This window comes from Cloacibacillus sp. An23 (genome assembly GCF_002159945.1).
Taxonomy (GTDB): domain Bacteria; phylum Synergistota; class Synergistia; order Synergistales; family Synergistaceae; genus Caccocola.
The window spans coordinates 170,296-226,833 of the sequence record NZ_NFJQ01000001.1 but is presented as its reverse complement, the minus strand read 5'-3'; the positions used below and the strand labels follow the sequence as shown (position 1 = coordinate 226,833).

Annotated in this window: 54 protein-coding genes and 2 tRNA genes (1 of these 56 only partly in view); 24 read left to right on the top strand and 32 right to left on the bottom strand. The window is 58.6% G+C overall.

The window, feature by feature from the left end:
• Positions 1–68: 68 nt before the first annotated feature.
• The 3 genes from glgC to glgP form a co-directional block, all read right to left on the bottom strand.
• Entirely contained in the window at positions 69–1,364 is a 1,296-nt protein-coding gene (glgC, locus tag B5F39_RS01120; RefSeq protein WP_087362991.1) for a glucose-1-phosphate adenylyltransferase, read from the bottom strand.
• Between the two features lie 142 nt (positions 1,365–1,506).
• Positions 1,507–2,985, bottom strand: coding sequence for a glycogen/starch synthase (locus B5F39_RS01115; protein WP_087363163.1), 1,479 nt, complete (start codon positions 2,983–2,985; stop codon positions 1,507–1,509).
• Between the two features lie 7 nt (positions 2,986–2,992).
• Positions 2,993–6,268 (bottom strand): alpha-glucan family phosphorylase, encoded by a 3,276-nt coding sequence (glgP, locus tag B5F39_RS14700; RefSeq protein ID WP_087362990.1) that lies wholly within the window; start codon positions 6,266–6,268, stop codon positions 2,993–2,995.
• Positions 6,269–6,402: 134 nt separating this feature from the next.
• On the opposite strand from glgP, the gene B5F39_RS01105 reads away from it, so the two are divergent.
• The 3 genes from B5F39_RS01105 (at position 6,403) to B5F39_RS01095 (ending at position 9,739) form a co-directional block, all read left to right on the top strand.
• Positions 6,403–6,960, top strand: a complete 558-nt coding sequence (locus B5F39_RS01105) for an ATP-binding protein (protein WP_087362989.1) — start codon at positions 6,403–6,405, stop codon at positions 6,958–6,960.
• A 476-nt stretch (positions 6,961–7,436) separates the two neighbouring features.
• Positions 7,437–8,426, top strand: a complete 990-nt coding sequence (locus tag B5F39_RS01100) for an HAD hydrolase-like protein (RefSeq protein WP_087362988.1) — start codon at positions 7,437–7,439, stop codon at positions 8,424–8,426.
• A gap of 2 nt (positions 8,427–8,428) precedes the next feature.
• Positions 8,429–9,739, top strand: coding sequence for a replication-associated recombination protein A (locus tag B5F39_RS01095; RefSeq protein ID WP_087362987.1), 1,311 nt, complete (start codon positions 8,429–8,431; stop codon positions 9,737–9,739).
• A 508-nt stretch (positions 9,740–10,247) separates the two neighbouring features.
• Here the strand turns inward: B5F39_RS01095 and B5F39_RS01090 are convergent.
• The 3 genes from B5F39_RS01090 to B5F39_RS01080 form a co-directional block, all read right to left on the bottom strand.
• Positions 10,248–10,457 (bottom strand): hypothetical protein, encoded by a 210-nt coding sequence (locus tag B5F39_RS01090; RefSeq protein ID WP_087362986.1) that lies wholly within the window; start codon positions 10,455–10,457, stop codon positions 10,248–10,250.
• A 291-nt stretch (positions 10,458–10,748) separates the two neighbouring features.
• Positions 10,749–11,255, bottom strand: a complete 507-nt coding sequence (locus tag B5F39_RS01085) for a cob(I)yrinic acid a,c-diamide adenosyltransferase (protein WP_087362985.1) — start codon at positions 11,253–11,255, stop codon at positions 10,749–10,751.
• Positions 11,256–11,257: 2 nt separating this feature from the next.
• Positions 11,258–11,734 carry a DUF2703 domain-containing protein gene (locus B5F39_RS01080; RefSeq protein WP_087362984.1) on the bottom strand — a complete coding sequence of 159 codons (477 nt, stop codon included), beginning with the start codon at positions 11,732–11,734 and terminating at the stop codon, positions 11,258–11,260.
• Positions 11,735–11,897: 163 nt separating this feature from the next.
• Here B5F39_RS01080 and B5F39_RS01075 point away from each other — a divergent pair.
• A tRNA-Val gene (locus B5F39_RS01075) sits at positions 11,898–11,972 on the top strand.
• A 215-nt stretch (positions 11,973–12,187) separates the two neighbouring features.
• A complete protein-coding gene (locus tag B5F39_RS14140) occupies positions 12,188–12,559 on the top strand; it encodes a cupin domain-containing protein (protein WP_158095887.1) in 372 nt (123 codons plus the stop codon).
• Positions 12,560–12,722: 163 nt separating this feature from the next.
• On the opposite strand, the gene B5F39_RS01065 is transcribed toward B5F39_RS14140, so the two are convergent.
• Complete coding sequence (locus tag B5F39_RS01065; RefSeq protein WP_087362982.1) at positions 12,723–12,983, bottom strand: hypothetical protein; 261 nt, start codon at positions 12,981–12,983, stop codon at positions 12,723–12,725.
• A gap of 313 nt (positions 12,984–13,296) precedes the next feature.
• On the opposite strand from B5F39_RS01065, the gene B5F39_RS01060 reads away from it, so the two are divergent.
• From B5F39_RS01060 to B5F39_RS01015, 10 genes are all read left to right on the top strand, one after another.
• Positions 13,297–13,382 (top strand) — tRNA-Leu (locus B5F39_RS01060).
• Positions 13,383–13,769: 387 nt separating this feature from the next.
• Positions 13,770–13,988 carry a cation transporter gene (locus tag B5F39_RS01055; protein ID WP_087362981.1) on the top strand — a complete coding sequence of 73 codons (219 nt, stop codon included), beginning with the start codon at positions 13,770–13,772 and terminating at the stop codon, positions 13,986–13,988.
• A 45-nt stretch (positions 13,989–14,033) separates the two neighbouring features.
• Complete coding sequence (locus tag B5F39_RS01050) at positions 14,034–15,920, top strand: heavy metal translocating P-type ATPase (RefSeq protein ID WP_087362980.1); 1,887 nt, start codon at positions 14,034–14,036, stop codon at positions 15,918–15,920.
• A gap of 240 nt (positions 15,921–16,160) precedes the next feature.
• Positions 16,161–17,306, top strand: a complete 1,146-nt coding sequence (locus B5F39_RS01045) for an ABC transporter substrate-binding protein (protein WP_087362979.1) — start codon at positions 16,161–16,163, stop codon at positions 17,304–17,306.
• Positions 17,307–17,575: 269 nt separating this feature from the next.
• The gene (locus B5F39_RS14135; RefSeq protein ID WP_087362978.1) at positions 17,576–18,133 is read left to right on the top strand and encodes a MarR family transcriptional regulator; all 558 of its coding nucleotides are present in this window, start codon (positions 17,576–17,578) and stop codon (positions 18,131–18,133) included.
• Between the two features lie 132 nt (positions 18,134–18,265).
• Positions 18,266–20,023, top strand: a complete 1,758-nt coding sequence (locus B5F39_RS01035) for an FAD-binding protein (RefSeq protein ID WP_158095885.1) — start codon at positions 18,266–18,268, stop codon at positions 20,021–20,023.
• A gap of 16 nt (positions 20,024–20,039) precedes the next feature.
• On the top strand, positions 20,040–20,351 hold the full coding sequence (locus B5F39_RS01030) for a 2Fe-2S iron-sulfur cluster-binding protein (RefSeq protein WP_087362976.1): 312 nt from the start codon (positions 20,040–20,042) through the stop codon (positions 20,349–20,351).
• Between the two features lie 21 nt (positions 20,352–20,372).
• Complete coding sequence (locus tag B5F39_RS01025) at positions 20,373–21,686, top strand: divalent metal cation transporter (RefSeq protein ID WP_087362975.1); 1,314 nt, start codon at positions 20,373–20,375, stop codon at positions 21,684–21,686.
• Positions 21,686–21,934, top strand: coding sequence for a hypothetical protein (locus B5F39_RS01020; RefSeq protein WP_087362974.1), 249 nt, complete (start codon positions 21,686–21,688; stop codon positions 21,932–21,934). Before B5F39_RS01025 ends, B5F39_RS01020 begins: the two co-directional genes overlap by 1 nt.
• Positions 21,906–22,619, top strand: coding sequence for an L-2-amino-thiazoline-4-carboxylic acid hydrolase (locus B5F39_RS01015; protein WP_087362973.1), 714 nt, complete (start codon positions 21,906–21,908; stop codon positions 22,617–22,619). The genes B5F39_RS01020 and B5F39_RS01015 overlap by 29 nt, the downstream gene beginning before the upstream one ends.
• Before the next feature lie 275 nt (positions 22,620–22,894).
• Here the strand turns inward: B5F39_RS01015 and B5F39_RS01010 are convergent, their stop codons facing one another.
• Positions 22,895–24,163: a 4Fe-4S binding protein gene (locus B5F39_RS01010; RefSeq protein ID WP_087362972.1), complete on the bottom strand. Its 1,269-nt coding sequence runs from the start codon at positions 24,161–24,163 to the stop codon at positions 22,895–22,897.
• Between the two features lie 175 nt (positions 24,164–24,338).
• On the opposite strand from B5F39_RS01010, the gene B5F39_RS01005 reads away from it, so the two are divergent.
• From B5F39_RS01005 to B5F39_RS00985, 5 genes are all read left to right on the top strand, one after another.
• A complete protein-coding gene (locus B5F39_RS01005; protein WP_087362971.1) occupies positions 24,339–25,205 on the top strand; it encodes a bifunctional 5,10-methylenetetrahydrofolate dehydrogenase/5,10-methenyltetrahydrofolate cyclohydrolase in 867 nt (288 codons plus the stop codon).
• Positions 25,206–25,537: 332 nt separating this feature from the next.
• Positions 25,538–26,530 carry an ABC transporter substrate-binding protein gene (locus B5F39_RS01000; RefSeq protein WP_087362970.1) on the top strand — a complete coding sequence of 331 codons (993 nt, stop codon included), beginning with the start codon at positions 25,538–25,540 and terminating at the stop codon, positions 26,528–26,530.
• 132 nt (positions 26,531–26,662) lie between these two features.
• Positions 26,663–27,763 (top strand): ABC transporter ATP-binding protein, encoded by a 1,101-nt coding sequence (locus B5F39_RS00995; protein WP_087362969.1) that lies wholly within the window; start codon positions 26,663–26,665, stop codon positions 27,761–27,763.
• 31 nt (positions 27,764–27,794) lie between these two features.
• Complete coding sequence (locus B5F39_RS00990; RefSeq protein WP_239390999.1) at positions 27,795–29,471, top strand: iron ABC transporter permease; 1,677 nt, start codon at positions 27,795–27,797, stop codon at positions 29,469–29,471.
• Positions 29,472–29,473: 2 nt separating this feature from the next.
• Positions 29,474–30,529 (top strand): ABC transporter ATP-binding protein, encoded by a 1,056-nt coding sequence (locus B5F39_RS00985; RefSeq protein ID WP_087362967.1) that lies wholly within the window; start codon positions 29,474–29,476, stop codon positions 30,527–30,529.
• 108 nt (positions 30,530–30,637) lie between these two features.
• On the opposite strand, the gene B5F39_RS00980 is transcribed toward B5F39_RS00985, so the two are convergent.
• Together B5F39_RS00980 and B5F39_RS00975 are read right to left on the bottom strand one after the other, a co-directional pair.
• Positions 30,638–31,480, bottom strand: a complete 843-nt coding sequence (locus tag B5F39_RS00980) for an aminotransferase class IV (protein ID WP_087362966.1) — start codon at positions 31,478–31,480, stop codon at positions 30,638–30,640.
• A gap of 56 nt (positions 31,481–31,536) precedes the next feature.
• Complete coding sequence (locus tag B5F39_RS00975) at positions 31,537–31,824, bottom strand: hypothetical protein (protein WP_087362965.1); 288 nt, start codon at positions 31,822–31,824, stop codon at positions 31,537–31,539.
• Positions 31,825–32,034: 210 nt separating this feature from the next.
• Between B5F39_RS00975 and B5F39_RS00970 the strand changes: the two genes are divergently transcribed.
• From B5F39_RS00970 to B5F39_RS00955, 4 genes are all read left to right on the top strand, one after another.
• Positions 32,035–32,508 carry an Rrf2 family transcriptional regulator gene (locus B5F39_RS00970; RefSeq protein ID WP_158095884.1) on the top strand — a complete coding sequence of 158 codons (474 nt, stop codon included), beginning with the start codon at positions 32,035–32,037 and terminating at the stop codon, positions 32,506–32,508.
• Between the two features lie 26 nt (positions 32,509–32,534).
• On the top strand, positions 32,535–33,824 hold the full coding sequence (locus tag B5F39_RS00965; RefSeq protein WP_087362963.1) for an outer membrane protein transport protein: 1,290 nt from the start codon (positions 32,535–32,537) through the stop codon (positions 33,822–33,824).
• Between the two features lie 216 nt (positions 33,825–34,040).
• Entirely contained in the window at positions 34,041–35,699 is a 1,659-nt protein-coding gene (locus B5F39_RS00960) for a phosphoenolpyruvate carboxykinase (ATP) (RefSeq protein ID WP_087362962.1), read from the top strand.
• Positions 35,700–35,840: 141 nt separating this feature from the next.
• On the top strand, positions 35,841–36,437 hold the full coding sequence (locus B5F39_RS00955) for a lactate utilization protein (RefSeq protein ID WP_087362961.1): 597 nt from the start codon (positions 35,841–35,843) through the stop codon (positions 36,435–36,437).
• Positions 36,438–36,512: 75 nt separating this feature from the next.
• Here B5F39_RS00955 and B5F39_RS00950 read toward each other — a convergent pair whose 3' ends face one another.
• The 22 genes from B5F39_RS00950 to B5F39_RS00845 form a co-directional block, all read right to left on the bottom strand.
• Entirely contained in the window at positions 36,513–37,301 is a 789-nt protein-coding gene (locus B5F39_RS00950; RefSeq protein ID WP_087362960.1) for an ABC transporter ATP-binding protein, read from the bottom strand.
• A gap of 10 nt (positions 37,302–37,311) precedes the next feature.
• On the bottom strand, positions 37,312–38,076 hold the full coding sequence (locus tag B5F39_RS00945; RefSeq protein WP_087362959.1) for an ABC transporter ATP-binding protein: 765 nt from the start codon (positions 38,074–38,076) through the stop codon (positions 37,312–37,314).
• Positions 38,073–39,251, bottom strand: coding sequence for an ABC transporter permease (locus tag B5F39_RS00940; protein ID WP_087362958.1), 1,179 nt, complete (start codon positions 39,249–39,251; stop codon positions 38,073–38,075). Before B5F39_RS00940 ends, B5F39_RS00945 begins: the two co-directional genes overlap by 4 nt.
• Positions 39,248–40,222 carry an ABC transporter permease gene (locus B5F39_RS00935; RefSeq protein ID WP_087362957.1) on the bottom strand — a complete coding sequence of 325 codons (975 nt, stop codon included), beginning with the start codon at positions 40,220–40,222 and terminating at the stop codon, positions 39,248–39,250. Before B5F39_RS00935 ends, B5F39_RS00940 begins: the two co-directional genes overlap by 4 nt.
• Positions 40,219–41,871, bottom strand: a complete 1,653-nt coding sequence (locus tag B5F39_RS00930; RefSeq protein WP_087362956.1) for an ABC transporter substrate-binding protein — start codon at positions 41,869–41,871, stop codon at positions 40,219–40,221. Before B5F39_RS00930 ends, B5F39_RS00935 begins: the two co-directional genes overlap by 4 nt.
• 15 nt (positions 41,872–41,886) lie before the next feature.
• Positions 41,887–42,465 (bottom strand): LacI family DNA-binding transcriptional regulator, encoded by a 579-nt coding sequence (locus B5F39_RS00925; RefSeq protein ID WP_087362955.1) that lies wholly within the window; start codon positions 42,463–42,465, stop codon positions 41,887–41,889.
• Between the two features lie 133 nt (positions 42,466–42,598).
• The gene (locus B5F39_RS00920; protein WP_087362954.1) at positions 42,599–43,363 is read right to left on the bottom strand and encodes an ABC transporter permease subunit; all 765 of its coding nucleotides are present in this window, start codon (positions 43,361–43,363) and stop codon (positions 42,599–42,601) included.
• A 72-nt stretch (positions 43,364–43,435) separates the two neighbouring features.
• Positions 43,436–44,509: an ABC transporter substrate-binding protein gene (locus tag B5F39_RS00915; RefSeq protein WP_087362953.1), complete on the bottom strand. Its 1,074-nt coding sequence runs from the start codon at positions 44,507–44,509 to the stop codon at positions 43,436–43,438.
• A 40-nt stretch (positions 44,510–44,549) separates the two neighbouring features.
• A complete protein-coding gene (locus B5F39_RS00910) occupies positions 44,550–45,368 on the bottom strand; it encodes an ABC transporter ATP-binding protein (protein WP_087362952.1) in 819 nt (272 codons plus the stop codon).
• Between the two features lies 1 nt (position 45,369).
• Positions 45,370–46,584, bottom strand: a complete 1,215-nt coding sequence (locus B5F39_RS00905; RefSeq protein ID WP_087362951.1) for a PLP-dependent aspartate aminotransferase family protein — start codon at positions 46,582–46,584, stop codon at positions 45,370–45,372.
• Between the two features lie 34 nt (positions 46,585–46,618).
• Positions 46,619–47,812 carry a pyridoxal phosphate-dependent aminotransferase gene (locus B5F39_RS00900; protein ID WP_087362950.1) on the bottom strand — a complete coding sequence of 398 codons (1,194 nt, stop codon included), beginning with the start codon at positions 47,810–47,812 and terminating at the stop codon, positions 46,619–46,621.
• Positions 47,809–48,900 (bottom strand): iron-containing alcohol dehydrogenase, encoded by a 1,092-nt coding sequence (locus tag B5F39_RS00895; protein WP_158095883.1) that lies wholly within the window; start codon positions 48,898–48,900, stop codon positions 47,809–47,811. Before B5F39_RS00895 ends, B5F39_RS00900 begins: the two co-directional genes overlap by 4 nt.
• Before the next feature lie 252 nt (positions 48,901–49,152).
• Positions 49,153–49,893 (bottom strand): acyl-ACP thioesterase domain-containing protein, encoded by a 741-nt coding sequence (locus B5F39_RS00890; RefSeq protein ID WP_087362948.1) that lies wholly within the window; start codon positions 49,891–49,893, stop codon positions 49,153–49,155.
• Positions 49,886–51,067: a coenzyme F420-0:L-glutamate ligase gene (locus tag B5F39_RS00885; RefSeq protein ID WP_087362947.1), complete on the bottom strand. Its 1,182-nt coding sequence runs from the start codon at positions 51,065–51,067 to the stop codon at positions 49,886–49,888. The genes B5F39_RS00890 and B5F39_RS00885 overlap by 8 nt, the downstream gene beginning before the upstream one ends.
• A 191-nt stretch (positions 51,068–51,258) precedes the next feature.
• Complete coding sequence (locus tag B5F39_RS00880; RefSeq protein ID WP_087362946.1) at positions 51,259–51,849, bottom strand: thiamine phosphate synthase; 591 nt, start codon at positions 51,847–51,849, stop codon at positions 51,259–51,261.
• A gap of 3 nt (positions 51,850–51,852) precedes the next feature.
• On the bottom strand, positions 51,853–53,025 hold the full coding sequence (gene thiH, locus B5F39_RS00875; protein ID WP_087362945.1) for a 2-iminoacetate synthase ThiH: 1,173 nt from the start codon (positions 53,023–53,025) through the stop codon (positions 51,853–51,855).
• 12 nt (positions 53,026–53,037) lie between these two features.
• Positions 53,038–53,802 carry a thiazole synthase gene (locus B5F39_RS00870; RefSeq protein ID WP_087362944.1) on the bottom strand — a complete coding sequence of 255 codons (765 nt, stop codon included), beginning with the start codon at positions 53,800–53,802 and terminating at the stop codon, positions 53,038–53,040.
• 96 nt (positions 53,803–53,898) lie between these two features.
• Positions 53,899–54,528 (bottom strand): sulfur carrier protein ThiS adenylyltransferase ThiF, encoded by a 630-nt coding sequence (gene thiF / locus B5F39_RS00865; RefSeq protein ID WP_087362943.1) that lies wholly within the window; start codon positions 54,526–54,528, stop codon positions 53,899–53,901.
• Positions 54,529–54,530: 2 nt separating this feature from the next.
• On the bottom strand, positions 54,531–54,722 hold the full coding sequence (gene thiS, locus B5F39_RS00860; RefSeq protein ID WP_239391017.1) for a sulfur carrier protein ThiS: 192 nt from the start codon (positions 54,720–54,722) through the stop codon (positions 54,531–54,533).
• Between the two features lie 148 nt (positions 54,723–54,870).
• A complete protein-coding gene (locus tag B5F39_RS00855; protein WP_204245004.1) occupies positions 54,871–55,653 on the bottom strand; it encodes a TSUP family transporter in 783 nt (260 codons plus the stop codon).
• A 190-nt stretch (positions 55,654–55,843) separates the two neighbouring features.
• On the bottom strand, positions 55,844–56,347 hold the full coding sequence (locus tag B5F39_RS00850) for a GNAT family protein (RefSeq protein WP_087362942.1): 504 nt from the start codon (positions 56,345–56,347) through the stop codon (positions 55,844–55,846).
• On the bottom strand, positions 56,344–56,538 hold the 3' end of the coding sequence (locus tag B5F39_RS00845; protein WP_087362941.1) for a GNAT family N-acetyltransferase. It continues 306 nt past the right edge of the window; 195 of the gene's 501 nt are visible here — the last part of the coding sequence; its start codon lies off the right edge, out of view — the gene reads right to left on this strand; it ends in the stop codon at positions 56,344–56,346. The genes B5F39_RS00850 and B5F39_RS00845 overlap by 4 nt, the downstream gene beginning before the upstream one ends.

Sequence of the window (56,538 nt, the reverse complement as noted above, 5' to 3'; positions counted from 1 at the left end):
GCGTCAAAGAAAAAGGCCCCGCGTGCGCGGAGCCTTAGCCTTGACATCCGTCTCTTTGTATCGCCGCGCTAGAAGCCGGAGCCGTCGTTGACGTCGCCGTAGGTGTCGGGCTTCTGGAGCTTTTTGCGGAGCTGTATCTTAGGCATCCCGACGACGACGATTCCCGAGGCCGGGTCTACGTGGTAGCGCTCCGCGTCGGCGACCGGGTCGAAGCCTATCGAGGTGCCGGCCGGTATGATGTTGTGAGCGTCTACGATGACGCGGCGCAGGCGGCAGTCCTCGCCGATTTCGACGTTCTGCCCTATGATCGACTCTTCCACGACCGCTCCCGCGTTTATCACGCAGTTGCGCGAGAGCACGCTCTTGCGCACGTATGCGCCGAGCACGCGGCTGGCCTCGGCGCGGAGGCATCCGTCTACGGAGCAGGAGTGGTCTTTGTCGGGGTAGGTGAATCCGGGCGGGTCGGAGTATGACACCGTGCGTATCGGCCACTGCGGATTGTAGAGCGAAAGCTCGGATTCGCGGCGCAGAAGGTCCATGTGCGCCTCCCAGTAGGCTTTGATGCTGCCCACGTCCTTCCAGTAGGGCTTGTCGTTGCCCGGCAGCACGTTGGTGGAGAAGTCGTAGGCCATGAGCTTGTGCGTGCCGAATAGGCTCGGCAGTATGTCGCGGCCGAAGTCGTGCGAACTGTCGACGCGCTCGTGGTCGGAAAGTACGGACTCTTCGAGGGTCTCGCGCTCGAAGATGTAGTTGCCCATCGAGACGTAGCTGAAGCCGGGGCGTCCCGGTATCTCGGGCGGAACGGCGGGCTTCTCGACGAAATCTATTATGCGTCCCGTCTCGTCGGTGGCGATGCAGCCGAACTGGCTGGCCTCGGAGGAGGGGACTACGTACGCGGCGACCGTGACGTCGGCGTTGTTGTCCATGTGATACGCTAACATCTGTTCGACGTCCATCTTGTAGATGTGGTCGGCCGCGAATATGCAGACGCGGTCGGCGTTGAACAGGGTCACAAGGTGCATGTTCTGGAATATCGCGTCGGCGGTGCCCTCGTACCAGCGCTCTCCGTCCCACATCTGGGCCGGAACCACGTTGACGAAGAAATCTCTGCCGCGAAGGGCGCTGCCGAACTGCCAGCCCTTGCCTATGTGCTCGTGGAGCGACTGGCTTTTGAACTGGATGAGGCAATAGATAGAAAACAGTCCGCTGTTTACCATGTTCGAGAGCGCGAAGTCGATGATGCGGTATTTCGCCGCGAAGGGCACCGCGGGCTTCGCACGGTAGCGCGTCAGGGGCATCAGGCGTTCGCCCTTGCCGCCCGCGAGGATCATACCGAGCACGCGTCCGTATTTCCCGTGGATCATGATAAATTCCTCCTTCTCTCTAAGGGTATATTTTATTGTACTTTACTGACTTTCTGTTTCTTTCTAAGCTTTATTATAATTGTTCCGGAGTTTTGCGTCTATCGTAAAAGCGCCTGTTTTATCAGTCGCAGACCTAATTTCTCTATTCCGACTTCAATATTTTCTTGTAGAGGCCGGCGTACTCCGCGGCTGATGCGTTCCACGAGAAGTCGCGCTTCATCGCGCTGCGCATTATCCTGCGCCAGCGCTCCGCGTCGGCCTTCGCCGCGAGCGCACGGCCGAGCGCTTTCGCGAGTTCGTCTATACGGTAGTCGGTGAAGAGGAAGCCTGTACCGTCCGGCGAGCCGTCCGCGTCTATCACCGTGTCGGCGAGGCCGCCCGTCGCGCGCGCGACCGGTATCGTGCCGTAGGCGAAGGCGATGAGCTGCGACAGCCCGCACGGCTCGAACAGCGAAGGCATGACGAGTATGTCGCCGCCCGCGTAGGCGAGGTGCGCCGTCTCTTCGCTGAATCCGGTGACGGTCCGCACGCACTCCGCGTGGGCCGCGCGAAAGTCTTCGAGGCGGCGGTTGAACATGTCGCTGCCGGAGCCGATTATGAGAGCGTATATCCCGTCGGGCATGAATTGCGCGAGCGCGTCTAGCATTATATCTACGCCCTTCTGCTCCGTGAGCCGTCCGACGAAGATGACGAGCGGGCGTCCGTCGTCCTCCCAGCCGAATTTTTCCATCAGCGCGCGGCGGCAGGATTTTTTGCCGTCGAGCCTGTCCGCCGAGTAGTGCGCCGGTATCAGTTTATCGGCGCGCGGGTTCCACACATCGTAGTCGATGCCGTTGAGTATGCCGCTGAGCTTCTGTTTGTTCGCCGCCATTACGCCGTCGAGGCCGAAACCGCCGTCGCGCGTCTGGATGTCCCACGAGTAGCTCGGGCTTACCGCTGTTACGGCCTCGGCGTTGTTTATCGCGCCTTTCATGAGGTTCACCTGTCCGTAGAACTCGAAGGTCCCCCAGTAGGAATCCGGCCGGAAGCCCCAGCCGTTGAGGCAGTCGTAGGAGAATAGCCCCTGGTGCGCGATGTTGTGTATCGTGTGGACCGTGTCGTAGTCGGCGGCGCGGGAAGCGTAGTGTCTGTGCCAGCGCAGCGCGGCCGGAATCGCAGCCGTCGGCCAGTCGTGCGAGTGGATTATGTACGGCTTCCACTTGGCGGCGTGCTCGAGCTCCATCGCCGCGTATGAGAGGAATATCATCGGTTCTGCGGTCTCCGCGTTCAGCGTGTCGGGGTATATGTCCCCGTTAGAGAAGAGCTCGTCGTTTTCGAGGATGTAGACCGGCAGGCCGCTTATGTTTGCGCGCCACACCTTCGCCGTGACGGCGCGCCAGTTTATTGCGACGGAGACGGCGCCCACCGGCCTCTGAGGCAGTGCGCCGAGCTCGCGCGCTTTGTCGAGGACGCCGGGCCACGCCGGGGTCAGCACGCGCGCGTCCACGCCGGCGCCGCGCAGCGCTTTCGGCAGGGAGCCGGCGACATCGCCGAGGCCGCCCTTCTTTGAGAGCGGCGCGCATTCCGGCGATACGTGCAGCGCCTTTATCTGAGGCGGCTGCGGCGTTTTATCCTGATGCATTTCCTTGTTAATGTCCGCGGAAAACAGTACCATAGGCCTTTTCACAGTATTCATGCACCACCCTATGCGTATTGAAATAGCTTGCGTTCACCGCGATGGCGATTTTCATCATCTTTATCCATTCGCCGCGGTTGTCGTAATATGTCGGGATTATCTTGTTTTCAAGCTTGTCGTAGAGGTCTACGGCGTCCTTCGCCTCGTCGTACTCTACCAGGCCGTTCTCTGTCGGCTCAGGGCCTATCGCCCAGCCCGTCTTGCCCTCGATGCAGCCCTCTATCCACCAGCCGTCGAGCACCGAGAAGTTCATGACGCCGTTATGGACGCACTTCATACCGCTCGTGCCGGACGCCTCGCGCGGGCGTATCGGCGTGTTGAGCCAGAGGTCTACTCCCGCCGTGATCAGCTTCGCCGGGCCCATGTTGTAATTTTCTATGAAGACGACCGGCAGCTTCGTCCCGAGCTCCTGAGAGACGCGCCAGATGTGCTGCAGCATGTCCTTGCCCGGCTCGTCGTGCGGGTGCGCCTTGCCGGAGAAGATGAACTGTATCTTGCCTCCGCCTATCTCGACCAGGCGTTTGATGTCCGTGAATACGAGGTCGGCCCGCTTGTATGTCGCGGCGCGGCGCGCGAAGCCTATCGTCAGCACGTCCGGGTCGAGCTCGATGCCCGTCTCCTCGAGCACGAAGGCCAGCAGCTTCATCTTGGCCGACTGGTGCGCGTTCCATATCTCGTCGTCCGGGATGCGCAGCGCCTGCATGAGCCGCGACGGGTCGTTGCTCCATCCCGGGATGTGGCGGTCGTAGACGCGCGCGAACGACGGCGACGTCCACGTCTTGGAGTGTACGCCGTTCGTTATCCAATCTATAGACTCGTCGCCGAACATCTCGCGGCTCACGAGCGCGTGTTTGTGCGAGACGCCGTTGACGTAGCGGCTGAACTTGAGGGCGAGGTCGGTCATCGAAAGGCCGCTGCCGCCGACGTGCTGGCGCAGTATCTCCGCGAAATTGCCGCCGAGCACTTCGTTGATGAGGTCGTATGAGAAGAAATCGTGTCCCGCCGCGACCGGAGTGTGCGTTGTGAATATGACCTGGTTCTTGACTTTTTCGATGTCCGCGTAGCCCTGTTCGCGCAGCAGCTCGAGAGTGAGGAAGCCGGCGTGTCCCTCGTTGAGGTGGAAAGTCCTTATGTTGCGGAAGCCGAGGTCGCGCAGTATGCGCAGGCCGCCGATGCCGAGGATGAGCTCCTGGCAGAGCCTGTAGCGGTTGTCGCCTCCGTATAGTTCCGCCGTGAGCTGTCTGTCGTCCGGCGTGTTTTCCGGCAGGTCCGTGTCGAGGAACAGTATCGGCAGCTTGTGCCCCGACTGCCCTGCCAGCACTTTATAAGCCCACACGCCGACCGTTACCGGTCTGTTGTTCATCGTTACAGTCACGCGGTTGGGGAGCTGGACCATAAATTCGCGCGGATCCCATTCGACCGGGGATTCAGTCTGGCGTCCGTTTTTGTCTATCTTCTGCGCGAAGTAGCCTTTCTTATAGAGCAGCGTGATGCCGACCATCGGCACGCCGATGTCGGCTGCGCTCTTTAATATGTCGCCGGCGAGCACGCCGAGGCCGCCTGAATAGGTCGGTATCTCAGGCTTCAGCCCTATTTCCATCGAGAAATAGGCTACGTTCCTGAACGCCGGGTCGCTGTCGAGCGACTCGAGCAGCGACGCCGCCAGATTGTTTCCGTATCTCATTTCGTTCATCTTCTCCAATCCATTTGCTACGCCGTGTTCCGCGTAGTATTCTTCTTTCTCCATGAGCTCATCGTATTCGGCGCGGGGAGCGATACATTTCGTTACGACCGAGGCGGCGTCCGGGTAATCCTTAGTGTTGCCTTTCGCCTTTTTCAGATTCTCCATGAGCGGGGCGACGTAGTCCCTGCGCCCCGAGATCTCTTCCGCTATTTCGGCGGCGCGCAGCGCGAACGAAAGCATCTGGCGCGCCTCCACGCCGGATATGTCGCTGAAGAACCACGCGCACGACGTGTACATGAACATGCGCATACGCTGCATTTCCACGAGAGACGAGAGCCTGCGCGTTTCAGGTTCGCCTACGCCTTCGAAGCGTCCGGCGAAAAACGCCGCGCGCTCCTTCCGTCTCTCATCTTCCGTCTGCGGAAGGCCGCACTTGTAAAGCTCTATCGCTTCGTTGCGAAGCCGCCACGGGTCGCCGAATTTTGAGACCTCGGACTCGTAGAGCTCGTCCACGGAGGCCGCGAGGGCGTCGAAAGCGCCGCGCAGCGGGCCGCGCCATTTCTGGTTCCAGCCTTCTTCGCCGCCGGTGCGGCAGCCGCAGTCCGACCGCCAGCGTTCCACCCCGTGGGCGCATGACCACGACGATTTCTCGACGATGATGCAGCGCGCCTCGGGCGGATTCTTTTCCAGAAATTCGTCGAGCGAAGGCATGGCGACTTTTCTGTCCTCTTCCGCAAGCTCGAAAAGCCGCGCGAGCGCCATCTCGCCGAACTTATGGTGATGTCCGTAGCTCTCGCCGTCCGTGGCCGCGAGCAGTATCCTGTCTTCGCCCTCGGCGGCCGCCCTGACCATCGCCTCTTTGAAGGCGTCGCCGTTGTCGAGCAGCCCGCCGAACGCTATGTCCCTGGCTATGCCGGCGTGGTAGAAAAGCACCGTCACGGAACGCCCAGACGGCAGCTCGCAGCGGTACGGGCGCGTGACGTCGAGGTTCGCTCCGCCGGGCGTTTCCACGGTTCCGCCCTCCGTCACTACGGCCTTGCACTGGAACGGCGCAAGTATCACGTATTCAATCCCGCACGACGCGAGCGTTTCGAGCGTCGGCGTGTCCACGGCGCACTCCGGCAGCCACATGCCTTTCGGTTCGCGCCCGTAACGGTACTTGAAATCTTCGACGCCCCATACTGTCTGCGTGAGCCTGTCGCGCTCCGACGCGAGAGGCATGATGATGTGGTTGTACGCCTGGGCCATAGCCCGTTCCTGTGAGTTGATGATGATCGAGTTAAGCGTGGGAGAATTGCCCTCTATCCACCTGTGGAGGGTGGGGCCGAAGTCGAAGCTCAGCTTTGAATAGTTGTTGAATACCGCCCTTATCCTTCCGTCCGCGTCGAGCAGTTTTGCGCAGCTGTTCGGCGTGTAGCATTCCGCGCATACGCGCTCGTTCCAGTCATGCGCGGGCTCCGCACTGTAATCCCGCGGCACCGCGCCCGTCCACGGGTCTTCTCGCGGAGGCTGGTAGAAATGTCCGTGCAGCGCTATGTTTATCAAAAAGAAGAGCCTCCTTCTATGCGGGTGATAACAAACCTTGCAACTACATGATATGATTATACTATCAAGAGCCGCGAATTGTATAAATCATTTGTAAATAACGCCGCGCGGCACAGGCTGAGGGGGAGTGGGGAATGCTCGAAGATCTTTCGGCGCATGTTCTCGACATAGCGGAAAACAGCACGAGGGCCGGCGCGACGGAAGTCGGGATAACGATAGAGGAGGACGAGGCGAAGGACCTGCTGATGTTTTCCGTCAAGGACGACGGAAAGGGGATGAGCCCGGAGTTCACTGCCAGGGTTACCGACCCGTTCACCACGACGCGGACGACGAGGCGCGTCGGCATGGGGCTGCCCTTCCTTAAACAGTCCGCCGAACTCTGCGGCGGAGGGCTGACGATAGACTCGGAGCTCGGACGCGGGACGACAGTGACGGCGACGTTCAGCCTTAGCAGCGTGGACCGCCCGCCGCTCGGCGACATGCCGTCCACAGTGATGACGCTCGTCATGGGCTCTCCGCGCGTGCGTTGGAAATACCGCCACATTCTGAACGGCAGGGAGTTCACGCTCGACACCGACGAGATAGTCGAAGCGCTCGACGGCGACCGGGACATGCTCGCTTCGCCCGAAGTCGGTCTGTGGCTGCGCGACACCCTGAACGCCGAGCTAGAAGCTCTGGCTCGCGGCGAATGAGGCTCTGGCGGTGAAAGATGTCGGAAAATCCGCGCGCCACTTGTTTTTTTTCATATCGCCGCTATAATCATGCTTGAAGATTAACCGTTTAATCTTTCGCCCTGCTGAGTACGTGTGATATGGGGTGAGTCTTGAGCCAACAATTGATCCCGTTAGGCATTTCGTCCGACGGCGGCGGAGATACTTAGCTATCGACCAAGTCAGGCGGACATTTAGCCTATATCCTGTTAGGAACGGGTCAAGGCCTCCCATACACGGCCCCGCGGGGTTTTATTTTGCCTTTCGCGCGCCGGCGGCTTTCTCCGCCCTTATGTGAGCCGCGCACGTCCTCCCTTCCGCGCCGAATTTTTGCAAAAGGCTCAATTTTATATGGAAATTTGAGCTATAATATAGTTGCGTCGCGTTCCGCGCCTTTTCGCGCGTATGACGTTTTTATTTATTCGTTAGGTTTGGATTTACTGTTTTGGAGGCTTGCCATGAATATAGATATCAAATCGCCCTTCTGGACACCGGCGGGCGCGTCTGGCTTCATTCTCGACTGGGACGGGGTCATTGCGGAAACGCGGCTCGATTTCACCCCGCTGCGCGAAAAATATTACGGCGGACGCCGGGCTATGCTGCTCGAGGAGGCCTGCACGCTCGAGCCGGAGATGCGCGAATCGTTCTTCGCCGAGCTCGAGGCGCTCGAGATGGACGGAGCCGAGCGCGCGGAGCCTGTGCCCGGCGCACTCGAGCTGCTGGCGTGGCTCGAGGAGAACTCAGTGCCTTACTGCGTCGTTTCCAGGAACTGTATGAATGTCATAAAACGCGGCGCCGAAGTGATAGGCGTCGAACTCCCCGCGAACACGCGGGCGCGCGACAACTCTCGCTGGATCAAGCCGGACCCGCGCGCGCTCTTCGCCGCGGCGGAGGAGATAGGCGCGGACCCGAGGGGCTGCGTGTACGTCGGCGACTTTCTCTACGACCTTCAGGGCGCGCGCCGCGCCGGAATGCGCGCCGTGCTCGTACAGAGGGAAAATCCGGAGTGGAGCGCGTGGGCCGACGTGATGTACCCCAAAATGACGGACCTGGTCGCGGAGCTGAAAGAGCCCAAGCCGCTGGTGCCGTGGGAATACCGAGAGATATACGCGAGGAAGAGCGAGCACTGGCTCGTCAACGCCTCGGCGATGACTTTCGCCCTGCCGGACGCCCCGTCGCCGACCGCCGACTGCTGGCTGGCGCGCGCCGCCGCGCTCGGCGTCGGCAAAATATTCGTGGAGCCCGAAAGGATGTTCACCCCAGACGACTGGAAGAAGAACCCGTCCTTCGACACGGCGCTGATGGGCAGGCCGATGCACGAAGCCGCGCGCGAATTCCTCGCGACGCGCTTCCCGCTCGCCGAGGTCGTCACCGAAAGCGAGGAACCGCTGAACGCGCCGAAGAATTCGCTTGACCTTCAGCGTTATCTTGAACGCAAGAAAATATAGCGATGCCTGAAAGCAGCCTCTTCGGCGGGACGGAACGCGCGAGTTTCGAGGTCCCGCTCGCCGAGCGCATGAGGCCCGCTTCGCTCGGCGAATACGCGGGACAGCGGCATATCCTCGGACGCGGCAAAGCGCTGCGGGTGCTGCTCGAAGGCGGCAAAGTGCCGAGTTGCATACTCTACGGCCCTCCCGGCGTAGGCAAGACTACGCTCGTGCGCCTCATGGCGAAAACAACGGGACGCGAGCTGCTCGAGATAAACGCCGTCAGCGCGAAGGTCGAGACGCTGCGCGACCTGCTAGACGAGGCTGCCGCCTCGAAAGCCGCGACGGGCCGCTCCGCGATAGCCTTCGTGGACGAGATATACCACTTCAACAAAAAACAGCAGAACGTGCTCCTCCCGTCGGTCGAGGCCGGCGGCCTCATACTCGTAGGCACGACGACTGAGAATCCGTGGTTCGAGATAAACAAAACGCTGCTCTCGCGCATGGTCGTCTACACGCTCGAACCGCTGAAAACCGAGGATATATGCGCGCTGCTCGAACGCGCGCTCAGCGACGAAGAACGCGGCCTGGGCCGCCTCGGCGTGAGCGCGGACAAAAAACTGCTGGAGCACATCGCGGCGCTCGCGGGCGGCGACGCGCGCCAGGCTCTGACCAGGCTCGAGGCCTCGGTGTCGGCCGCGGCGATGGGCGGCGGCTCCGTCCTAACGGAAGAGATAATCGCGCAGAGCACCGGACGCGCGATACAGCGCTACGACCGCGACTCGAACGACCATTACGCCGTCATCTCCGCTCTCATCAAAAGCGTGCGCGGCTCCGACCCCGACGCGGCGCTATACTGGCTCGCGCGAATGCTTGAAGCCGGCGACGACCTGCGCTTCATCACGCGCCGCCTCTGCATACTCGCCTCGGAGGACGTCGGTCTCGCAGACCCGATGGCGCTCGTCGTCGCGCAGAACGCCGCCGCCGCCGTAGACCGCGTAGGAATGCCGGAGGCGTCCATCATACTCGGCGAAGCGGTCATATACCTAGCCGCCGCGCCGAAAAGCAACAGCGCCTACCTCGCGATAGCGGCCGCGCAGAAAAACGTGCGCGAAGGCAACATAATGGAAGTGCCGAGCCACCTGCGCAACGACGGCGAAGGCTACGTCTACCCGCACGACAGCCCCGCCCACTGGACGCCTCAGGCCTATCTGCCGGAGGTGCGGCGCTTCTACTTCCCGGGCAAACTCGGCGCGGAAGCGCGCATGGAAGAGCGCTTCAAACGTCTCTGGAAAAGATTCTCTACGGAGGACGAAGCGGAGAAAAAATCCTGAAAAGCGCGCATCCGAGCTTTTAGACGCTGCACGCCGTTTGTTCCGCGCATATTCCTTATACTCATTTAACTATCAACGAGAAATAGTCGGATTTGCCGTCATTCCGCGCTCCGGCGCCGCGTGCCGTCCGAGTGATCGGATATCGGCAATTTCTACAGCGCGCGGCTAGCGCCAGATGAAACGGGGCTGGCCCAGCCGGGGGCGTTTCCCCGCGGACGCGGAATCTCGCGGCTTCAAACACGTGAGGCCGCGGGAAGTGCAAGACGCTGAATAGCGGGTCGAGACCGTTATGACAAATTATGATTCTTCTCCAGAAGTTAAATGATTATAAATGGACGGAGGGGCTGGGACGGAGTGGGCGCGCCGCGAATCAGCACGGCGTTTTTTGTATCGTTGATTTAGAATATCCAATATGCAAAGACCAAAGGTTGGGGGCGGCCGCCTCCGCGCCTTTCGTCATGAAATCGCTTCGTCATGCCGCCCGTTCCAATTCCGGCCCCGGACAACGTTATCCCGTCACGGCGAAACGGCGTGCGCATTCAGCAGCGAGATCAGTGCCCCGCAGCGCGTTGCGCGCGGCGGCCGGCGTCTGTCCGCCGGTATAGACGGGGTCTTCCTTCTCGCCGCCGTCGCGGTTGACCGGCTGGTACATGTACGGCCTTCCGCCATCGTCCCAGTCGTTGAACGCGGCCGCCGCCCATCCGTTTTGTATATCCACAGTAAGGAAAGCCCCGCCGTCCTCGTCATACTCGTCCGGAGAGAAAGACGGAAGCACTGCGCTCCGTCAGCGGGAAGCGTGTCATTTCGTCAAGCGCTTCCATCGTGACGGATTCTTTATCATATACTCCGCCGTCGAATTCCATAAACCGGACGGCCAAACCGCCGCGCGGATCGGTATGATTGGAGCAGCTCATAAAATTTACTCTTTCGTTAAATTTCAGCTTTGCGGCGCGGTTCCCCGCAAGGCTCTAAAAGCGCCGCCGCTCGGCGTACGCGGCGGCGCTTTTAGTCACTTTTTAGAATCTGCGTCGACCTTCAGCGACAACAGATAAATCACATCGGAAAGCCTGTTCAGGAACCTGTAGCTTTTCTCGCTTATCTCTCCGTCGCGGAACAGCGGCGTAGCAGCGCGCTCCGCCCTTCGCGCTATAGTGCGCGCGAGATGCAGCGCCGCGCCGCACTTGGTGTCGCCGGGACGCACGAAAGCCATCGTGTCGTCCGGAAGCGCATCCTTCACCCTGTCAGACATATTCTCTAAAATCGCGGGGTCGGGCTCGTCGTAGTCGCACTTGGCGAAATAGGCCATAGCGCCGAAAAGATAATCCTCGATGAAATATATATCCAGCGCCGTCTTTTCGTCATCGCAGAATGCGCGCGCCATTCCGAGCGCGGCTTGGCACTCGTCTACCGTTCCGTAAAGCTCCACGCGGCGGTCGTCCTTAGCGACGCGCTCGCCGTTCGCAAGCGAAGTCGTCCCCTTGTCCCCGCCCTTCGTCGTGATAACAAGCTTAGCCATCTTTACTCTCCTTCTCCCGAGCAGCCGCCGCATCCGCTTCCGCATTCGCCGCAATGGCACGAGCACTCGTGCTGCGACTTGAACACGACGCGCAGCGCCGCTTCCATAAAAAATTCCTCCGGCAGAGCCTGGCAGACCTCGCCGCCGAAACTTGTAAACGTGCGGCACGGGAATTCCTGACCGTCCGGAGTCACGCACTCAGGGCACGGCGTAAAATCAAGCTCGAACATAAGCATATTCTCTATAGGCGTTTCCGGGGTGTCGTTGTCGGGACATTCGATAGTCACCATATTCGCCGTCATAAGATTGTCCTGCGTAAGCTCCTCAAGTTCCGCTTTGCGCAGCTTAAGCTGAAAGCCGAGCGGCGCAAGCTTCGGAGCCATGCGCGACGCGAAATGTACGAGATTGTCCCATGTCTGTCTCCACGGCGATGGCTCGATGCCTTTCATAGTATAATGCGACAGGGTTATAGTCTTCACGCAAACCCCTCCTAAAGTATTTGTCCTCGCGCTATTATATTATATTTCCGCCGCGTCCGCTCCGCCTCCGAAGGCACGAATCCGGCCCCCAAATTTTTTTCTCACGTCCTTTAGAAAAAAGTGTTGACAGATAGCACTTCCCTCTGTAGAATATCTACTCGTTGGGCGGTTAGTTCAGAGGTAGAACGCTTCCTTGACACGGAAGAGGTCAGAAGTTCAATTCTTCTATCGCCCACCATTGCAATCACAGGGTTTTCGGGACTTCCTGAAAACCTTTTTTTATTGCCTTGTACTCTGTATGTACTCAAGACCTTTATTCCCATCCGTTTATACCGCTTCTCTATTTTCAAGAATCTGGCGTCAGCGGCCATTTCGTTCTCTTCGCTGCGGCAGTTTATAATATATGAGAGGAGCTTTTTTGAAAGAGGTGCTGGCGTGAACGGCGGGCTTGTTGTGAAAAATATATATGAATTGAAACATTTCGCCGCAGGCGACGGATGTATACTCGCCGAGGCCGCGCATCCGCTGCGCGATGCTTTGCCGTTCGGAGCGTATTCATTAGCCCACGCCTACATCGAGCCTCGCGGACGCACCGTGCCGCATTTTTTGAAAACTTCCGCCGAAACTTATGTGGTGCTTTCCGGCACAGGCATATTGCATGCCGGAGGCGAAACAGCCGCGCTGCGCGCAGGAGTATGCGCAGCCGTCCCATGCGGAGCTGAGCAGTACATCGTCAACGACGGAGACGAAAGGCTTGAGTTTCTCTGTATCGTCTCTCCGCCGTGGGACGCTGCGGACGAGGTGCTTATCACGCGCATGGCGTAGGAGCTTGATGTCCTTTTTTATCAAATCTTCGCTGGGCGGGACGCGCGGGCGTTTTTCCGAAAAGCGCCCGTGTTTCCGCGGCGCTTGGTATTATCGGCTTTTGGAGCTTGTTCTTGTGTTGGAAAGCGCCGCCGCGTTTTTGACCGGACGCGGCGGCGCAGCGTTAGTCGGACAGGTCCACCAGCTTCGCCTTTACGCCGTCAAGCGAATTAAGTTTTTTCTCGAGCCCCGCGGAAGTATCCGCGTCGCAGCAGAGCTGAAGGACGAGCAGTCCGGATGGGGAACATGTCCCAGGAACGGACTGATCGTGCAGGCCGAGCCTTGTAAGTATCGCGCACCCGTGCTCCGTCAGAACTCTCTGCACCTCAACGGCGCTCTTGCCGCGGTCAAGTATCCTTACCGCCATTATCTGATAACAGTTCATATCTGCACCTCCACGAATTATTTTTTGTGCGTCGCGTGTAATCTGATTACTCTCAACAATTCTATCATGAGCGCCGCCATATCTCAAACGCCGTTCGCCAAGGGCGAGCCGAAGTCGCAGAGGGAGTGAGGCGGAAGCGCAAACGTAAGCGCCGTTCTAACGTCGTGGAAAAACTTGCCGAAAACGGCTGTACAATGCTAAAATACCCGAGTGTCATGTCGGTGGACTGGCGAGGTGCGCACTTTTTCTGACACGCACAAGCCCGCAAATGCGGGGAAACGGAAAAACCTGACCAGCACTGAACAAACCAAATGCCGGAGTGGCGGAATGGCAGACGCAGAGGACTCAAAATCCTCCGGGGTAACACCCGTGGGGGTTCGACCCCCCCCTCCGGCACCAACTGCCGATTCGAACTTGCCGCAGGTTTTCGCAGCCTGCGGATTATTCATTGTCACATCTAAAAATTCACTTAATAGCGCATAATTTGTTTCTATTGCATATGCCATTTGCATATAGAAATAACGTAACCACGGCGTAACTGTGGAAGAATGTTACTTACGCGTACCCTTTATATCCTTGCCCGTAGATCAAGCGTCACTGGCCTGCGCGAGCTTTTAAGCCTGCGGGCCGGGCTGACGGGCCCTGCGGGCTTGCATAAAATTTTCTTATTTTTATTTGCTTGATATTGTTTTTCAGCTCTTGACTTCTGGCGAATGAAGTATATTATATACATAAACGATTGAGCAATCGTTTAATTATTAAAAAGATGTACGGAGGTACGCAGCTATGAAGAAAACATATAAAATCGACGTCGACTGCGCCAATTGCGCAAACAAAATGGAAGAGGCCGCGCAGAGGACTGCGGGCGTGAAGAACGCTTCCGTCAATTTTATGACTTTGAAGATGAACGTCGAGTTCGAGGACGGGGCCGACAACAAGGCCGTTATGCAGGAAGTCCTTAAGAACTGCAAAAAAGTTGATGACGACTGCGAGATATATCTTTAGCGCGCGGGGGAACGCCTCACAATCCCGCAATTCGGAGAGAGCGTTATGAATAGGAAACAGAAGAAAATGCTGGCGCGTATCGCCGCGGCGTTCGCGCTGATGGCCGGTTTGCATTTCGTCCCCGCGGAGGGGGGGACGCGCTTCGCGTTCTATCTCGTCCCGTATCTCATAGTAGGTTACGACATTCTGATTAAGGCGGCGAAGGGGATTAGGAACCGCCAGCTCTTCGACGAAAATTTCTTGATGGCGGTCGCAACAGTGGGTGCCATCGCGCTTGCGCTGTACGGCAGGAGCGGCGATTATACCGAGGCGGTCGCGGTCATGCTCTTCTATCAGGTCGGCGAATTGTTCCAGAGCTACGCGGTCGGCAAGAGCCGCCGCAATATCAGCGAGCTGATGGACATCCGCCCGGACTACGCGAACATAGAGAAGGACGGCGCGCTTGAAAAGGTCGATCCGGACGAGGTCGGCATCGGGAGCTTCATCGTCGTTCAGCCCGGCGAGAAGGTGCCCATAGACGGCGTGGTCGCGGAAGGAACGTCGAGCCTCAACACGAGCGCGCTGACTGGCGAGAGCGTGCCGCGCGACGTGAAGCAGGGCGACGAGATAATCAGCGGCTGCATCAATATGACGGGCGTGCTGAAGATACGGACGACGAAGGAGTTCGGAGAATCGACGGTATCGAAGATACTCGACCTCGTCGAGAACGCCAGCTCGCGCAAGTCGAAGTCCGAGAACTTCATCACGAAATTCGCGCGCGTCTATACTCCGGCTGTCTGCGGCGCGGCTCTGGTCCTCGCGGTTCTGCCGCCGCTCGTCCGAATCTTCGGCATGGGGCTGCCGGCGGAGTGGGACCAGTGGATATACCGTGCTCTGACGTTCCTCGTCATAAGCTGTCCCTGCGCTTTGGTCATAAGCATTCCGCTTTCTTTCTTCGCCGGCATCGGCGGCGCCAGCAGGGAAGGCGTGCTCGTCAAGGGCTCGAACTATCTTGAGACGCTGTCGCAGACGAAGATAGTCGTTTTCGACAAGACGGGGACTCTGACGAAGGGCGTGTTTGAAGTCAACGCGGTCCACCATAACGAAATGGCTGAGAAGAAGCTCATAGAATACGCCGCTCTGGTGGAAAGCTCTTCGTCGCACCCGATAAGCAAGAGCCTTCAGCGCGCCTACGGCAAGGAGATAGACCGCTCGCGCGTCACCAATATAAAGGAAACGAGCGGCGAGGGCGTGACGGCGAACGTCGACGGCGTGCCGGTCGCGGCCGGCAACGCGAAGCTGATGGAGCGCCTCGGAGTGTCATATATCAACTGCCATTCCGTCGGCACCATCATACACATGGCGGTAAACGGCGAATACGCCGGACACATCGTCATCTCCGACGTGGTGAAGCCGCACTCGAAAGAAGCCATAGCCGCGCTCAAGGCGTCTGGCGTGCGGCAGACGGTGATGCTTACCGGCGATATGAAGTCCGTGGCTTCCCAGGTCGCGGAGACTCTCGGCATTGACCAGTTTTACGCGGAGCTGCTGCCGGCGGACAAGGTGGAGAAGGTCGAAGAGCTGCTTAAGACGAAGTCCAACAAGGAAAAGCTGGCCTTCGTGGGCGACGGCATAAACGACGCCCCGGTGCTGCGCCGCGCCGACATAGGCGTAGCGATGGGCGCGATGGGCTCCGACGCTGCCATAGAGGCGGCGGACGTGGTGCTTATGGACGACGACCCGCTGAAAATTTCGACGGCGATTAAAATCTCACGCAAATGTCTCGGAATCGTCTATCAGAACATAGTCTTCGCCATCGGCGTAAAGCTGATATGCCTCATCCTCGGCGCGCTGGGCATAGCCAACATGTGGCTCGCGATATTCGCCGACGTCGGCGTCATGATACTGGCCGTGCTCAACGCGATACGCGCGCTTTTCGTTAAAAATTTGTAAACGCGGCAAGATAAAAAATAAACCGCGCGGCCTCGTCGCTTACAGACGCCGAAGCCGCGCGGTTTTTTATCTGCCTCCGGACGGCGGCGCTCGAGCCTACAAGAGCTTCGCCGTTTCTCCTTAATAAACAAAGTTCGTTCAAAAATTTACAATATCACAGGAATATCGTGAAATTATATGCTATAATGAACGCACAGTACCAAAAGAAAAGCGACATAAAATATTGAGGAGGTAATATCTGTGCGTAAGTTCATTAGTTTCAGCGCGTTACTGGTAATGTTGTTTGCTCTCCCCGCTTTTGCCGCCGACACGATCAAAATTGGTGAAATAGCCACCGTCACGGGCGACTTCGCCGCTTACGGCGTCGCCGAAGTAGAATCCGTCAAAATGGCGGTCGAAGAAATCAACGCCAAGGGCGGCGTCCTCGGCAAGCCGCTCGAGGTCGTCATGTACGACTGCCGCACTAGAAATGAAGACATGGTCAACGCCGCGCGCCGCCTCGTCCAGCAGGACAAGGTAGTCGCCGCCATCGGGCCCAGCGGCTCCGGCCTCTGCATAGCCGCCGCTCCGGTCTTCAACAGCGGCAAAGTCGCCCACATAGGCACTCTGCCGACCAACCCGCAGGTTACGATAGACGAAAAAGGCAAGGTACGCCCATACAACTTCCGTATATGCTTCCTCGACCCCTATCAGGGAGCGATCCTCGCGACCTTCGCGGCGCAGGACCTGAAAGCCAAGACCGCCGGCATCCTCTACGACGTGTCGAGCGACTACTCGCACGGGCTCCGCGAATTTTTCATTAAGAGCTTCGAGGCTCAGGGCGGCAAGGTCGTAGCCGACGAAGGGCACCGCGGCGAAGACGTCGACTTCCGAGCGCAGCTCACGAAGATAAAGGAATCCAATCCCGACGTCGTAGTCCTCCCGACGATGGGCAAATGCACGCCTCTCTCGGTCAAGCAGGCCCGCGAGCTCGGCATCACCGCCCCGATCATCGGCGGCGACGGCTACGGCGACTACTTCTGGGAGATCGCCGGAGCGGAAGCCATGAAGAACACCTTCTGGGTCAGCCACGTCGCGAAGGAAGACCCGGCGCTGAAAGACTTCTTCGACAAATATAAGAAGCAGACCGGGACGGAGTGCCAGGAATTCATGAACGCCGTCATGGCCTACGACTCCGTCTACTGGCTCGCCGACGCTATCACGCGCGCCGGAAGCACCGACCCGCAGAAGGTCCGCGACGCCCTCGAGCAGACGAAGGACCTCCAGCTCATGCACACGAAGCTCACGATGGACGAGTTCCACAACCCGAAGAACAAAGACGGTTACATGCTCGAAGCCAAAGACGGCTCGGCTGTGTTCTACAAGAGGATTCGTCCGGAAGTATAACAAAGTTGCCGGCGGCGGCTCGTCCGTCGTAAAGATCAGCGCGGCGGGGGCGTCCCGCCGCGTTTTTTGCGATAATAGCGGGTTTTTATCGATTTACCGGGCCGTCCGTCGTCCGTGTTGAACGGCGCGCGGCCGCTAAGCGGGATTTGCAGGCCGCGCGAGCTTAAAAAACGCCCGCCGTGCGCCCGGCCGAACGTCCCGCGTTTGCTCCGTGCGAGGCGCGCGCGCCGGAAAAAACAGGGCCGCAGCGGACGCACGGAGTTTATCGGATGCCGGAGGCCGCGGCAGAACCAGGCCGGCGTCATAATAAAACGCCGCCGCGGCGGGAGAGGGATGGTTTTGTGTCGGACAGCCGCTTAAAATTTGACGAAGCCGTGCTTCGTATATGCAGCTATACAAATATGGACAACAGGATACACCGCGAATATCTTCCAGGGATGCGTCTGCTGCCGCGCGAAATGCACACTTTGGAAAAAATCATCTGCCATCCGGGGATAAACACAACTAAACTCGCCGGCGTGACAGGCATTCCCAAGGGCACCATCTCAAAAATGACAAGGGGCTTCGTAAAGCGCGGGCTTATAGAATGTTACAGAGACGGGCTCAACCGCAAGGAAGTATATTATAAAGCGACGAAATCCGGGATGGATGTTTTTTACGCCCACAACGATTTCCACAATACAGTCGGCCGCGAATTCTATTCATATTTTGAATCCCTTCCAAAAAGTTCCAAAGAAATAGTTCTTGACGTCCTCACCAGATACGCGGATTACATGGAAGACCTTTGCGCCCGCCGCCTGGAATCCGCTGTTTCCTCTGAAATATAAATACAATCTGTTTTTTATAAAAGTTGAATTTTCCCCTTGACGTGAAGCGGAGAGAATAGTATTTTTGTTTCGTTGGAAACAAAAATAAAAAGCGGCTGTTTTGACCGTTTTTATAAGAACGGGGGAAAAAAATTGGAACGATGCGCTCCATATGACGTGATCGTAATCGGCAGCGGCGGCGGAGGGCTGCGCGCCGCCGTCAGCGCCGCAGAAAGCGGCGCAAAAACGCTTATCATAGCGAAGGGCAAGATCAATCGCAGCGGATCTACGCTGCTTGCCGGCGCCAATCTGAGCGCTGACATCGCCTGCGACGGCGGCAGCCTCTGCAAGATGGGGCTGAGCGAACGGAACAAAGACGACACGAAAGATAAATTCTTTGCCGATGTGTGCCACGAAGGATTTTATCTCGGGAATCAGAAACTTATCCGTAAATTCGTAGACGGCGCGCCTGATCGCATAAAGGAGCTTATGGATTGGGGCATGGAGGTGCTGGGCACCGAGGGAGAGCGCGGCATATCCGTCTTTGGCTCCGCGATTCTCGACGCGTTGTTCCGGCGCGTCAGGGAACTGGGGATAGAGTGGGCGGAGAACCGTCTTTTCACGGACGTGGCCGTAGAAGACGGGCGTGTCGCAGGGTGCGTGTGCGCCGACGTCCTCTCCGGCGAAATATACTATATACCGGCTAAGGCCGTTATTATAGCGACCGGCGGAAGCCACGGCATTTTTAGAAATACGAGCGGCCCTACCGACTGCTGCGGAGAAGGCCCGGCCGCAGCTCTGCGCGCCGGCGCGGAGCTTGTGGACATGGAGATGATATCCTACTGCCCCGCCGTCATACTCGCGCCGGAAATGTACCGCGGCAATATCCTGCCTTATATCACGAACACGATAGGATATGGCTCTTTCGTCAATAAATTCGGCAAGACATTCACCCACCGTTATCTTTCGCCCGACGTCGAAACGCTAGCGCTTGATTCTGAATGGAATAAAATGCTGCTTTCGTACGCGATTCAGCGTGAGATCGATTCGCGCGGCCGCAATCGTTTCGGCGGCGTCTATTATGTCATAGACCTCTCTCCGCGCGAGCTTGAAGAAGAGCTGTACAACGATCTGCCGAGCCTTTCCAAAGGCATATACGGCGATATTATGAAAATTTTCCGTGAAGGCGGCTGCGTGACATGCGCGCCGTTCGCCCACTACTTCGAGGGCGGCATACGAGTAGACGACGAGATGCGCACTAAAATCCCAGGCTTGTTCGCCGCCGGGGAATGCACCGGCGGCATGTTCGGCGCGAACCGCGTATCGGCCGCGACTACGGAGATGCTGATAGAAGGCGGCATCGCCGGCGCTTCTGCCGCGTCGTACGCGAAAGACTGCGCCGCGCCGCAGGCCGCCGGTACGCTCCTCAAGGATATTGAGGAAGAGCTGCTCAGGCCGTTCGGCGCCGAGGGCGGGACGAGCCCCGTCGAGCTTAGAAAATCCATGCACGAAGTAACGGCGCGCGCACTTTCGGTCATTCGCCGCGGAGACGTCCTCGAGGATGCGCTGGGCGAAATATCGTCGCTGCGGGCCGGGCTCGGCAGCGTGTCCCTTTCCACGAAGGACCGCAGATACAACAAGGAATGGATTGAGTACCTGCAGCTGCGCAACGGCCTGCTTACCGCCGCGGCCACAGTTAAAGCGGCGTATATGCGGAAGGAGAGCCGCGGAGTGCATTTCAGGGAGGACTATCCGTACACCGACAATGAAAGATATCTCAAGAACCTTGTGATAAAGGACGCGGCGCTCAATACCGAATGGGCCGAGCCTGTACACACAGAAATCCATCCCGAGCCGGTGCGTAAAGATTACATAGCCTACGTGGAAGAGGTCATCGGGAAGCTTAGCTGAAATAGGAGGAGGGCCTATGAGGAAGATAGTTGTAAACATCCTGCGCGGCGCGGAAACGGGCAGCGGACGCATGTGCAGATATACCGTCGATGTGGACGACGGCGCCGCCGTCTCAGTTATGAACATTCTTGAAGATATATATGAAAACCAGGATCATACGCTGGCGTTTTTTTCGCACGCCGCGTGCCGTCAGGCTGCGTGCGGCAAGTGCATGGTCAAGGTGGACGGGGCGGTGAAGCTCGCCTGTAAGGAAAGGGTGGATGCCGATGAGGTGACTATAGAGCCATACGGTCGGAATGTCGTCCGCGATTTAATCTGCGAAGGTTGATTTTCAAAGGAGTGAAGAGATATGAATGATAGGGAAGAATATCTCAGGGAAGTTGAGGACCTAAAGCGGCTTAACGACGCGCCTGTCCTCAAGCGCTGGCTGGGCTACAGCAAGTACACTGGGCCGGCGTTTATGGAAGCGGTTACAACGCTCGGAGCCGGATCGTTCGCCTCGGTCGCGGCCATGGGCGCAGCTTACGGATACAAAATGCTGTGGATACCGTTTTATTCTTATTTGCTTGGAATGTTCATGTTTTCTTTGGGCAGCAAATTCGCCGTCCACAGCAAGCTGGACGTCATCACGGCGCAGAACAAGTATCAGACCAAACTGGTAGGCTCCGTGGTCACCGGGCTCATAGCCTGTTATCTGGGATACGTAACTTTTACATTCGCGCAGTACGCGCTCGGCACCGACGCGCTGGAGAATATGTTCGCGCTTGTCGGGATAAGCTGTCCGCGCTCAGTGAACTGGGTCATTATTTTTCTTATGTCTTTCCCGTTTGCATGGATGTACGGCAAAAACGACAAGGCGGTGCGCTTTGTTGAGAATTTCAGCAAATTCCTCGTCGTCGTCATGATGCTTGTCTTCGTCGCCGTAATATTCGTGACCGGCGTAGATTGGGGCGCTTTGTTCCACGGGCTGCTCGTACCGACGCTGCCGAGCGGAGTCGAAGGCGTCACCACCGGCGTCGCCGCCCTCATATCCGTAGTCGCGGTCGGCGACTGGTGCCAGTATCATTACGCCATGAAGCAGCGGCGCTTTACTCCGGTGCATGAGAAGCTCGCCCATTTCGACCTCGTCTTCGGAGGGCTCGTTCCCGTCACCTTGGTGCTTACATTCGTAGGCATCGCTTTTGCGGTTACTTTCAGCGGCGGCACTTTCCCGACCGACACTTACGAGCTGGCGCACGCTCTGGTCGGCGCGATACCGAGCCTTGCGATACAGATCGGTTTTTATATAGGCGTGCTGGCCATCACGGTGTCCACCATGATAGGTATGAGCACTATCGCCGCCCAATCTCTCTGCCGCGCATTCGGCAAACCGCTCGATCCGAACTCGGCGCTTTGGAAGTTCGGTATAATAAGCACTCAGATCGGTTTTCTCGGCGCTTATATAGGAAAGCCGATGTGGGCGGTCATCCTAGTCGCCGGGCTTCAGTCATGCTTCTCTTGGGTCAGCGGTTCTTCGTGGTTCCTTCTTGCCAACGACCGTAAGTTCCTCGGCCGGAACGTAGTGCGCAATTATCTCTATAACCTCGGTATACTGGTGAGCGTCATCGTTCTCAACCTCACCTTCGTTATCTTTGTTCTTACTAAATTGGGAGTGTGGGCGTAATGGCAAAAACTATATCGCGCTTTCTGGAATCCAGCGTCGGGCCGCTTCGTATGCGCTGCGTGCTGACTCTGCTGCTGTGCGCAGCAAATTTCTTCCTTGCCTACGGCATTTGTATACGCTATATGATGGGCGGAAGCGCCGCGCTTTTCACAGTCAGCCTTATCGCGACGGCGGCGCTTGTTTTGATTCTCGCGTTCCCGAATCTTGAGGTGCAGGACGATGCCGAAGCTGAAGACGTCGTTGACTGAGACCCACCACGGCGGAATCGTCGCGGCTTTTTATAAGACGCTTGCCGAGTGCTTCGGCAAGGAGCGCGGCCTCGACATTTTCATGACCGCATCGCGCGCGTACGGGGCGAGGCGTGGGCGCAGGATGGCGATGAGGGCCTTGCGCGACGGAAATCCGCTCGACGTAACGTCTTACTTCGCGTACGGCGAACTGCTCTGCGACGACGAAGGGCTGACCGACTGCGGAACGTATGAGGCTGCGCCCGGCGTCGTTCACGAACGTCAGACGGACTGTTGGTGGGCGCGGGAGTTCCGCGCGATGGGGTGCGCTGAGTGCGGTGTGGATTACTGCCGTGAGATCGACGGGTCTATCTTAAGAGGATTCAACCCGTCACTCGGCTTCTTATGCGCGCAGAATATGCACCTGAACTCGTCGTGCGACTTTTATTTCAGCAGCCCCGAGATAAAAGAGGATTTCATGGAGACTTACGCGAAGCGTCTCAAGCCGGGGGAGCGCGTCAAGCGGGAGATGGCCTACCACTGCGCCGACATATATCAGATGTTCGGCCGCGTTCTGGGGCAAGTCGCGCCGGAACGCGCCGGCGAAGTTGTCGGGAAAGTCCGCTCAATGCTGGCGGAGCGTTACGGAGAAGATTTCTGGCCCGCGGTGGAGGCTTACGACGGAACCGATTTTGAAAGCATCTAAACCGTCTGCGACGGCCGAGGAATCCGGCGTCCGATAATAAATCGCTGAAAAAATGCCGGCGCGCCGTGTTTGACGGCGGGCCGGCGGCCTCTTGCCCGCCCGTTCCGCGGGTGCGGCGCGGCTGCGCCGCAGTCGCCGTCGCACGGCGCTTCATAAATTTGGGCGGCCGAGGAAAAGCCGGACGGCTCGGCGGATCGCCGGCCGTCCATGATATGGCGCTTTCTCTCGTACTATGAGCTAAGCGCCCTTCGCCCTTCTTTTATATCCGGTGTTTTTTATTCCCCCGCGGCTTTGCTTATCAGCTTTTCCAGGTATCTTGATTTGAGCTGGGCCTGAGCGAAAGAACGCTGGAGGCCTGGGAGTTTCAGTATCGCGCCGAGGACGCCTGCGAGAAGGCGGTGGCTGAAGAGAACCTTGTTGTCGAATATCAGATCCTGCAGCTTGCCGCGCTCCGTAGCCATCGCGACCGCCTTGTGCGTCGTGTCGAGCGGCGTTATCAGCCTGTTCGGCCGCGGCTCCAGCATCAGCGCGTGCGTCTGGCAGTTCTTGACGCAGACTCCGCATCCTATGCAGCGCTCAGGGACGACGCGGGCTTTTCTGCGTCCGTTCTCTTCCGTCATCTCTATAGCGTTTACCGGGCATATCTTCATGCACTTGCCGCACCCTACGCATTTTTCCGCGTTCGCCTTAGACAGGAAGTTCGAGCATATCGTCTGCGCGACGCCGAATCGCTTTATCGCAAGCATCGCTTCGCAGCAGCACGAGCAGCAGTTGCAGATGAAATTGACGCGCCGGCGCACGTTTTCGCCGAACTGGACGAGGTTGTAGTCGTACGCCTGCGCGAGAAGGTCGCGGCACTCCGCGGCGTCGATCTCGCGCGCGTGCCCGTATTTGATTAACGTGTACGCCGTCGTGTTGAAGGTCATGCAGATATCCATCGGCGCGTCGCAGGCGTGTCCTTCGTGCATAGCCTTGTGGCGGCAGTAGCACATACTTACGCCGATATGCGTGGCCGTGTCTATGACGTTCGTCGCGCGTTCATAGTCGAGCACCTGCAGAAGATATTCGTCCGGAATCTGCGGCTCCTGCGCGAAGATGCGTCCCATCTGTATGTCGCCGCCGCATACGAGGTCGCGCATGAAGTCTTCTTCTACCGTGATGTACTGGTAAAAAAGCTCGCTCAGCGTCTTCTGGTCTATGTCGTGGCGCACGCGCATGAGCGAGAACTCGAAAAAGCCGGCCATAGGCGGCGGCACCGCGTACATCTGCTCGCCCTCCTGCTCTATATCGACGATGAGCGCCTTCCCCGCGAGGTCGTCGAGCATCTTCTGGGCTTCGTGCTCGGGCATCTGCCACATTTGAGCGGCCTTGCGCACGTTGAACGGCTTTATAGGAAGCTGGGCCATAAGCCCGGCCTCTTTCTCCGTCATGAGTATTTTTAATATGTCGTATAAACGTTTTGATTCGGGCGCGCCCTGCGGGAAGCGGTTCAGTCTTTCGATAAGCCGCGTATAGGGCGAGCCGTGAGTGTGGTTGTGCGACATTCGCGTCTCCTCCCGAGTTCATTTACTCTGTAATTATACTCTTTTCAAAACAATATATCTATGTCACGCGGCATTGGCGCGCATGGGCGCCGGTTTCCGCGGTGTGTTAAAATTATGACTGCTGCGCGCGCCCTGCGCGCCGGAGAGTTATTTTTAATGAAAGACGTGAACCGATATGGCAGAGATACTAAAGGGCAGGCCCGTCATAGACAAGCTTAACGATCACCTCAAGAACCGAGCGGACGAGCTGCGCGCGAAAGGCTCCGCGCCGGCGCTCGCGATAATCCGCGTCGGCGACAGCGAGGACGACATGGCATACGAGCGCAGCGCGGCGAAATGCTGCGAAGCCGCCGGCGTCGAGGTGAAACGCCGCCATTTCCCGGCGTCCGTGGGGCAGGACGAGCTTATAGGGTACATCCGGGAGCTCAACAGGGACGCCGCCGTCCACGGCGTCCTGCTGCTGCGTCCGCTGCCTCCGCACATAGACGACCGCGCCGTCTGCCGCGCGCTGGCGCCGGAGAAAGACGTGGACGGCATCACGGAGTATTCGATGGCCGGGCTTTACTCCTGCAAGAAGATAGGCTTCGCGCCCTGCACGGCGGAGGCCTGCATCGATATGCTCGACCACTACGGCATAGAGATAGCCGGCAAGCGCGCCGTCGTCGTTGGGCGCAGCTTCGTCGTAGGAAAGCCGGTCGCGATGATGCTGCTCGAACGCGACGCCACCGTCACCGTCTGCCACACGAAGACGAAAAACCTGCCGTCGATATGCCGCGAGGCCGACATCCTCGTCGTCGCGGTAGGGCACGCGAAGATGCTCGGACGCGAATATTTTTCGCCGGGGCAGGTGATCGTGGACATAGGGATAAATTTTGACGAAACCGGCGCGATGTGCGGCGACGTGGACTGCGACGAGGCCTCCAAGACGGCGCGCGCCGTGACTCCCGTCCCCGGTGGTATAGGGCGCGTCACGACCGCGGTGCTCGCTAAGCACGTGGTCGAAGCCTGCGGCAGGATGATGAATAAAACGACGAAGTTGTAAAAAATAGGCGAAATTGCCGATAAGCCTGTAGGTCAGACAATATCCCGCGATTGAGTCTATTAAAAATAAAGAAAAACGTGAAAATCAACACAAAGCAGTAAATCGCCTCGTGTTGATTTTTTTATTGCCCTGTTATATCATTCCGACACGTAAAGATATGTAATATTTTTACAAAGTTTTTACATTTTATTAGCACATAAGTAATGGTAAGGTGATAACGGCTCTGTATTAAGTATGTAATTTTTGTTTTCGCCCTCTATATAATCAGCCGGCGAGGGCGGGACTGAAATTAAATTGGGGAGACCCCGCAATACGTATAAGGAGGTAGTTTTATGAAGAAATTTTTTGCGTTTTTGATGCTGGTTACGATGCTGTTCGTATCCAGCGCTGCGATGGCTGCGGAGAAGCTGACGGTCTACACGTCGATGAAGGACTCGCTTATCGGCGAGCTTAAGGACGCTTTCCTGAAACAGAACCCTGACGTTCAGTTCGACGCCTACGTCGCCGGCGCGGGCAAGCTCATGGCTAAGATCGCCGCTGAGCGCCAGTCCGGCAAGATGGTCGCCGACGTTCTTTGGCACAGCGAAGTTCCCGACTTCTATCAGCTTAAGGCGCAGGGCGTGCTCGAGGCCTACAAGTCGCCCAACGCGCAGTATGTAGACAGCCCCGTCATCGACCCGGACGGATACTTCACGCCCGCCCGCAACGGGACGCTCGGCATAGTTTACAACACGCGCTTCATCAAAGAAGCCCCGAAGACCTGGAAAGACGTCCTCGGCCCCGACTATAAGGACGCTTTCGGCGTAGCCGACCCGGCCCTTTCCGGCACCGCCTACGGCAGCGCGGCCGCTCTCGTGAACCTCTACGGATGGGACTACTTTAAGGATATGCAGAAGAACGGCGGCATCATGAGCCAGGGCTCCGGCCAGGTCGTGGACGACACCGCGATGGGCGACCTCGTCGCCTGCATAGGTGTCGACTACATCACGATGGCTAAGATAGAGAAGGGCGCCACGCTCGCCATGGCTTACCCGAAGGAGACGATAGTGCTTCCGAGCCCCGTCGCCATCATCAAGGGTACTGAGAATCTTTCCGCCGCTAAGAAGTTCGTGGACTTCCTGCTCTCCAAGGAAGGCCAGCAGATCATAGCCAACAACTACACGCTTCCCGTGCGCGACGACGTCGAGCTCCCGGCCGGCAGCCCGCTGCCGAAGCCGCACGACGCGGTCGTCAACGCCATCAAGCTCGACTTCGAGAAGATGAGCGGCGAGGGCAAGGAAGCCTTCATCAAGGAATTCAAAGAAATTCTGCGCCCCGGCAAGTAGCCGTTATGCGCCGCGGCTGCGCGTGATCGAGGCGCGGCCGCACGCATAAGGTCTTTTGGCGGTTTTTACGGGAAGGCCTGGTTTTCACGGCCTTCCTAGTTTTTTAATGGCAGAAGAAAGGAGTGGATCTGTTTGGCTGAAGTCAAACTTGAGCACGTGCGCAAGGCTTACGGCAACAAAGTCGTCTACAAGGACCTCAACCTTACGATAAACGACGGCGAATGCTTCACGCTGCTCGGGCCGTCAGGCTGCGGCAAGACGGTCATGCTGCGCATGATAGCCGGATTCGAGTCGCCGGACGCCGGAACGATCAAGATAGGCGGAGTTACGCAGTCTTCGCCGGCCGAAAAGATAATGGTGCCGCCGGAGGAGCGCTCGCTCGGCGTCGTCTTCCAGGATTACGCGGTATGGCCGCACATGACCGTGAGGGAGAACGTCATGTACCCTCTCCAGATGCAGAAAGTCGATAAGAACGAAGCGGCTAAGAGGACGCAGGACGCGATAAACAGCGTCAACCTGAACGGCCTCGAGGAACGTCTCCCGTCGCAGCTCTCCGGCGGTCAGCAGCAGCGCGTCGCCTTGGCGCGCGCCCTAGTCGCCGAGCCGAAGATAATGCTTCTCGACGAGCCGCTGACCAACCTCGACGCGAATTTGCGCGAGGAGATGCGCTTCGAGATAAGGGCCCTTCAAAAGAGAAAGGGCGCGACAGTCCTCTACGTCACGCACGACCAGGAGATAGCGCTCGCGATATCCGACCGCCTCGCAGTGCTCGACCAGCACGGCAATATCTGCCAGGTCGGCACTCCGGTGGAGCTTTTCGAACGTCCTGTCAACGCCTTCGTCTTCCGTTTCATGGGGGTGGCGAACATGCTCCCTGTCGAGGAACGCGGCGGAAAGCTGTACGTCAAGGGCACGGACGCGCTGCTTGCGGACGAGGTTAAAGAGCCGCTGCCGAAGGACGCGGTGATGGGCTGCCGCCCGTCGGATATCGACCTTTTCCGCGGCCCGGACGGCGGCATGGTCACAGGCACCGTGACGCGAGTCAACCTGCTCGGCCCGATAGTGGACCAGCGCATAGATTTCGCGGGACACGAGCTCCGTTCGCAGATGGAGACTCATTTCGCGATAGATCATAATCTTATATTCGAAGAAGGCGACCGCGTCGGAGTGAAGATAGCGAACCAGCTCATATTCGACGCGAGAACAATGGAAGGAGTGATCGAGGATGCCTAGCCATAACCATCCGGGCGGCAGGAAATTCGGAATGGCAGAGATAATATTCCTTCTCGCCGTCCTTATCCTCGTCGTCATAGTCGCGCTCCCGGTAATACTTATTTTCTGGACGTCGTTCATAGTCGACGGACATCTGAACCTTCAGGCTGTCGTCGACACCATCATGCAGCCGGAGACGTTCCAGGCCCTCAAAATGTCGGTGCTGATAGCGATATGCGTCACAGTGCTCTGCACATTCGTCGGGACGCTCTTCGCCTGGCTCGTCACGAGGACCGACCTGCCCTTCAAGGAGACGATGAAAGTTCTCTTTACCGTTCCGTTCATGCTTCCGGCGTTCATCGGCGCCATCGCGTGGAAGATGCTTCTTTCGCCGCGCGCTGGGTACATCAACCAGTTCTGGATGGGATTGTGGGGGACCAGAGAGCCGCTCTTCAACGTCTACGGCTTCTGGGGCATAGTGGTCATAGAAAGCATGTACCTGTTCCCCTTCGTCTTCATACAGGTCAGCGGAGCGCTCGAACACATGGATCCGACGCTTGAGGAGTCGGCGCGCATATCGGGCGCGGGACTCTTTACGATAACGCGCAAGATAACGATACCGCTGATTATGCCATCCGTCGTAGCGGGCGCGCTGCTCGTCTGCCTCTACTCGCTCTCGCACTTCGGAACGCCCGCCATACTCGGCACCGGCGTCGGCATCTACACGATACCGACTATGATATACGAGCTGATCCACCAGAGCGCCGGCAGCTTCGCGGCGATACGCGCAGCTACAGTGCTTTCCGTCGTACTCGTGCTCTCGGCCGCGGTCATACTCTACGCGCAGAACCGCGTGGTCAAATCGGGCCGCTTCCAGATAATCGCCGGTAAGAGCGTCCGCCCGACGGTGCTCAAACTGCGCGGACTGCGTATGCCGCTCTTCATATTCTGCTGCATCTACCTGCTCATCACGGTCGTCATGCCGACGGTCACGATATTCATAGTCGGAATGCTCAAGACCTACGGCGTGCCGGTGACGTGGGAGAATATGACGTGGGACAACTTCCGCTACGTCCTCTTCGAATGGAAGCTGACGCGCGACGCTATATGGAACTCCACATACCTGTCGCTCTCCGCGGCCTTCGTGACGATGATCGCGGGCGGAATAATCTCCTACGTCCTCGTCAAGCTAAAAGTGCGCGGCAAGTGGTTCCTCGAGTTCCTCGGAATGCTGCCATTCTCGCTCCCCGGGACGGTCATCGCCCTCGGCGTCATCCTCACCTGGAGCGGACGCTTCGGCATCAACATCTATAACACGGCGTGGATAATCTTCGTCGCCTACATCGCGCGCTACATGGCCTTCTCGCTCAAGTCCAACAGCGCGGCGCTGGAGCAGGTGCACGACTCACTGGTCGAGGCCAGCCGCGCTAGCGGCGCGACTCCGTGGCAGTCGCTGCGCGACATAGTCATCCCGCTGATACGCCCAGGCATGGTCGCCGCGTTCTTCCTGATCTTCCTGCCGGCGCTCCGCGAGCTGACGACCTCCGTCCTGCTGTACGGGCCTACGACGAGGACGATAGGCGTCGCCATCTACACGCTGAACGAGGACGGAGAGACGGTCTACGCCTGCGCCCTCGCGGGTGTCGCGCTGCTGCTCATCGTCGGCGGCGAGATAATCATCAAGCGCTTCTTTGAAAAGAAGCACCGCGCAGACAACGGAGGTGCTTAACAATGGCTTATGTTGAACTGAGAGACGTTACGAAGCTCTTCGGCACGGTGCGCGCAGTCGATAAGCTCAACCTTTCCATAGAAAAAGGCGAATGCTTCTCCTTCCTCGGCCCGTCCGGCTGCGGCAAAACGACGACGCTGCGCATGGTAGCCGGCTTCGAGGATCTCGACGGAGGCGAAATAGAGGTCGGCGGCAAGCTCATGTCGTCGAAGGCGAAGAATTTCTACGTCCCGCCGGAGCACCGCGGCTTCGGCATGGTCTTCCAGGCCTTCGCCGTATGGCCCCACATGACCGTCTACGACAACGTCGCCTTCCCGCTCAAGATAAAGAAGCTCAGCCGCTCCGAGATAGAGGAACGCACGAAGCAGGCGCTCGCGAACACGAACCTCACGAAACAGGCTCAGCTCTATCCGAACGACCTGTCGGGCGGTGAGAAGCAGCGCATAGCCTTGGCTCGCGCGCTGTCCATCAACCCTGGGCTCCTGCTGCTCGACGAGCCTCTGTCCAACCTCGACCCTCACCTTCGTGAGGAGATGCGCTTCGAGATAAAGGACCTTCAGCGCAAATATGACTTCTCAATCATATTCGTCACGCACGACCAGTCCGAGGCGATGGCGCTGTCGAACCGCATCATGGTAATGAAGGACGGGCGCACGATGCAGATAGACACGCCGCTCAACATCTACGCGCACCCGAAGAACCAGTTCGTATTCAGCTTCATCGGCCTCTCGAACTTCATCAAGGTGAAGCTCGACGGCGGGCGCGCCGTGATAGAAAGCGCGCCGGAAGCCGGGGCGCTTGCCGCGGAAATACCGGCGGAATTCGCCGGAGCGCCCAAGGCGACGCTCGCCTGCCGTCCGTCCGACGTGCAGTTCGTGCCGGAAGGCGAAGGCGTGCGCGGAGTCATCGACCGCATGGCCTACCTCGGCGAAACCGTAGACTATATGGTGAAAGTCGGGACGCAGGAAATCCGCGTCGAAAAAAGCCGCCGCGAGCCGCGCCTTGAAGTGGGCCACGCCTGCTCGATATCTATACCGCGAGTAGTCTGGTACGAATAACCGCGCATGGCGCGCGACAAATAGACAAATAATAAAAGACAGGGCCGCGGCACATAACCGCGGCCCTGTCTTTAGTTTGTCTTACTCTTTAGGCAAAAACGCGGGAAATTACTTGCCCAGCCAGCGCGGCATATTCTGAAGGAAAATGTGCTGAATCCGCTGCACGGCGGGGCCGGGGCGGCCTGCGCCTATCTTCTGCGCCCCTACGCGCACCACCGGGAGTATCTCCTTCACTGAGCCCGTGATGAACGCCTCGTCGGCCTGCGCCAGCTCTTCCTCGAGCGGGCAGCGTTCCTCTACCGTGAAGCCGTTCTCGCGCGCGAGCGTTATCACTATATCGCGCGTCACTCCGGCGAGCACGCGCCCCACCGGGGCCGTAACGAGCTTCCCGTCCTTGCAGAGGAAGAAATTGCTGCTCAGAGCCTCCGTTATCTCGCCCTTAGGCGAAATGTAAAGCGACTCGAAATTCGTCTTATTCGACTTGGAAAGCGGGATAAGGCCGAAAAGATAGTTCGTGCTCTTGATGGTCGGGTAGGGACGGTCTACGTGGTTCGGCTCGAGCGCGATGCCGTTCTTGAGCTCGTCCTCGGTCGGCTTGTGCGCTTCGTCGAAGATCACGAAAAAGCGCGGCTGCGGGAAAGTCCCACCGTCGTTCACGTCGCCCCCGGTGACGAAAGGCTTCACGATGCCGTCGAAATCCTTCATCTCCGGCAGCGCCAGCCCTCCCCTGATAACCTCGGGAAGCTTCTCTATAATCCCGCCGCCTATGATGCCGGCGCCGGCGACGCTCTCCGCCAGCCTCTCAAGATGCTGCGCCATCGCGAACGTCTTGCCGCGGTATATCCTTATAGTCTCAAACGTGCCGACCCCGCGCTGTATCACGAGATCCGTTATCGGAAGAGAACACTCCGACAAAGGCGCGTATTTCCCATTGCAGTAACAGATAGCCATAAAAAATTCTCCCTCTTTCGTCGATTGACTTTTATCCCGTCGCGCTGGCGCCGGCCTTAGAACGGCACCGGCAGCCCGTTGTCTATCCTGTAATTCCTGTAATAAAGCGCGAGGTCGCAGAGCACCAGCGTCGTATTCAGCGTGTACGGAATGAGCATATATATCGCCGTGTGGCTCACGAGCACCTTTGCGATGCCCGCCAGATAGCCCACGACGATGATAAGCATGAAAGCGAGGCTCTTGCCCTTCCGCGTGCGGCTCGCCCACGACCTGTGTATCGAGGCGGGCCACGCCGCCGCGAAGCATATAAGCATTACGACCTCTAAAATATTGCTCCATGGCATGATTGACAGCCTCCCCTGACACAGTCTGCCCGCTCGGGCGCATTTTTATATTATCTCACTTTTTACGCCGCGCGGGGACATGCCGGGAAAATTTTTCTTTTTACCGCCGAACGGAAAACCGCGCACTTGACCGTATCTTAATGGTGGAATACAATATCCATTATTCCATTATCGGCGGAGGAGGAGAGGACGCTGAACCCAATCGTAGATTTGCCGGAGCCGCTTTTGCTCGGGCTGCACGCTCTCGGCGAGCTTGCGAAGGATCCTGGGCGCTGCCTCACGACGCAGCAGGTAGCCGCGGCGCTCGGCACGTCCGAGCCGCACCTGTCTAAAGTGCTCCAGAGGCTCAACAAGGGCGGGCTGATAAAATCCGTCCGCGGCCCCGGCGGCGGCTACAAACTGAACTGCGTCCCGTCCGAGACGCCGCTCTATCCGGTTTTCGAACTTCTGGGCGGCCCGTTTGAATCACGCGAATGTTCGCTCGAGGGCTGTCGCGGCAAAAAATGCTTCATATCGGACATGGTCAACGAGCTGTCTCGCGCCTTCCTGCGCTACCTCGCCTCGCGCACGCTCGCCGACTTCGCGGTCTACTACGCGAGCGGCAGGGACGTGAGCATCGAAATATCTGTGATAACCCCGAGCCTCGGGCAGAAGCATCCGAACTTCGGGCATATAGCAAAATAAAATTTCTTAGGGAAGGATTGTTGTAATTGGTCAACGTCAGAAAGAAATTGTTGACGCTGTTATCCGCAGCGGCGCTCACGGCCTGCGCGTCGTCCGCCGCGTTCGCGGAAGGCTTCGGCGTCTACGAATGGAGCGCCGCCGGAACCGCCATGGGCGAAGCTTATATGTTCGGAGAAGAGGATCCGTCTGTTCTCGCTTACAACCCGGCGCAGATAACAAAGCTCGACGGCACGTACTTCAGCATCGGCGCCAGCTTGGTGAACCCGGATACGAAAGTACTGTTTAGGAGATTAGGTCCGCTTGTCGGCGGTCACGGTCAGGATGAAATTTGGGAAAATGAATACGACCCAGCTGTCATTCCTTACATGTACTATGCGACAAAGGCCGGCAAAAATTCATGGTGGGGCGTGGCGATGTTCTCGCGTTTCGGTAACCAGATAGAATACAATGACCTCTGGCCGGGGCGCTATGATACGATTTTCTCTGGTATAAAAGGCTTCACTGTGCAGCCAACGTATGCATTTAAAATTGGAGATAAACTTTCTGCGGCAGTTGGGCTTGATATAAATTATGTTAAGTTGAGGATGCGTAAAAGCGTGCCATTGACGAATCTAGGTATGCCAAACGTAGGCACTGACCTAGAAGGCGACACTGTAAATGTCGGTTGGCTGGCTTCGCTGATGTACGACTTTGACGATAAAACTTCTCTAGCTGTCACATACCGCTCTCGCATCAAACATACAATGGATGATGCTGATATAGCATTTAGCTCCAACGGCTTTAACATTGAAAGCGGCGCAAACGGTACTGTTACACTACCGGATTCAGTTGCTATAGGTCTTGGTCATAAATTCAATGATAAAACGCGTGTAGAACTAAATGCAGTCTGGACAAATTGGGAAACGTACAACGCGCTGAATATCTATTTTGATAATCCTGCATTGGGAATACCACCTGTTTATGGACGTTCTCTCAATGAAAAGAATTGGGAAGCCTGCTGGCGTTACGGTATAGGTATCGAACACAAGCTCAGCAAGCAGTGGAGTATCCTCGCAGGCTACGTGTTTGATGAGAGCCCGATACCTGACAGCACTATGGACTTCACAGTACCTACCGGCGACCGCCATCGCGGAAGCATTGGATTCAAGTACCGCTTCAAGGAAAATCACGAAATCGTCTTCGCCTACACTGGTATCTGGGCCGACAGCCGTGAAACTCAGTCGCGTGTCTCGCCCGGCATGGACTACCAGTCCTCTGAGATATTCGACGGCTTCACTCAGGTCATCTCGCTCGGCTACACCGTCAAGCTCAAGTAATCGTATTACGTAATAGCTTTGATTCAGCGGCGGCTCTCTAATTGAGGGCCGCTGTTTTAATATTCAGAAATTGTGTATTTTGTAAAAAAACTCTTGTCAATTATAAATATTGGTGTATGCTACGGATATGTTACACAGGTATCACCGGTTCGTTAATTTATTCTTTAATTCACGGGAAGAATAGAGGGCGGACGGGAAAAACTAGGAGGGACACTTATGGCAACGCAGGAATATTTTGTGGATCTCGACAGCTTCAAACGTCTTAATTCCACCCCGATCAGATCGACGATCGAAACGGCATTTTACGGGAACAACATTACGCCTGTAGAGAGCCTGAAAGAGGCCTACAAGCTGGCGAAGGATTGCCCGGGGACGATAGAACTCACCGGAATGCCGGTTTATAAGCCGACGGAACTTGGGCTGCCGGAAGGGGCCAACGTCCTTCTCTTCAACGACGGCGCCGTCTACGGGCGCTGCGCCGCCGCGCGCCGCATCACCGGCGAGCCCGGCGTCAACGTCACCGAAATGGCGTTGCTCCTGCGCGAAGCCATCTACAATTCGCGCTTCCGCAAATACTACCGCGCGGAAGCCATCATCGGGCTCGACGAGGACTTCATGGTCAAGGCCCACCTCATGCTCCCCGAAGGCTTTGAGAACAACCTTTACAGTTGGATGCTGAACTTCCAGTACATCAACGAGGAATACGCGAAGCGCTACGAGAAGTCGCGTCCGCTTGCCAACGACGGCGACGTCTACGTCTTCGCCGATCCGTACTGGTCGCACCCCGACTATCCGCTCGGCCTCGCCTTCTTCTCGCCAGAGCAGAACTGCGCCGCCATCCTCGGCATGCGCTACTTCGGCGAGTACAAGAAGGGCACGTTGACGCTCGGCTGGGGCATCGCCGCGCGCAACGGCTACGCCTCGTGCCACGGCGGACTCAAGCGTTATAAGCTCAAGGACGGAAGCGACAAGAAGTTCGTCCTCGCCGTCTTCGGACTCTCCGGCTCCGGCAAGTCCACCATCACGCACGCGAAGCACGGCGGCAAGTACGACGTTACCGTGCTGCACGACGACGCCGTCATCATCAACGTAAAGGATAAGTACGCGATAGCGCTCGAACCTTCGTACTTCGACAAGATGCAGGATTACCCGATAGGCTGCCCGGACAACAAGTATCTCCTTTCGCTCCAGAACTGCGGCGTGACGGTGATGCCGGACGGCAAAACCGTCGTAGTTGGCGAAGATATCCGCAACGGCAACGGACGCGCGGTAAAGTCGAAGCTCTGGACGCCGAACAGGATAGACAGGATAGACGAGCCGCTCGACGCTATATGCTGGCTCATGAAGGACTCCACTCTCCCGCCCGTCGTGAAGCTCACCGGGCCGTCGCTCGCGGCCGTCATGGGTGCGACTCTCGCGACGAAGCGCACCTCGGCCGAGCGCCTCGCCCCCGGCGTGGACCCCGACGCGCTCGTCATCGAGTGCTATGCGAACCCGTTCCGCACATATCCGCTCGAGATGGACTACACGCGCTTCCGCTCGCTCTTTGAGGACGGCGTGTCGTGCTACATCATCAACACGGGCTTCTTCATGGACAAGAAGATACCGAAGGAGATGACGCTCGAGATAATCGAGAAGATAGTCGAGAACACCGCCGAGTGGAAGCCGCTCAACGAAATCCCCGGCATGCAGATAATGGAGATAGATGGCTTCGTTCCAGACTTCGGCGACGCGAATTACAAGCAGCAGTTCATCAGCAGGATGAACGACCGCATGAAGTTCGTCAAGTCGCGCGAGACGGAGAAGGGCGGAATAGACAAGCTGCCGCAGGACGCGGTAGACGCTCTCGAGAAGGTCATTTCCAACATAAAGTAAGCCGGAACATCCGAAATTTCTGTCAAAGAGCCGCGGGCGCGAGCCGTCCGCGGCTCTTTCTCGTCCGCGCGCGTTTTACGGATTCGCCGCGAAAGGGTAAAATTCTCTTGTGTGGGAAACTTTTCCGAAGGGGTGTGTATCGTGACTGATTTTTCTAAAGTTACAAAAGCGCTGGAAGGGCGCGGCTACAAAGTCAAGGTATTCGCGACCGGCGCGGAGGCCGCGGCCTACGTCGATGGCGCGATAGACGGCGCGAGCGTCGGAATAGGCGGCTCAGGCACCGTGCAGGCGCTTGGGCTGTACGAGATGCTTGAGAAGCACAACAAAGTGATATGGCACTGGAAGCAGGAGGCTGGAGAAGCGCGCAGGGCCGCCATGACGGCGGACTACTACCTGACCTCGGCGAACGCGCTCGCCGAGACAGGCGAGATAGTGAATATCGACGGAGTAGGCAACCGCGCGGCCTCAACGCTGTTCGGACACAAAAAAATATTTTTCCTTGTAGGGCGCAACAAGCTTGCCGCCGACTACGAAAGCGCCGTGTGGCGCGCTCGCAACGTAGCCGCGCCGCGCCGCGCCCAGCAAATGGGCCGCAAGACTCCGTGCGCCGCAAACGCCGACCGCTGCTACGACTGCCGTTCCGCCGAAAGCATCTGCTGCGGCATGGCGACGCTGTGGCGTCCTATGGGCGGAATGGAGGCCGAGGTTATACTTATAGACGAAGATCTCGGGCTGTAAGTCGAAGTTAGTCGAAGAATCGTCAGAAAATTATTCGTACGGCGGGCGTCCCTTCACACTGCGGTCCGCCGTTTTTTATAGTTTAGGCAGCTTAGGCAGAGCGTCGATCAGCGCCTTGGTGTATTCGTGGCGCGGGTTCTGCATTATTTCGCGCGCGTGTCCGCTTTCGCAGATTTTTCCGTCTTTGAGCACTATTATGTTTTCTGCTGCGTAGGCGGCGAGGCGCAGGTCGTGCGTGACGAAGATCATCGACATGCCTGTCGCGGTGCGGCGGCGCAGCGCTTCGATTATCTCTCCGCGCGTGGATGCGTCCTGCATCGATGTCGGCTCGTCGCATAGCAGCAGCTCAGGCCCGAGCATCAGAGCGCGCGCCAACTCGACGCGCTGGCGCTGCCCGCCTGACAGGCCGACGGCGCGCGAGGCGAAGATGCGCTCGTCTGTGAGGCCGAACTCGGCGAGAAGTTCCTTCGCTCGTTCGCGGCGCTCTGCCTTCGTGCGTTTCACGCCCGCTATTATCTCGGGTTCCGTCACGGCGTCCATTACCGAAAGCCCGGGCGGCAGAGCGCCGTACGGGTCTTGCGGCACGTAGCCGCAGCGGCGGCGCAGCGCAGTCAGCTCGCGTGCCGTAACTGCGCCGAGCTCCCTGCCGAAAAGCTTTACTCTTCCGGATTTAGGCTGAACCAGCCCTATAGCCGCGCGCAGCAGCGTGCTTTTGCCGCTTCCCGACTCGCCGACTATCGCGAGCGCCGCGCCGCCTCCCGCGAGCGAAAGGCTCACTCCGTCGAGCGCGGTGTGGCTCCTCGCCGCGCGCGATTTGAATTCCACAGTAAGGTCTTTTATCTCAAGAATAGGTTCAGCCGTCATTTTTCCTCCCTCACAGCATCGAGGCGACGAGCGCCTTCGTATGCGCTTCTTTCGGCGCCCGTATGAGTTCCGCGGGAGAGCCGCTCTCTATCAGCCGCCCGTCCTTCATTACGAAAAGTTCGGAACATGCCTGCGCGGCCATCGGGAGGTCGTGCGTCACGAGCAGTATCGTCAAATTTTTATCGCGGCGCAGCCTTTCGAGAAGCTTCAGAATCGCCGCCTGCGTTATCACGTCCAGCGCCGTCGTCGGCTCGTCGGCGAGGACCAAACTCGGCTCGCATGAGAGCGCGAGGGCGATAGCCGCGCGCTGCTTCTGACCGCCCGAGAGCTCGTGCGGATAGCGGCGCGCCGTCTCCGCGGGAAGCTCGACCTCCTCGAGCATCTTCGCGGCGCGCCGTTCCGCCTCTTCTCCTTTTATGCCGAGATGTACGTCGAGCACTTCTTTTATGTGCCGGCCTATCGTCATGACCGGCGTGAAGGAGTTGAGCGCCCCCTGCGGCACGAGCGCTATCTCGCGCTGGCGCAGCGCGGCGAGCTCGTCTTCCGGCAGGCCTAGGATGCCGCGACCCTTGTAGATGATTTCGCCGCGCGCCTCGGCTCCGGCGGGGAGCAGGCCGAGCAGCGTCATTAGCACGGTGCTTTTGCCGCTTCCGGATTCGCCTATGAGGCCGCAGAAGGAGTTCTCCGCGACGGAGAAGGAGACGTTTTTCACGGCTTCGTTCGATTCGCCGCGCGCGTCGTATGTTACGGTAAGGTTTTTGACTTCGAGCATCATTTTTTGCCGAGCCTCGGATCTATCTTTTCTTCAAGGAATTTGCCTATGTCCATAAAAATCAGGCAGACGGCGACGATTCCTAGACCCGGCGGCAGCAGCAGCCACCACGCGCCCTCGGTGAACGCGCCGAACGAATGCGCCTCGTGCAGCATACGCCCCCACGATATGAGCCTCGGGTCGGAGAGGCCGAGGAAGGCGAGGCCCGCCTCGGCCAGTATCGCGCCGGGGACGCCGAGCGCGATGTTCGCGAGCAGAACGGGGGCCGTCTCGGGAACGAGATGGCGCGCGAGTATGTAGCTGCGCTTCGCGCCGAGAGCGCGCAGAGACTCGACCCACTGGCTCTCGCGCAGCGTCAGCACTAGCGCGCGGACGCTTCTCGCCGTCCCCATCCACGAGAATATTGAAAGTATCAGCACGAGCTGCCACAGCCCCTTGCCCCATATCCCCGCGAGCACCATGAGGATGGGCAGCGTCGGTATAGACATGAGAATGTCCACCGCGCGCATTATAAGCGCGTCGCAGAGGCCGCCCGCGTAGCCCGCGGCGAGGCCGAGCGACATTCCGAGCAGGCTGGCTATCAGCGTCGCGCTGACGCCTATTATCAGCGATGCGCGTATGCCGTATATCAGCAGGGTGAAAACGTCGCGCCCGCGCTGGTCCGTGCCGAGCAGTCCGCAGCGTTCGCCGGGCAGCGAAAGTCTGAGCGAAATATCTTCGCCCGCGCCTTCTACGCGAAGTTCATACACGCCGGCGCGCGGGAAGAGATAGTCCACGCTTCTGCTTATGAGCGGCAGGCCGAGCGCATGTTTGAAAATCATGTCGCGTCCGTCGAGGTTCAGCCAGTATTCGGATTCCCCCGACAGTTCCGCGAGCAGGAACTTGCGCTCAGGCGTGCGCCACGTCACCGTGACGCGCGACTCGGGCGAGGCTTTTATCTTTCCGGACAGCGAGAATATAGCCGGCGGGTTTTTATCCCACGTTATGGAAGTCTCGGCGGAGTTTATTTCGTATGAGACGTTCGCCGGAAGCGTGCCGGAGCGCCACCATACGGGGCGCGCGAACGGAGCGCCCGCGAATTCGTACGGCGAGCGAGGCAGCAGCGCGGGGCCGAAAACGCCGAGAAGCGCGAGCAGTATGAAGGCTATGACGCTTTTGCGCGAAAGTATATCTTTCATTCTTTGCGTCCCTCGATTCTCACGCGCGGATCGACGAGGCCGCAGGCTATGTCGGCGAGCAGATTGCACGAGACCGTTATCAGCGCGAGAAGGTAGAAAGCCGCGCCGGCGCTGGGGTAGTCGCTGCCGGAAATGGCTTCAAGCAGGAATGTGCCGATGCCGTGCAGCGAAAAGACGGATTCCGTTATGACCGCGCCCGAGACAAGCCCCGGCACAGACATCAGCAGTATCGTCACGACGGGCGGCAGAATCGTGCGGAATGCGTGCCATACGACGCGCTGACGCGACAGGCCGCGCGCGCGCGCCATCAGCGCGAAATCCTCGCCCATCGCGCGCACCATCAGGTTGCGCACGTACAGCGCCCAGCCGCCGAAACCCATCAGAGAAAGCGACAGCACCGGCAGCGCCATGTGCCATATATAATCCGCCGCGAGAGCGAAGCCGCCGTCAGGCGGCGGCACGGAGAGAGTGCCGCGCAGCGGGAAGAGCGGCAGAGCGCGCGCGAAGAGCATCAGCAGCACGAGCTGCACGAAAAATCCCGGGAAGGACGAAGTGAGGGCGCTGGCGCGCAGCACGAGCTTTTCCGCGAATTTGCCGCGGTTGACGGCGGCCTTGACCCCGAGCCACGTGCCGAGCAGCGACGAGATAAACATCGACGAGACCGTAAGCGTGAGCGTCACCGGAAGCCGCGACAGAAGTTCGTCCCAGACCGGGCGGCGGCTCATAAACGATAGTCCGAAGCTGAACGTCAGCATCTGCTTGATGTATATGACGAACTGCTCCCATAGCGGCCTGTCGAGGCCGTAGAGCGCGCGAAGGTTGGCTTTCGCCTCGGGCGAGAAGGACGGGTCTATTATTGAGCTCACGGCGTCGCCGGGCATCAGGCGGAAGAGCAGGAAGTTGAGCACCAGCACCGCCGCGAGCACGACGAGCGACGAAGCGACGCGGCGCAGCAGCCAGCCGCGGCTCATTTCGCGCCCTCCAGAAGCCTGTAATGAGGATTGCGGCGCATCATGACGTACTCGCCCGGCTTGTAGCTCTCGAGCATGAACGGGCCGCAGCCGAGCAGCCCGCGCGGGCCGAATTTAGCTTCCGCTCCGAGCGGGTCCCAATTCTGCCAGTCGGATATCATGTCTAGCGCCTTCTTCGGGAAACACGGCAGTCCGCCGATGTTGTCGAGATGCCAGTAGCTGACGCCGTCCATCTCTACGCGCAGCGTCAGGCGGTCCGGCGTCTCCGTCTTCCGTACATTCTTGACGCTGTCGAAGAAGCGCGGCAGCTTGTTGTCTTTTATGAAATCTATCGAAGCCTTCATGTCGAGCGCCGTGAGCGGCGAGCCGTCGCTCCATTTCAGCCCGTCCTTCAGCCTGAATACGAGCTCGGTGTGGCGCTCCGCGCCCTCGCCCTCCGTGCGTACGCTCCAAGATTCGGCCAGAGCCGGCATATCCTCCAGCGTGTAAGGGTCCGTGCCTATCATCGTCTCGTATATCATGCCGAGCACCTGCCACGAATAGGCCGACGAGGCGGTGAACGGATTGAGATTGCGCGGCTCCTCCGGCAGCAGCATACGCAGCGGGCGCATTTTGCCGCCCGCCGGCTCCGCTGTCAGAAGTGTCCACATGTTGTCGGCGGTCATCTTGTCCGTCGTGAAAATGTTTTTCCATCCGCTTGAAATCGCCGAAACCGAAATGCGGCTGTAAATCGGGACGGAGGGCACGAGCTCCGCCAGCAGACGCTGCGCCTCGTCGGAAGCCGCGCGGGCCGACGCCTCGTCGGGAGCGAAGCGCAGCCGTTCGAGCGCCGCGTCGAGCCGCGCGTCGTGTACGCCGGTCATGTTGTAGCCGCCCGGGAAATCCATCGAGCTGTGATAAAAGGAATAAAGCGAATCCGGGTTGCGCCCAAGGCTCCACGCGAGCACGGCCATAGAATATTCCTTGCGGTCGAGCCTCGCTATCATCGTCGAAAAATCCATCGGCTCCGTTTCTGCGGGGAATCCGGCCGCCGTCAGCGAATCGGCTATAAGCTCGGCGAGCTCCGCCGTCGTAGGCGCGAGGCGCGCCAGCGGCGTCAAAATAGCCATCTTGGGGAAAGGCCGTCCGTCCGGCGCGCGCAGAAAGCCCGACCCGTCGCGTGTATAGCCGCGCTCTTCAAGCATCCTCGCCGCCCCCTCGGGGTCGTATATATCCCTGGCGCCGCTCGCCAGCGCCCACGGCGAAACCGGCGGAAGCCATGAATTTATCGGCTCGCAGTAGCCGGAGAAGATCATGCGCACGATGCTGCCGCGGTCCACCGACATCGCCGCCGCGCGCCGCACTGCGGCGTCGTCCCACGGGAACTGCTTGTTGTTTAGAAGAAGGAAGAACGCGTGCATTCCGCGCGCGAGCGACATGTTCAGCTTCGGGTTCGAGCCGAGCCGGTCTATGTCAGAAGGGCGCGCGACGTCGCTCAGCACGTCGAGCTCGCCGGCCTCCGCGGCGAGTATCTGCGCGTCCGGGTTCGTGATGATGAGCATCGAAAGCTCCTCGAGCTTCGGCCCCCTTATCGAATTTACGTCAATCCGCTCCGCCGCGCGCGCCTCGGGAGCGAGAAGCAGAAGAAGCGCGGCGAGCGCCGCAAGCAAAATTTTTATAGCGCCTCAGTCCTCTTTTTCCGGGGCCTTGAGCCGTATCTCCTTTCCCGGGACCGGCTTGCCCGCGATGATTTTAAGCAGGAGCCTAGCCGCGAGCACGCCCGTCTCGAACGACGGCGCGCCGTCCCCCTCCAGCGCGAGCGAGTGGAAATCCTCGCGCGTGAAACCGAAGCATAGAACCGGCATCGAAAGCGCGCTCGGGAAATTCTCACCGTCGCACCAGATTACCCCTTCCGCGCCGAGTCCGTCAAGCGCCTCCGCAGCGCGCTTCGCCCGCGCCGCCGCGCCGCCGGTCGTCTTGAATATGACGTCGTAGCCAGAGTTCGAGAAGGCGCGCTCAAGCCCGCCGAGAAAAGCGCCGGCCCACTGAGCCGCCATGTCGCGCATTACGGCTCCGACGAGCCTGCTGCTCTTCGTCGAAAGATTGCGCGCGTTGCGGTCGAGCTTATAGTCCAGCGCGCGCACGCTCTCCATGACCTTTATCTTTGTTTTTTCCGAAATCCTGTGGTCTCCGCGAAGCACGCGGCTCACAGTGGCCTTGTCCACCCCCGCGCGTTCCGCCACATCCTGCATAGTGACTTTCATAAAGCCGCGACACCTCTTGATGCAACCGATTGAATTGAATTATATCAGAGGCTGGGCGGCGTGTAAATGAAAGCCGGCTTACGGGCCGGCGTAAAACAAAAAATTATCTTTTCATGCTGCGACGCGATTCGGACTACTGGGAAATCGTCCACTTCAGCATGTACTTTTTGATATGTTCGAATACCTGCATGACTACTACGAGCACGACCACCATGAAGACGAAGCCGGCCCACGTTCTGTCGTAAAGCCCGAAATCGGCGTATTTTCTGACGTAATATCCCATGCCGTACTTCGCGCCGTACATCTCGGCGTAAACGAGCATGACGAACGAACTTCTCAGCGAGTTGACGAAGCCGGCGAGGATTGAAGGGCTCGCCGCCGGCAGAATGACCTTCGTCAGACGCTTCCAGCCGTGAAGCTCCAGAGTCGCAGCCTTGTCGAGATAGCGCTTGTCTATCGTCATTATCCCCGTTATAGTGGCGAAGAGCGTGGCCCATACGGTCCCGTACACTACCAGAAAGAGCGAGGCCGCCCAGAAGCTCGGTGCGAGAAGCAGCGCGAACGGCGAGAGAAGTATCGACGGGACGACGCTGAAAGTGTAGACGATCGGGTGAAGTATCTCGCGCAGCCTCTTATTCATTCCGAGCAGCGTGCCTATGCCGAGAGCGAAGACGAGCGAAACGACGACGGACGGTATCAGGAGCCTGAACGAGGAAAGCATGTTGAGGAACATCGTATGCGAGTCCGCCGGAAACGCTTTGCATATCAAATCGATCTTCGGGAAAAGGAAGGCGTTTACAAGCCCGTTGTCGGCGATAATCTTATATAAAAGAACCAACGCGGCGTAAATGCCTATGGTGATCCAGTATTTTTTTATGAACGAGACTGCTTTTTCCATATAATGGTTTTCCTCCGCATAAGCGGCGCGGGGCGGAAATCCGCCGCCAGCGCCGTAGAAATCGTTATTTAATTAGTGGTTGTTCTCCTCAAAGAATTTGAGCTGTCTGTCGTAGAATTCTTTGTCCTGCGAATATATCTTCTCATCGGCCATAAGTTCGTCAAGGGCGGCCTTATAGAGCGCCGTGTCGATATGGTCGGTTATCTTAATATTCTTGGCGTTCTCGCTGAGGAATCCTGTCTTGTCGAGAACGTTCCAAGCGTCGATCACTCTGTCCTTTATTGGGTCGGCGTTGATGCGGTAGTGCTCGTTGAGCATATACGAGGCGACGTAGTCTTCGTTTGCACCGATCTCTTCAGCCATCCACTTGACGACTTCTTTTTTGTTTTTCTCATAATAGGCCTGAGCGCGAAGCTGAGCCTTCATAAGCAGCTTGAAGGTCGTCGGATTCTCCTTCAGGAAGTTCGTGCGGGTATAGAGGCGGCAGCAAGAGTAGTTGGGCGTGATATCGCTCATAAAGTTCACGATTTTTATGTTCGGCATATTCAGTATGGAATACATCTGCCCCGTGCCTATAACTCCGAAATCTGCTTCGCCGCTGACGACCGCAGCGACTCTGTCGCTCTGTGTCGGGAGCACCATCCATTCAGCCTCTTTGAGCGGGTCGTGTCCGAGTTTCAGCAGAGCGCCGGTCAGCGCGAACTGGTCGGGCGGGCATGCGATTTTCTTTCCTATGAAACTTTCAATGCCTTTCCACTCAGTGTCCTTTTGAGCGATTATAGGCATGCATCCGGTGAGCATGTGTCCGCCGAAGATGATTATGTCGTTGCCGGCGGCTATTGCCGAAAGCGGGTCGTTCGTGCCGTTGTTGGAAACGACGTCTATCGTTCCTGCAACGAGCGCAGTGCCGCTGTCGTCTTCCATGTTTATCTCAACGACGTCGAGGCCGTATTCTTTGAAGTACCCGAGCCTCTTGGCTACCGTGACGAGGCCGTTGCCGCTCGTACCTCTGGCCCATCTTATCGTTGCCGTCTCCGGTTTGTCTTTTGCCGTTTTGTCGTCGGCCCAGCACGGAGCGCCGGCAGCAATCGCGCCGGCTCCTGCGAGTACGGCTGCGGCGAGCGCCGCGAACAGTACTTTTTTCATTTTGTAAAATCTCCTTTCTTTTTTGCCGCTTGTCTGCGGTTTACGACATGCGTCTTTCGACATCAGTATTGATTATTTTTATCAGCGTGTTGCGCAGCTTGACGGCCTCCGGGTTGTCGAACTGCGTTTCTCTTGTTATGCGTTTGTCGTGAGGACGCTGGCAATCGTAGATGACGCTGCTCGGCGACTGCCCGAATACCAGTATCCTTGTTGCGAGAAGCATCGCTTCGTCTACGTCGTGCGTGACGAAAAACACCGTTTTTTTCGTTTCGTCTTTCGACCACAGGTCTATTATCAGATCCTGGAGCCTGGCGCGCGTTACGGCGTCCAGCGCGCCGAACGGCTCGTCCATCAGCAGTATAGGCGGATTTATGCTGAAGGACTGCGCTATCGCGCAGCGCTGTTTCATTCCGCCGGAAAGCTCTTTCGGCAGTTTTTTGTAGACGTCAGGATCGAGGCCAACGCTCTGAAGCATATCCACGGCGATTTTCTTCAGTTCGCTCCTGTCCCTGTCCGGGTAGCGCTGCGTCAGGGCGAGCATGATGTTTTCCCCCGCCGTCATCCACGGGAACAGGCCGTAGTCCTGAAAGACGACGCCGCGTCTGAGGCTCGCGCCGTCTACCTTGACGCCGCCTGCCAGTATCTCGCCCGTCGTCGGCTTTTCCAGACCGGCGATCAGACGCAGAAAAGTGCTTTTGCCGCAGCCTGACTGACCGAGCAGACAGACGAACTCTCCCGGAGCGACGTCGATGTTTATGTCTTTCAGTATGAGCCTGTCCTTCTCGTCCTCGTAGGCAAAGGAGAGGTCGTGTACGGCTACGGCGTTTTCGCCCCGACCGTCCGTTTTTCCTTTCTCCATCCTATATCGCCGCGAAGGCCTGTTCGAAGTCGCTTATCAGGTCTTCGGTATTCTCAAGGCCGGCGGAAAGGCGGATCAGGCCGTCGCTGATTCCTGCGGCGAGTCTGTCCTCTTTGGACATATTGCCGTGCGTCATGCTCGCCGGGTGCTGTATCAGAGTCTCAGGGTCGCCGAGGCTGACGGCTATGGAGACCAGCTTGAGCGCGTTTATCATCTTTTTGCAGGCGGTGAAGCTGTCCATGCCGTTGACGCCGTCTTTAAGCTCGAACGAGATCATAGCGCCTGTGAATCCGTTCATCTGTTTTTTGATGAGTTCGCTCTGCGCGCCGTCCAGTCCGGGATAGTATACGCGATCGACGTAAGGATTCGCGGCGAGCCATTTAGCCAGCGCCGCGCCGTTGGCGCAATGGCGCGCCATACGCAGTTCGAGAGTCTGCATACCGCGCAGCACAAGGTAGGAATTGAACGGGCTGGGCGAAGAGCCGCAGAGCTTCGTCATCGCGGAGCCGCGTATCAGCGCGATGTCGTCGGCCCTTCCCACTACAGCGCCGCCGATTACGTCGCCGTGTCCGTTGAGGTATTTCGTCACGCTGTGGAGCGAGATGTCCGCGCCGCACTTTATCGGGTACTGGATGGGCGGCGGCGCGAAGGTGTTGTCTACCACTACGCGGATCGCGTGCTTATGCGCCAGTTCCGAGATGGCTCCGATGTCGGTTATGACCATTGTGGGGTTGGTCGGTGTTTCAAAATAGATGATTTTTGTCTCCGGGCGTATCGCCGCTTCCACGGCTTTGAGATCGCTCGTGTCCACGAAAGAGACGGAGACGCCGAACTTGGCCAAAGTGTCGTGCATGACGAAAGACGTGCAGCCATAAACGCAGTTGCCCGCTATTACATGATCGCCGGCCTTTAATAACGCTACGAGTACGGAGCCGATTGCCCCCATTCCTGACGCGGTGGCGACGCAAGCCTCTCCGCCTTCGAGAAAGGCTATTTTCTGTTCAAGCGCTGCGGTTGTGGGGTTTCCGCTTCTTGAATAGACGAAGCCGGGGATCTGTTTGCTGAACTTCCCGCAGCCTTCCTCGACAGTTTCGAAACAATAGGTCGATGTCTGGAATATCGGCGTCGCCAGCGCGCCGTATACGGGGTCGGGGTTTTGTCCCGCGTGTATTGCCGCCGTGCCGAATCCAGCTTTGCTTAAGTCGAATTTGCTCAAAGATATTCCTCCTTAAATAAACGTTTTCTTATGTCTATAAACCGCCGCGCAGGCCGCAGTCGCCCGCGAGCAGTTCAAGCGCCTTCATCGCCCCGGATATTACGGAACGCTTCCCGCAGAATGAAAGCCTCGCATATCCCGGGCAGCCGAAAGCGCTTCCCCCTACGAATATGAGGTGTCGCCTCGCCGCCGCTTCGATGAAATCGCGCTCGCTGGGAAGAGGCGATTTTACGAAGATATAAAACGCGCCTTGCGGCTCCTGCGCATCGAAGCCAGTCTCCAGCAGTTTGGAATATAAGAGACGGCGGTTTTCGGTGTAAAAATTAAGATTTGGCGCGATATCGGCGCATTTGCCCACTACGCCTTGGAAAAAAGCGGGCGCGTTGACATATCCGCACACGCCAATAGCCGCGCGTATGGCTGAGGTCAGTTCCGCCGCGCGGCGCGAATACGGCGATACAGCTGCGTAACCGATGCGTTCTCCGGCGAGAGATAAAGACTTGCTGAACGAATAGACCATTAAGCTATCTCCATAATATTCAGCCCACACGGGAAGCTCCTCGCCTGTATATACCAGTTCGCGGTAAGGCTCGTCTGATATGAGGTATATGTCCGTTCCATATCGTTTGCCGCAATTTTTCAGCAGCTCGCTCATTCGCTCCGCAGTCTCGCGCGTGTAGACCGCGCCGCTCGGATTATTAGGGGAATTTACTATTACGGCCTTCGTCCTGCGCGTTATCTTTTTTTTCAGAGAGGCGAAATCCGGCTGAAAATCTGACAGATCCGAATCAGCCGCTATGGGCACGCCGCCCCAGTTTTCTATGAAAGAGACGTAAGGCGGGTAATATGGACGTATTACGACGACCTCGTCGCCTGCGTCCAGCAGAGCGCACAGAACTGCGTTGAGGGCTCCGGCCGCTCCTGCAGTCATTACTATTTCGCCGGCGCTGTACGGAGTTCCGAAACGTTTGCTGAGGGAGGCCGCGATGTTGGCGCGCACCCATTCGTAACCGGCTTCGCACATGTAACCGTGTTCTTCCATACTCAACGCAGTCTCTCGGATTGCGTCTCTGACCGCTGCGTCCATAGGCGCGCCAGGGTTTCCGATGCTCAGGTCGTACACAGCGTCCGAGCCGTATAACGCGCGCTGGCGTTCGGCCTCGTTGAAGGCCGCTCGAATCGGCGCGGCTCCGGCTCCGAGTTTTTTTGCGATTCTTGACGAAATCATAACTGCGCGCTCCGTTCTCCGCGCGTCAGTTCCAGAGACTCCCTCAGCAGTTCTTCGTCCGCTCCGGGAGCCTGCATGAATCGCGCCGTTTTCATGAAGTCAAAAAGCGCGGAAAGGTTTTCGTCTGTTTCTGCGACTCCAAGTTCTGCAAGAGAGGTCGGAACGCCCAGCCTGCGCATGAAGCCGCGCAGCTTTGCCGCGAGCTTCATGTCCGAATTGTATGCGCACTGCGACAGCAGTCCAACGGCTACGATTTCTCCGTGAAGGAAACTGCGCGCCTCTTTGCAGAACAGTCTTCGCACTCCGTTGTAGAACGCGTGCGCCGCCGCCGTCTGTCCCTTTCCTCTGGTCATTCCGCTTACCATGCCTGTGAGCGCGATATTGATAAAGCAAACGTCGTCGAGAAGTTTCGTATGAATCCGCGCGTGCGCGTCTCGCACGGCCTGTTCCGCGCATTCTTCCAGCGTATCGAAAATATATTTTGCAAGATGACAAGCGCCGTGCCTGTCGGCCGGCGTCGCTGCGAAGCCCGGGATTCCGCCGTTGGCCATCTCGACATATTTCGCCATCGCGTCAAGCATTCCTGACACAATATATCTCTCGGGGGCTGCTGCGATGACGTCGGTGTCCGCTATGACTGCCGCCACTTCGTTTTCGTGCCACAGAGTTTTGTCGAATCTCCCGTCTTGAAAGTAACACGGGCTTACCGGCGTGTACGCCGCGCATGTCGCCGCAGTTGTTGGAACGGTGATTACGCTTATGCCAGCTTCTCCGGCGGCGGCTTTCGCCGCGTCTATGACTCGCCCTCCGCCCACGCCTACTATGACGTCGGCGCGCCTGTCCTTCAGCTTCACGGCGAGTTCTTTAATTTTGTCCTCCGTCGGGTATCCTGGATATATTTCTGTTTCGTGCTCTACGCCGGACGCGCGAAAACTTTTTATAATCTTTTCTCCAACGGCCGACATTGCCCGCGGGCCTCCGATTATGTACGCCCGTCCGCCGTGTCTCGCCGCTTCCATTCCGGCTGCGGAAAGAGCGCCTTTTTCTTGGAAATAGCGCCCCGCGCCGAACTTATAATCCGCAAACATACAGGTCATCCTCTTGCCGACAATATCCGCGCATTACTGTGATTGATCGCGGCCTTTCGGAGCGCACCGCGACTGAAGAATTCTAGCAAAGCGTCATGCAGATATATATATGAAAATTAACAAAAAATTTTTTGCTGAATAAAATTATACGTGTAGTCAATAGAACAAAAATAATAAATGAAAAAGGGTGTGGATTGTGCTTCTGATGAAGTAAAGACGCAGGTACGTTGATTACGTGCCTGCGTCCGGCAGTTACTTCTCAGCCCACCGCGAATACAGCTTCGCGTATTCCGTGTCGTCTTCGATATGGCGGATGGAGTGGAGGAATGCGCGGCCTTTTTCGGATGGGATTTCCTGCGTGAGGCAGCGGACGCGCGTCCTCGGGACGGGGTGGAGGAATTCCGCTTCGGTGAGGACCGGCTCCATGAGTTCCGGCACTTCGTCTGGAACCGTGTCGAGCGCCCAGTTGAAGTAGACGGCGTGGTTGGTGTGGTCGTTCATGTCGAGGTCCTGCCAGCGGACTTTCCATGTTTCTTCAAGGGTCGGAGCCGACGCCTCGGGGATTTTTACTTCGGGCGGAAACACTCCGGTAGCGTTGTCCCAGAGCGCGCGAACCACATCGCATTTGTCCAGGCGTATCGGGCGCTGGCGCGCGAAGTCGAGAAGCACCCACCACGTGTAGGCGGAACCGATGAATTCTCCGTGCGAGTCCCACATTTTGAAGAAGCGCAGGGAGAAGAGATTGCGGTACGGCTCCGCGTATGTCTTTATGCGGATGTTTCCGCTTTCCTGGGTCGGGTACCGCTCAAGCTCTATTCGGTAGTTGCGCAGCACCCACGTCATGTTGTGCTTCAGGAGCTGATGCACCGATAGGCCGTACTGCGACGCGTCGACGTCCGCCATACGCTGGAACATCTCGAGCAGCACGGAGAATTTGACGCGCCCGCGCGGGTCTATGCCGCTGTATGGAAGTAGGTTTTCAAGTTCAGTCATCGAGGTAGCTGTCGAAATATCCCTGGATATAGACGACGGGCGTGCCCTTGTCGCCGGAGCCTGATGTGAGGTCGCAGAGCGAGCCTATGAGGTCTGTCAGGCGGCGCGGCGTCGTGCCGAGCGTCGAGTGGCCGAACCGGTCGAGTTCGTCTTTCGCGCGTATCGCCTCTTCGACTGCCTGAGCGGGGTCTTTGTCTCCCGCGTTGTCCGCGACGTACTTGAATTTTATCTCTTTAGGAAGGCCGGCCAGTCCGTCTGTGAAGCCCGGCGACACCACGGGGTCGGCGAGCTCCCATATTCCGCAGACCGGGTCTTTGAATGCGCCGTCGCCGTAGACGAGCACTTCGACGTCGCGGCCCGTGCGGCTTTTCATTTCGGCCTGGAGTTTGCGCACGAATTCGCCGCAGCCGCGCGGGAAGAGCTTGACCGACTCGTCGTTTGTGTAGTTGGAGCCAAGCACTCCGTAGTCGGGATTGTAGCCGGCGCCTTCGCGCACCGGCGCGGCGCATATCTGGTCGAGGGTGACGACCTTTTCAGCGCCGCCTTTTTCGAGTATGTCGCGGTGCAGCGCGCGCGCGTGGATGCTCGCGACGACGGCCTGTTTCGAGAATTTGAGCGCCGAGAGCGGATTGTTGGAGAAGTGTACGCTGATTCGCTCCGGGGCTATGCTCTTGTAGAGCTGCACGTAATCGACGCCGGTGAACGGGTGTCTGTACTCTCCGAAGACCCTGTAGTATTCGTCTTCGCCGAAGCATTCGCCGGAGAGTCTGCCGCTGTTCAGGTAGTAGTTCATCGGCTCTATCGTCTGGTTGCCGACCTCGTCCGACGGGTAGGTGAGGATTATATGTATCTTTCCTTTAATGCCCGCCGCCATTCCGCGCAGGAGCTGGTGGAAGCGGTTGCGCGAGAGTATAGGGCCGAATATCGCGACGTCGCCCTTCGGGAATTTCGCCGCGATGTCGGCGGAGATGTCGCGCAGAGCGACGTAATTGCCCTGCGAACGCGCGACGAGCGATTCCGTGACGCCTATCACGTCGCGGTCTCTTATCTCGAATCTGTCTCTTTCGGACTCGGAGGCCTTTATGACGTTTTCGGTTATTATCTTTATAATGTCGTCGCCCTGCGTGACGACCGGGAGGCGTATCCCTCTCGAAACGGTTCCTACGTAACGCATTGAATCGTCCCTTTCTGTAAGAGAATTTTTTCGCAACGTTTTCTATTGTATCATCTTGCGGGAGATTTTGCTCGCTCGCGTACGAGGTAAAACGGCTGCGCGTCCGGCGCGCGGCGGACGTTGAGTAAAAACGCGGCCCCGACGAAATTTTTCGCGGGGCCGCGCAGGTTTTGTTTTTGTTCCGACGCTTTTTAGCCGGCTGCGCGGCGCAGCTCCGCGAGCGTGTCTTTGGGAGACGCGCATGACATCAGGCCGCTCATCACGCATGCGCCCGCGCCCCCAGCGCCGCGGACGGCGGCGATGTTTCGCGCCGACACTCCGCCTATCGCGTAAACGGGTATGTTTACGGACGAAGCAGTATCGCGCAGGAAGCTCAGGCCGCGTCCGGGCAGGCCGCTCTTGCAGGCGGTCTCGAATATATGTCCCGCCGTGACGTAGTCCGCGCCGAGTTTTTGCGCGCGCTTCGCCTCTTCCGCCGAATGGACGGAGACGCCGAGAAGTTCCGCGTTTTTCCGGATTTCAGGCTTGCTTTCAAGAACCGCGAGCGGCAGATGGACGCGCGGGACGCGGCGCAGAAGCGGAAGCGCCGCCGCGCCGTGCAGGACGAGCCGCGGGCCGCAGATTGCTAGCGCGCGCCCGGCGACTTCGGCGTATTCGGCGGCGGCCAGATCTTTTTCGCGCAGTATCACGAAGTCCGCGCCGCCCGCGCATATTTCGGCGAGCCGCGCGAAAAAATCTCCGGAGCAGAGTTTTCTGTCCGTGACGCAGATTATGCGGAACATCGCCTATAGATAGATGTAGTCGTTCGTCACGGCGGAGAGTCCGCGTTCGCGCGCCGCCGCCGTAACTTCGTCCACGCTGCGGTTGTCGGCTATCTCGAACTGGTCGTCTCCCTTCTCCTCGCCTGTGTGTCCTCCGATGCCCGTCGAGACTCCGGCGGAGATTTTCGTCGCGACGATGTCCATCACGTTGTCGCGGAAGCCCGCGCGCTCGCGCGTCGATACCGTGATTCCCGCGAACGGCATGAAGAGGCGGTAGGCGCAGAGTATCTGGAGCAGCTCGCGTTCGCCGACATTGTCCGCGGGCTGTACGCCTTCGCCGCCGACGATGGGGCGGAGCCGCGGGCATGAGAACGAGATCTCCGCGCGCGGGTATTTGCGCTGGAGCAGATATGCGTGGATGCCGGCGGCGTATGCGTCGCGGCGGAAGTCCGAAAGGCCGAGCAGCGCCGCGAAGGCGACGCCGCGCATACCGCCCATCAGAGCGCGCTCCTGCGCCTCGAGGCGGTAGGGGAATACGCGCTTGTGTCCCGCGAGGTGCAGCTTCTCGTAACGGTCCGAGTCGTATGTCTCCTGGAACACCGTCACGTAGTCCACGCCGCGTTTATGCAGGTAGGCGTATTCGTCGGAGTTCATCGGGTAGACTTCGATGCCGACCGTTTTGAAATACTTGCTCGCGAGCGCGCAGGCGTCGCCTATGTATTCGACGCCGCTCGCTTTGCGGCTTTCGCCCGTCAGTATGAGTATCTCTTCGAGGCCGGTTCTGGCTATCGCCTGGAGCTCGCGCTCGATCTCCTCCATATTAAGCTTCGCGCGGCGTATTTTGTTGCGGCAGTTGAATCCGCAGTAGACGCAGTAATTTTCGCAGTAGTTTGAGATGTAGAGCGGCGTGAAGAGGTAGACGTTGTCGCCGAACCAGCGGCGCTTTTCCTCGCGCGCGAGGCGGGCCATCTCTTCGAGGAACGGGGCCGCGGCGGGGGAGAGCAGCGCCGCGAATTCGCGCGGGCCGCGCGACGATGCGGAAAGCGCGCGCCGCACGTCGCCGGGGCCGAACGAGGCCGCGTCGTAGCTCTCGCGCGCCGCGACTACTTCGTTTCTGACAGTCGGGTCTATCTGCTCCATGCCCTCCATGTAGGCCATGTGGTCGGTGCGCCGGGATTTTTCTATTGTCACGGACATTTCTGTTCGCTCCTAGTCCGCGAGGAAGCCCGTCAGCGGCGACGAGGCAGAAGCGCCCTTCTCGATGACGCGCCCGAGTCCGGCGAGGCAGGCCTCGCGCCCAGCGCGCACGGCGAGGCCGAAGGCGCGCGCCATCGCGGCCACGTCGCCCGCGGTCGCAATCGCGGTGTTCGCCATTATAGCGGCGGCCCCCATCTCCATCGCCTCGCAGGCCTGCGACGGCCTGCCGATGCCTGCGTCCACGATTACAGGCAGCTCTATCTCGTCGATGAGTATCTGGATGAACTCGCGCGTCGCGAGCCCCTTGTTCGAGCCTATCGGCGCGCCGAGCGGCATGACCGCCGCGGCTCCCGCGCTCACGAGGTCGCGCGCCGTGTTGAGGTCGGGGTACATGTAGGGCATGACGATGAAGCCCTCCTTCGCGAGTATTTCCGTCGCGCGCACCGTCTCGCAGTTGTCGGGCAGGAGATACTTGCTGTCGCGCATTATCTCGATTTTCACGAAGTCGCCGCAGCCGCACTCGCGCGCTAGCCGCGCTATGCGCACCGCTTCGTCGGCAGTGCGCGCGCCGGAGGTATTCGGCAGCAGAGTCACGCCCTGCGGGATGTGCTCTAGTATGCTGTCCGTATTCGAGTTCGCGCGGCGCAGCGCTATCGTCACCATCTGCGCCCCCGCCTCGCTCACCGCGGCCTTTATCAGCTCCGGCGAATATTTGCCCGAGCCGAGGATGAAACGCGATGTGAATTCGTGTCCTCCGATGATGAGTTTGTCCGTCATTTTATAAAACTTCCTTTCATAGATAGTCGTCCGATCTAAAAAATTCTCATAGGCAGAGATCTAAAGGTGGTATTTTATATTGCCTTTATCTGACCTTTATTCGTCGAACCCGAGCAGCAGGCGCATCGCCGCCGTCGCCTGATGAGCGGCGCAGAGCGCGACGCGCGGCGCGAAGACCGGCAGGCCGCATTCTATGCCGCTGCCGAAGTCTCCGCATACGCGCAGCCGTTTCATGCGGCGCTCGGTCCGTATATCGTCCGCCGCGCCGCAGCCCGCCATGCCGGAGGCGGCTACTAGGTACGTCTCAGGCATCGAGCCCAGCACGGCCTCGGCGAGCATGGCCTTTTCCTCCGGCCTGTCGAAAGCCTCGCATACGACGCGGCAGCCCGCGAAGATGCGCGGCGCGTTGTCCGCCGTCACGCGCGTATCGTGCGCTTCGTACTCAAGATACGGATTTATCCGGCGCAGCTGCTCCGCCAGCGCCTCGCACTTCGGACGCCCCACGTCGGAGAGGTAATATTGCTGGCGGTGGATGTTGGCTAAATCCACCCTGTCGAAGTCGGCGAGCACCAGCCGTCCGACGCCGAGGCGCGCGAGCCACGCCGCTATGTGCGAGCCAAGCCCGCCTAGCCCCGCGACTCCGACCGAAGACGCGGCGAAAATTTTCTGATTTTCCGCGCCGTGCCTCAGCTCGAGCGCGCGTACTGTTTCCTCACGGCTTGCCATCCTTAACCTCCTCCCACGAAATGTACCAGCTCGACGCGCTCGCCCGGCGAAAGCACGAACGAGCCGAAATCGGAGCGCCGCACTATCGCGCCGCCCGCCTCAGCCGCGACGCGTTCCGGCGCGAGGCCGCGCAGCCGTATCAGGCCGAGCAGAGTCGTCCCATCGGGGCAGTCGAAGGCTTCTCCGTTAAGCACTATCTTCAAATTCCGCACCTCCGTAAAAAAATAAAAAGGCGTCACGAAGAACTACACCCAAGGTGGTGTACCCCTTCGTGACGCCTTTCGGAATCACTCTGCGCGATAACTTATCACCGAGCGCGCGCCGTGTCAAGCGCGCGAAGCGTCAGCCGGCGGCGACGTCCCAGAGAAGCTTGAGCATCAGCGCGGCGAGCACGCAGAGCATCATCGGGCGTATGAAGCGGGCGCCCTTAGTCAGAGCGCAGCGCGAGCCTAGATAATTCCCCGCGACGTTGCAGAGAGCTGCAGGCACGGCTATCGAGTATATTACGGCTCCCGCCGTGATGAAGGTCGCGAGAGACGCGTAATTCGAGGCGGCGTTCAGAATCTTGGCGTTGCCAGACGATGTGCGCAGGTCGAGGCCGAGCAGGGCGGAGAAGGCGATTATCGCAAAAGTCCCCGTCCCAGGGCCGATGAGCCCGTCGTAGCCTCCGATGAGGAAGCCGATGACGGCGGAGAGCGCGGCCTCGCGCCTGCCGAAAGCCTGACGCGCAGTCCCGCCGTCGGCCACATTGCCGCGGAAAAGCACGACGGCCGCGACACACGGCAAAACCACCAGCATCACTGTCTTTATCGCGGCGTCGCTCATCATAAGCGCGATGCGCGCGCCGGCCGCCGAGCCCGCTAACGAAGCGGCGAAGGCTACGGCCGCGGAACGCGGCTCTACCGCGCCGCTGCGCCAGAACTTAACGACCGAGACGGTAGTGCCGCAGGCGCTCGAAAGTTTGTTGCAGCCGAGCGCGCAGTGCGCCGGCATCCCCGTGAACAGATAGGCCGGAATGCCGATGAGCCCGCCGCCTCCCGCAGAGGCGTCCACAAACCCCGCGAGAAAAACCATAAAACAGACGAAAGCGAGCATCGGAGCCGAAACAACAAAACCGCCGTCCATAGAAAAATCCTCCCCGCGCGAGACATTCCCGCATATTATAACGGCGCGGCGCGGAAAAACAAGAAACGGAAGGAAGCCGGAACGCCCCCGCCGCGGTCTGCGCGGCGTCGATGCGTGCCTATGCGCGCGGAAAAAACTAAAGGGAGCCGTCCGGCTCCCTTTTCTGGCGGCTTCTGCCTGATTTCCTGGTTTACTTGGCTTCGCGGCAGTGCGCCATGAGATAGGCGTCGACGTATTTCCCGTCAAGCGTACGAAGCCAGTCGCGCGCGACGCCCTCGACGCGGAAGCCGGACGACTTGCAGAGCTTCAGCGCGCCTACGTTGTCCGTCGGTATCTCGACCTCGACGCGCTCGAGCATCAGCTCGTTGTCGGCGAGGTCGAGAGCCGCGGCTGCGAGAGCTTTGCCGAGCCCCTGTCCCTGCCATTCCTTCGCGACGATTATGCGCAGCGTCGCGGTGCGGCGCATGAATATCTGCGGGCATACGCGGAGCAGCACCGCCCCGCACAGCTCGGCCGGCGGCGTCTCCGTTTCCAGCACCAGCATGTGGTCGAAGCGCGTGAGCCCGGCTATGAGCTTTTCCGCGTCGTCGAACTGGTGGCTCGCTATGTTGACGAATATGTTTGGGGTGTGGACGTTCTGGTTTATGCGGTTTATCGCCGGCGCGTCTCCGGGCCTTACGGGACGTATCCTCATTGTGCCGCCTCCTCCGCGCGCAGGCGTCCCATCAGGTATTCGTCTGCGAAGCGTCCGTTTACCGCCGCTGCGCGCCTTTTAGTGGCTTCTACCTCGAAGCCGTGTCTCCTGTAGAGCTTCAGCGCCTTTTCGTTGTCGGTCAGCACGAGGAGTTCGAGGCGGTGGAGTCCGAGTTCGCCGTCAGCGCACTC

What these genes read in the sequence shown, in the direction of transcription:
- glgC (WP_087362991.1), bottom strand. Translation starts at nt 1,364, where the DNA reads ATGATCCACGGGAAATACGGACGCGTGCTCGGTATGATCCTCGCGGGC.
- B5F39_RS01115 (WP_087363163.1), bottom strand. Translation starts at nt 2,985, where the DNA reads ATGCATCAGGATAAAACGCCGCAGCCGCCTCAGATAAAGGCGCTGCAC.
- B5F39_RS01105 (WP_087362989.1), top strand. Translation starts at nt 6,403, where the DNA reads ATGCTCGAAGATCTTTCGGCGCATGTTCTCGACATAGCGGAAAACAGC.
- B5F39_RS01100 (WP_087362988.1), top strand. Translation starts at nt 7,437, where the DNA reads ATGAATATAGATATCAAATCGCCCTTCTGGACACCGGCGGGCGCGTCT.
- B5F39_RS01095 (WP_087362987.1), top strand. Translation starts at nt 8,429, where the DNA reads ATGCCTGAAAGCAGCCTCTTCGGCGGGACGGAACGCGCGAGTTTCGAG.
- B5F39_RS01085 (WP_087362985.1), bottom strand. Translation starts at nt 11,255, where the DNA reads ATGGCTAAGCTTGTTATCACGACGAAGGGCGGGGACAAGGGGACGACT.
- B5F39_RS01065 (WP_087362982.1), bottom strand. Translation starts at nt 12,983, where the DNA reads ATGAACTGTTATCAGATAATGGCGGTAAGGATACTTGACCGCGGCAAG.
- B5F39_RS01055 (WP_087362981.1), top strand. Translation starts at nt 13,770, where the DNA reads ATGAAGAAAACATATAAAATCGACGTCGACTGCGCCAATTGCGCAAAC.
- B5F39_RS01050 (WP_087362980.1), top strand. Translation starts at nt 14,034, where the DNA reads ATGAATAGGAAACAGAAGAAAATGCTGGCGCGTATCGCCGCGGCGTTC.
- B5F39_RS14135 (WP_087362978.1), top strand. Translation starts at nt 17,576, where the DNA reads ATGCCGGAGGCCGCGGCAGAACCAGGCCGGCGTCATAATAAAACGCCG.
- B5F39_RS01030 (WP_087362976.1), top strand. Translation starts at nt 20,040, where the DNA reads ATGAGGAAGATAGTTGTAAACATCCTGCGCGGCGCGGAAACGGGCAGC.
- B5F39_RS01025 (WP_087362975.1), top strand. Translation starts at nt 20,373, where the DNA reads ATGAATGATAGGGAAGAATATCTCAGGGAAGTTGAGGACCTAAAGCGG.
- B5F39_RS01020 (WP_087362974.1), top strand. Translation starts at nt 21,686, where the DNA reads ATGGCAAAAACTATATCGCGCTTTCTGGAATCCAGCGTCGGGCCGCTT.
- B5F39_RS01015 (WP_087362973.1), top strand. Translation starts at nt 21,906, where the DNA reads ATGCCGAAGCTGAAGACGTCGTTGACTGAGACCCACCACGGCGGAATC.
- B5F39_RS01010 (WP_087362972.1), bottom strand. Translation starts at nt 24,163, where the DNA reads ATGTCGCACAACCACACTCACGGCTCGCCCTATACGCGGCTTATCGAA.
- B5F39_RS01005 (WP_087362971.1), top strand. Translation starts at nt 24,339, where the DNA reads ATGGCAGAGATACTAAAGGGCAGGCCCGTCATAGACAAGCTTAACGAT.
- B5F39_RS01000 (WP_087362970.1), top strand. Translation starts at nt 25,538, where the DNA reads ATGAAGAAATTTTTTGCGTTTTTGATGCTGGTTACGATGCTGTTCGTA.
- B5F39_RS00990 (WP_239390999.1), top strand. Translation starts at nt 27,795, where the DNA reads ATGGCAGAGATAATATTCCTTCTCGCCGTCCTTATCCTCGTCGTCATA.
- B5F39_RS00985 (WP_087362967.1), top strand. Translation starts at nt 29,474, where the DNA reads ATGGCTTATGTTGAACTGAGAGACGTTACGAAGCTCTTCGGCACGGTG.
- B5F39_RS00980 (WP_087362966.1), bottom strand. Translation starts at nt 31,480, where the DNA reads ATGGCTATCTGTTACTGCAATGGGAAATACGCGCCTTTGTCGGAGTGT.
- B5F39_RS00975 (WP_087362965.1), bottom strand. Translation starts at nt 31,824, where the DNA reads ATGCCATGGAGCAATATTTTAGAGGTCGTAATGCTTATATGCTTCGCG.
- B5F39_RS00960 (WP_087362962.1), top strand. Translation starts at nt 34,041, where the DNA reads ATGGCAACGCAGGAATATTTTGTGGATCTCGACAGCTTCAAACGTCTT.
- B5F39_RS00950 (WP_087362960.1), bottom strand. Translation starts at nt 37,301, where the DNA reads ATGACGGCTGAACCTATTCTTGAGATAAAAGACCTTACTGTGGAATTC.
- B5F39_RS00945 (WP_087362959.1), bottom strand. Translation starts at nt 38,076, where the DNA reads ATGATGCTCGAAGTCAAAAACCTTACCGTAACATACGACGCGCGCGGC.
- B5F39_RS00940 (WP_087362958.1), bottom strand. Translation starts at nt 39,251, where the DNA reads ATGAAAGATATACTTTCGCGCAAAAGCGTCATAGCCTTCATACTGCTC.
- B5F39_RS00935 (WP_087362957.1), bottom strand. Translation starts at nt 40,222, where the DNA reads ATGAGCCGCGGCTGGCTGCTGCGCCGCGTCGCTTCGTCGCTCGTCGTG.
- B5F39_RS00925 (WP_087362955.1), bottom strand. Translation starts at nt 42,465, where the DNA reads ATGAAAGTCACTATGCAGGATGTGGCGGAACGCGCGGGGGTGGACAAG.
- B5F39_RS00920 (WP_087362954.1), bottom strand. Translation starts at nt 43,363, where the DNA reads ATGGAAAAAGCAGTCTCGTTCATAAAAAAATACTGGATCACCATAGGC.
- B5F39_RS00915 (WP_087362953.1), bottom strand. Translation starts at nt 44,509, where the DNA reads ATGAAAAAAGTACTGTTCGCGGCGCTCGCCGCAGCCGTACTCGCAGGA.
- B5F39_RS00910 (WP_087362952.1), bottom strand. Translation starts at nt 45,368, where the DNA reads ATGGAGAAAGGAAAAACGGACGGTCGGGGCGAAAACGCCGTAGCCGTA.
- B5F39_RS00900 (WP_087362950.1), bottom strand. Translation starts at nt 47,812, where the DNA reads ATGATTTCGTCAAGAATCGCAAAAAAACTCGGAGCCGGAGCCGCGCCG.
- B5F39_RS00895 (WP_158095883.1), bottom strand. Translation starts at nt 48,900, where the DNA reads ATGTTTGCGGATTATAAGTTCGGCGCGGGGCGCTATTTCCAAGAAAAA.
- B5F39_RS00890 (WP_087362948.1), bottom strand. Translation starts at nt 49,893, where the DNA reads ATGACTGAACTTGAAAACCTACTTCCATACAGCGGCATAGACCCGCGC.
- B5F39_RS00885 (WP_087362947.1), bottom strand. Translation starts at nt 51,067, where the DNA reads ATGCGTTACGTAGGAACCGTTTCGAGAGGGATACGCCTCCCGGTCGTC.
- B5F39_RS00880 (WP_087362946.1), bottom strand. Translation starts at nt 51,849, where the DNA reads ATGTTCCGCATAATCTGCGTCACGGACAGAAAACTCTGCTCCGGAGAT.
- thiH (WP_087362945.1), bottom strand. Translation starts at nt 53,025, where the DNA reads ATGTCCGTGACAATAGAAAAATCCCGGCGCACCGACCACATGGCCTAC.
- B5F39_RS00870 (WP_087362944.1), bottom strand. Translation starts at nt 53,802, where the DNA reads ATGACGGACAAACTCATCATCGGAGGACACGAATTCACATCGCGTTTC.
- thiF (WP_087362943.1), bottom strand. Translation starts at nt 54,528, where the DNA reads ATGGCAAGCCGTGAGGAAACAGTACGCGCGCTCGAGCTGAGGCACGGC.
- B5F39_RS00855 (WP_204245004.1), bottom strand. Translation starts at nt 55,653, where the DNA reads ATGGACGGCGGTTTTGTTGTTTCGGCTCCGATGCTCGCTTTCGTCTGT.
- B5F39_RS00850 (WP_087362942.1), bottom strand. Translation starts at nt 56,347, where the DNA reads ATGAGGATACGTCCCGTAAGGCCCGGAGACGCGCCGGCGATAAACCGC.